The following is a 55794-nucleotide window of genomic DNA, read 5'->3' as shown; positions in this document are numbered from 1 at the left end:
GAGTCTTCCCGGAGCGGCCCGAGACGGTGTCCGACGAGGTGGTCCTGTCGGTGCGCGGGTTGATCGCCGGGCCACTGCAGGGGGTCGACTTCGACCTGCACCGCGGCGAGGTGCTCGGCGTCGCCGGCCTGCTCGGCTCGGGACGGACGACCCTGCTCCGTTCACTCTTCGGGGACAGGAGCCCCGAAGCGGGCCAGATCACGCTGGAGGGAGCGACCTTCTCGCCGCGAAAGCCCGCATCGGCCATCAAGGCCGGCATTGCGATGGTCCCCGAGGACCGCGGTGCCGAGGGTCTGTTCGGGTCGATGTCGGTGCGAGAGAACATGTCTGCCGCCGTCGTCTCCCGGTACTGGTCCCGAGGTCGTCTCCAGCACTCCCGCGAACGGGGCGAGGCCCGCGAGTTGGTGGATGCGTTCGGGGTACGCCCGGCCAGCGACGACCCCGTCGCCGGCACCTTGTCGGGCGGCAATCAGCAGAAGGTCGTCATGGCTCGATGGCTGCGTCGCGAGCCCGTGGTGCTTCTGCTCGACGAACCAACTCAGGGGGTCGACGTCAAGGCTCGCTCCGAGATCTACGAGCACATCCGCCGTGCTGTGGCCCAAGGAACTTCGGTGCTCCTCGTCACGTCGGACTTCGATGAGCTGGCCCACCTGTCCGACCGCGTCGTGGTTCTTCGCAAAGGCCGCGTGACCGCCGAGGCGCGAGGGTCCGACCTCGACCCGCAACGACTGACCGAATTGTCCTACCTATCCGAGGAGACCCCCGCATGAGCGTGGCGACCAACACCAAGCCCGATCACGAGACGACTTCGACCTCGTCGAACCGACGTCGCCCCGACCTGGCTGTCCTGGCCGAGAAGTACGCTCTCGTCGCGATGTTCGTCGTGCTGTGCATCGTGTTCTCGACCCTGGCCTCGACAGCAGAGACCTTTCCCACTTCGGCCAATATCAAGAACGTGCTTGGCAGCGAGTCCGTCATCGCGATCGCCGCGCTGGCCTTGATCCTGCCCCTCACCTGCGGGCAGTTTGACCTATCGGTGGGTGCCATCATCGGCCTGTCCTCGATCGTGAGCGCCAGTGCCGTCGCCACCCACGGCCTGCCCGTCATCGTCGCAGCTCTTCTGGGCATTCTCGCGGGATCGATCGTCGGAGCGTTCAACGGGTGGCTCGTCGCCTACCGCGGCGTCAACACCCTCATCGCGACACTGGGAACGTCGACGCTCCTGGCTGGGCTCATCAGCCTGTACACCGACAATCAGATCATCAGTACGGGTATCCCCGAGAGCCTGACGAACCTGGGATCAGGCGACCTCCTCGGTGTTCCTCGTCCGGTGTACGCAGTCATCGTCGTGTCGCTCGTCGTGTATTACCTGCTGCGGCACACCCCCTACGGGCGATACCTGTCCTCAGTCGGTGCCAGCCAGGCATCGGCGCGACTCGTTGGACTGGACGTGCGGCGCATGATCTCGTCCAGCTTCGTGCTGTCAGGTGCGCTGTCCGGTGTGGCGGGCGTCCTTCTGCTGGCCCGCGCCGGCACGGCCAACCCCCAGGTTGGCCCGGGCTTCACCCTGGCTGCGCTGTCGGCCGCCTTCCTGGGCGCCACCGCGATCCGTCCGGGAACCTTCAACGTGCCCGGCACGCTGCTCGGAGTCCTGTTCGTCGCGATCAGTGTCAACGGCCTGGTGCTGGCCGGAGCAGCCGACTGGGTTGAGTCGACCTTCAACGGGGCCGCTCTGCTCATCGCGGTGACGGTGGCAGCCGCGATATCGCGGCGACGGTCCGGCCAGACCTGAGTCAAGACCCTCTGGTCAGGGAACACGCCGGGATCTCAGCGCCATAGCGCGTTGAGATCCCGGCGCGTTCCCGTTCACGGCACCTGGTCACGGATCATCGATCCGAGCCTCTCCGCATTTTCAGTCCGATCTTCTGCTCCCAGACCCATGAGGAGGCACCGACCATATCGCTCGGCGCGGTGAGAACACTTCGGCGTCATCCCGTGAAGTCGATGCTCGGCGAGGAGCTCACACGCGTCGACGTCACGACCAGCGGGTTCCCGGGCGATCGCGAGTTCGCCCTCATCGACGAGGAGACCGGTCTGGTCGTCTCGGTCGAGCGACCGCACCTCTGGCGCGAAATGCTGCAGCTGGGAGCGACGACCGTCGACCAAACGGTCCAGATCACTCTCCCTGACCGAACGACCATCACGACCGCGGACCCCGCGGTCGACGACTTCTTGTCCCGGGCGATGGGCCGCCGAGTCCACCTGTCCGACGTCCGCCCTGAGGGTGCCGGGCTGGCGCGTCTCTCAACTGAGGGCGTCATCGACAACGGCGACGAGGCCGACCTTCCGTTTCACATACTCCAGATGGGCCAGGGCACGCCGGGAACCTCTTTCGTCGACTACGCGCCCGTGCATCTCGTCACGACGAGCACCCTTGATGACATGGGCGAGCAGATGGTGCGCTACCGGCCCAACATCGTGGTCGCGACTACGTCCGGCTCACCCTTTGAGGAGAACGACTGGGTCGGACGCGAGATCACGCTGGGCGGGGTTCGCCTGCGAGGCATCGCGCCCACGCCGCGCTGCGCCGTGCCCACGCTGGCGCACGGTGGTCTGCCGCATCGCACGGCCGCCGTCCGAACTCTGATCGATGACAACCCGGTGGACCTACCCGGCTTCGGCTCGGTGCCCTGTCTCGGTCGCTACGCAGAGGTGGTGGTCGAAGCCCTCGTCGACCTTGGGGACGAAGTGCACCTGCACTGAACCCGGCCGCTTCGGTGCGGCGCCGTCAGCTCCCCGCGACGACGCGGCGACGGATCAGGTGCCCGGACGCCACGACGTCGTTGGGGCTGAGCTCACGCTTGAGAATCTTGCCGGTGGCGCCCTTCGGCAGCCCCTCGCTGATCTGGTAGACCCGCGGGATCTTGTAGGCAGACAGACGATCCTCCAACCAGGTCCGCAGGTCGGCGAGCTCGACGGAATGTCCGGGCTTGAAGACCACGACGACCCCGACCTCCTCGCCCAGCCGTTCGTCCGGTATGCCGATCACCGCGCACTCGAGCACGGCCGGGTGCCCGTAGATCGCATCCTCGACCTCGGAGGGATACACGTTGTAACCGCCTCTGATGATCAGCTCCTTGAGGCGACCGACGATCCACAGGTCTCCGTCAGCGTCCATGCGCCCCAGGTCGCCGGTCAAGAACCAACGCCCGCGACGAACAGCAACATTGGCGTCGGGACGATTCCAGTACTCGCGCATGACTCCCCGGCCATCGATCCCCACCTCGCCGACCTCACCGGGTGCCACGGGGGTGCCGTCCGATCCGAGGATCGCCACGGTCGTCCCGGGCACGGCCCGACCGACGCTTCCCTCCTTCATCTCGTGCTCCATCGACCCGCAGGTCGCTGACCCGGTGGTCTCGGTCAGCCCGTAGCCATCGATGATGTGCGCGCCGAACCGCTCGTGATAGGCCAGCTTGACCGCCACCGGCAGTGGAGCTCCGCCCGACAGGCAGTACGTCAGCTCGGCCAGGTCGGCATTGGTCAAGGTGGTCTTGGCATGCAACATCTCGTTCCACATCGTCGGGACGCCGGCGACCCGGGTCAGACGATGCTCGGCTGCCATCTCCAGCAGCGCGACCGCGTCGAACGTGCGCAGCAACGACAGCGGTACCCCCACATGGAAGGCGACGCCCATCACCGGCACCTGCCCGTAGACGTGAAACAGGGGCAACGCCGTCCCGACCCGGTCGTCGGGGCCCGCCCCCTGGATCGTCGACAGCGCCTCGGCCGAGTCCAGCAGGTTGCCGTGAGTCAGGACAGCACCCTTGGGCTTGCCCGTGGTCCCTGATGTATAGAGCAGGGCTGCAGCCTCATCCGCCCCGAGCTCGACGTACGCCGTCGGTGTCTGACCATCCTGGCCAGCGTTACGGCTCAGCGCTCCGGTCTCAAGGACCCATGCCGGGCGTCCGGACTTCGCAGCGGCAGCCACGAGTGCTTCAGCGCAGTCATCGAAACCGATTGCCAGGACGCAGTCGGCGTCGGCGAGGTAGTACTCGATCTCAGGCACGGTGCTGAGCGTGTTGGCGGTCACGGCCGTCGCGCCCACGGCGAGGATGCCGTGGTAGGCGAAGACGAACTCGGCGCAGGTCGGCACCACCATCAGCACCTTGTCACCGTGGCCGACCCCACGTACGCGCAACTCCTCGGCAGCATGCTCGATGTTCGTGCGCAGCTGCCCGAAGGTCCAGGACTCTGTGCCCTCGCGAAGGGCTACCCGGTCCGGGTCAGTTCCGGCGTGCTTCCAGATGTTCTGCACTGCATTGGTCATGGATGTCCTCAGGTGGGTCGTGGTGGTTCAGGTGGGCGCGAGCAACGGGCGATGCATCGTCGGCCCCGGACCCGGGGTGCGGCAGCACGTCCCACCCGGGGGCAGATCAGCGGACGGTCCGAATCATTTTCTTGTTGACGAACTCCTCGATGCCCAGCGGTCCGAGCTCACGTCCGTAACCCGATCGTTTGATGCCACCGAAGGGCAGCTCGGCGCCGGTCGCGAACACGCCGTTGATGATGACCATGCCGGCGTCGATCTGCTCGGCCACGCGACGAGCCTGATCGGGGTCGGTGGTGAAGATGTACGACCCCAGTCCATACGGCGTGTCGTTGGCCACGTCGACCGCCTCCTCTTCGGTGGCGACCCTGAAGATCATGGCCACGGGACCGAACAGCTCCTCCTGCGAGGCATCCGACCCCGCGGCGATACCCGTCAGCACGCTGGTGGGGTACCACGCACCATCGCGCTTGCTCGAGGCGGCGAGATGCGCGCCCTGCGCGACCGCCGCGTTCACCTGCGCCTCGAGACGCTCGGCAGCAGCCTGCGACGAGAGGGGCGCGGCTGGAGCACCGACCATGCGTGCGGTGAACTTCTCCACGAACTCGTCGTGAATGTCTGCGTGGACGATGATGCGTTTGCCCGCGTTGCACGCCTGTCCCGCATTGCCCGCGACGCGCGCCTGGGCTGCGTCCTCGACGACGGCATCCATGTCATCGGTGCTGAGGATGATCACCGGATCCGATCCGCCAAGCTCGAGCACCACCTTCTTGAGGTGTCGTCCTGCGATCTCCGCCACCGCGGAACCCGCACGCTCCGATCCGGTCAGGGAGACGCCCTGCACCCGCCGGTCGGCGATGATCGTTTCCACCTGCTCGTTCGTCGCATAGACGTTGACGTAGGCGCCGTCGGGGAAGCCGGCGTCCTTGAACATGGTCTGCAGGAAGGCTGCGGATTCCGGGCACTGGGGAGCATGCTTGAGCAGGACCGTGTTGCCGGCGGCCAGGTGGGGAGCGGCAAAGCGAGCGACCTGATAGGCCGGGAAGTTCCACGGCATGATGCCCAGCAGGACGCCCAGGGGTTCGCGGCGCAGCAGCGCCGAACCGTCGCCTCCCAGCAGCGGCAGCTCCTGGTCGGCGAGGAGGGCCACGGCGTGGTCGGCGTAGTAGGCGAAGATCGAGGCGCAGATGTCAATCTCGAACAGGGCGCTTCCGAGTGGTTTGCCCATCTCCCTGGAGATGATCGCTGCGAGCTCGTCACGGCGCTCGGTGTGCAGCGCCGACATCGTGCGCAGCAGCGCGACCCGCTCCTCGACGGAGCCGTGACGGCCCCAGGAGCGAAAGGTCTCGTGCGCCGATCCGATGGCCCTCACGATCTCCTCGTCGGTGTGAGTCATGTACTCCGACATCAGCTCGCCGTTGCTGGGGTCGACTACCGCGTACTGGGTTGTTCTCATGATTTTCGGTGCTCCCAAGGTCTCGCCGCTTTCGGCGGGTGGTGGTGGATCCGAGAACCATGATCGACCTCGAGGTGAGACCGGCAACACAGCACCGACCCAAAGATCGCCACCGTTGTTCTCGGTTTACGCAAGTGACGAATGGTCAGCCATCGACCATCGCCTGAGTGGCCGCGGCTGCCGTCGCGCACAGTGCTTCGGCCCGCACGCACACCTCGTCAGACGTCACTCGCTCCCATCTGCCCCACATCGTCAGCATGTATGCGACTTGACCTGTGACGTCGAACACCGGCGCGCTCAGTGAACGCAGCTCGACGTCGTCGGGTTCCTCGAGCTGGTTGTAGCCGTCGAGCGCCTCGAAGAATGCCTCCTTCATGGACGAGGTCGGCACCTCAGGGTCTCCTGCGTTGATCCGTGTGGCGACCAGCTCGAGGTGAGCGCCGACCTTGTGCCCGAGCGCCACGGCGTAACCGCGGTCGCGCACGAGGTCAGGCACCTCGCGCAACACGCCCATCTGTTCGTCCGTCAGGACATCGGCAACCGAGCCGACCCACGTCTCGCGCAGGGTGGAGTCCCCCCACGCCGCGAAGCAGCTGCCGATCGGGGGCATGAAAGGCAGACGCTGGCCTACTCGCGTCGGTGCAACTGCGATGTCGGTCCGACCGGCCGAGGCCGCCAGCACCATCTCGTCCTTGACCAGAACGATCGCCGTGACCTCGGTGTCGAACCGGTTGGCCAGCTCCTCCATGTGCGGACGGGCCAGGTCGATCTCGCCCAGGTGTCCGAGCAGGTCGGTGTCTCCAGAGGCGAGTGACAGTGGAGTGAAGGATCCGTAGCCACCTCGGAAGAACAGCAGCGGCTGGTCGGGTGATCCGTGGTCAAGAGCAAGGACCCGGCCAACGACGATGTCGTGGTCGCCGCCGGAGTGGATCTGCTCGGTGAGGCAGTCGATCCAGACCACCGCACCAGCGATCACGGGGTTGCCAGCCGGCGACCTGCGCAGGTCGAAGCCGGCAAATTTGTCGGTCTTGCGCATCGCGACGGCGCGGCAGAGATCTTCCTGCTCAGCGGCCAGCACGTTGATGCAGAAGGTGTCGCCACTCTCGCGGAGTGCTCGCCACGACGATGAGGTCTTGGCTGGGAGGAAGGCCACCAACGGTGGGTTCAGGGACACGGCGGTGAAGGATCCGACGGTCATCCCGATCGGCTCCCCCGCCGAGTCGTTCGCCGTCACCACGACGACACCCGTCGGGTACTGTCCGAGCACCTCGCGAAAGTGCGCCGGGTCAATCTGCGGCTGCGGCACGTCTAAGGTCATGATGTCCTCCTCGTGGCACCCGATTGGTGTGAGTGCACTTTGTTTGAGAGTATGCTCTCACGAAGTTGTCCTTCCGTCACTCCCCCGGCCGACTGTTCTGCAAGCGAGTCGGAATGGAAGCTCCTTCGACGCCGCGGCGACGGTGGGACGAGGATGACCGCCCGCACACGGTCGCCGCCTCCGACTCCCCCAAGGCCGCTTCGCCACTCGCGCTACGCGCCGAGCGACGCGGGGATCCCCGCGTCGCTCGTCCACTCCTGATGCCAGATCCGGCGCTACCTGCGTCCCGCGTCGGGCGTATCCGCGCCGACCAGGTGCACGGTGTTGCCGAACACCTCTTCGCCGCGACCCATCTCGGCGTGCGATCGCGGAACCTCCGCGAACCCGAGAACACGACCCAACGCCGGATCGATCTTCTCGGCACGGACGAGTTCGTTGTACGCGTACGCCTGGGCGTCGTTGGTGCCGTGCGAGCCCTGCAGACGCTTCTGGCGCGTCCAGTGGTATCGCAGGTCGACCATGGCGTCGAAGCCGGTGGTGCCGGCGCAGATCACGACCATGCCGCCGGGCTGGCACAGGAAGATCGACGTCGGAATCGTCGCTGCACCCGGGTGCTCGAAAACGATCGCAGGCTCCTCGCGGCCACCGGCGATCTCCCAGAAGTCCTTGCCGAACCGGCGCGCACCGGCGGTCCAGGTCTTCTGGCCCTCCTTGTCATCAACCAGGGGCGGGATGCCCCAATGGTCGTACTTGCGGCGGTCGAGGTATCCGATCGCGCCATGCTTCATGGCGAACTCGCCGCGGTCGTCTCCCGAGACCACGGAGATCGCGCGGCCACCGGCCGCACGGACCAGCTGGCTGGCCTGGGTCCCGAGCCCGCCGGATCCTCCCCACACGAGGACCAGGGCACCGTCCTGGACCGTGTTTCCCTCCCAGCCCATCAGCATCCGGTACGCCGTCGTGCCGACCAGGGTGGGCGCTGCAGCCTCAGCCCAGGACAGGTGATCTGCTTTCGGCATCAGCTGGTGAGCCTGGACGCGCGCGAACTGGCCGAAGGAGCCGTAGTTGGTGTCGTATCCCCAGATCTTTGCACTGGGAGCGATCATCTGGTCCTTGCCGGAGGCGATCCACGGGTCGTCGTCGTCCCAGACACCCGGATGCACGACGACCTCGTCCCCCACTGTCCACTCGTCGACACCCTCACCGACGGCATAGACGATGCCCGACGCATCCGATCCCCCGATGTGGAAGTTCTCGGGCTCGCCCCGCTTCTGACGGGTGGCCACCTGGTCCACCGGGTATCCCCGGGCAGCCCAGACGTTGTTGTAGTTGACGCCCGCTGCCATGACAGCGATCAGCACCTCGCCCGGACCGATGCGCGGCGTCTGGACGATTTCGGGGACGAAGGCCGAGCCCGGGTCGCCGTAGCGGTCCTGTCGAACTACCTGAGCCGACATCCGCTCCGGGACCACCCCCACCGGGGGAAGCATCCCGATGTCCACCGCCGATGTTCCCGGCGTACTTGCTGATGTGCGTTGGACGTCCGCAACCATGTTGAACCTCTCTCGTCTGCGCCGCCCGAAGGCGGATCATGAACAGTGACCGCCTGAGTCTCCCGGCCGCCGCGAGGTCCGTGCGACGGGAAGGACGAGAAAATTCCTCGGCCCTGTATCGGAATCCCTCACCGCCAACGGCGGCGCCCACGCGGCCATTGCTCAGGCGCGGGAGGATCGTCCGCGATCGGCAGCCAGCATCGCCACGGCGCCCACGACCGGACCGATGGCCAGGATCATGAGAGCGAAGCGCCACGAGAAGTGCTCGACCAGCTGTGGGACGACAGCCAGCGTCACCATTGTCGTGATGTAGCCGAGGGCCAGTTGCAGAGAGATCGCTCCGCCGACGTAGTCGGGATCAGCACTCTCAGCGACCATGGCTGAGAACTGCGCGGAGTCGGCGATGACCCAAAATCCCCAGAAGGCGCAGATCCCGATGGTGATGCTCACCGGCGCGACCGTGTAGATCCCGGCCAGAAGCAGAGCCGCACCACCCGAACACACGAGGCTGATCAGCGCAGCGCGCGGCCTTCCCCATCGATCACCGATCACGCCGCCGAGCAGGCATCCGGCCGCGCCCGCACCGATGCAGATGAAGGCGAGCAACGCCCCCAAGCTCTCGGCATCGGATCGGGAGGCGATCGCTGGCAGCGCCACGATGAACGCGCCGACACCGGCCCACATGGCGTACAGCTCCCACATGTGCCCGATGTAGCCGACGTTGGCCAGGGCCACGTCGCGATTACGGATCGAGTTCAGCCCGCCGCCGAGGCTAAAAGGCCGGCGCGGGAAAGGGAAGGGGCCCGAGCCTCGGATGAGGAGGACGACGAGACCACCAGCGATGGCCAGCACGCTGGTGGCCGAGATCACCAGGCGCCAGTCCGCACCACCAGTGGCGCTCACCAGGTGCGGCAGAGCCGAGCCCAGCGTGAGGGCGCCGATCATGACACCCAGTGCCTTGCCACGTCCGTGCAGGAACCAGGTCGAGACCTCCTTGACAGCCGGCGGGTAGACGGCCGCGAGAAACACTCCGGTTACGACCCTCAGTGGCAGAGCCGAAGCGAGCCCATCACACAGCAGGAGACCCACGTTGCACAGGCCAGCCCCGACTCCACCGACGCACATCAATGTCCTGCTGGACACCGCGTCACCGATACCAGTGACCGTGGAGAGCAGTGCCCCGACTACGAACCCGAGCTGAACAGCAATCGTGAGCGTAGAGGTCCCACCCGCGCCCAGATCCCACTCGACCTTGAGCTGCGGTACGACGAACGTCGCAGAGAACCAGGCGCTCATCGACAGCAAGGTGCTCAGTGCGATCAGTGCCACTGCCGTGACGGGCCGACTGATCGCCTGCGACTGCACGTTAGCGCGCATCAGCATACGAACCCGCGTCCGTGGGCTCTCTTCGATCGTTGCCACATCAGTCAGCTGTTGACGCTCATCGCCGAAACAGACGAGCGAACCTCGTTGAGCCGATGCTGCAGAGACTCAGGAGCATCGGGGTAGACCGCCGGCCTCTTGTCCAGGAACGACGAGACGCCTTCCGCACCGTCGGGCAGGTCGCGCACGACGCCGGCCAACTTCGACTCGAGGGCGAAGCCGGCATGGAGCCCGTCGCTCATCGTCATCCTCAAGCCCGTCTTGATCGCACGAATCACCGATGGGGAGACCTCGCTGATCTGACGGGCGAGCCGAACAGCCTCATCGACGGTGTCCTCGGGCCGACACACCGCAGACACGAACTGGCACGCGAGTGCCTCCTGGGCATCAATGGGTTGGGCGGTGGACAGCATCTTGAACGCCACGGGGTAGGTCACGACACCGAGCAACCGGCTCAGCTGGCCCCCGACGGGAACCAGACCGATTTTGGCTCCGACCGCGCAGAAACGAGCGTTGCTGCCGGCCACTCGCAGGTCGCAGTTGAGGGCGAGGATGAATCCGGCCGCGTATGCGTTTCCGTTGACGGCCGCAATGACTGGGGTTCCGAGCTCAGGCGGGGTCGTGAAGGCAGCGTTGGCCAGGGGATCGCCCGCGGTCTCGGGATCGTCCAGGACCTCGGCAAGGTCGTGGCCGGAGGAGAACGAGGTGGTTCCGGCTCCCGTCACCACAATGCATCTCACCGTCGGGTCGGCGTCGGCCTTGTGCAGCAGGTCGAGGAGTCGTGCCGTCATCCCGTTGGTGAAGGCGTTGCGCTTCGCAGCATGGTCGATCGTCAGGATCCGGACCGGTCCGTCGTCTCGCGACAGAATGGCTGCAACGGATACGGGTGCGTTCACGGTCATGCTGGGCCAAGAACTCTCAGGTTGGTCATAGCCCTCGTGGGCCCTGGCGCGCGATGACCCGCCGAACGCACCCGGCGCCAAGGCGTCACGAGATGGTTTCGACGCGGTAACATCACATGGCGATACTGACGTCCGTCGGTGGGTGAAATCGCGTCGAAGTTCGAAGACTTTCTCCGCGAACTTCGCGGTTTTCCCGAAGCCGAATCGACCTACTGGATGGAACGGAGCGGCGATGACCGAAGCACCCCGGGTGGGCCTCCCGGCAGCAACCCAGGTGACCGCTGACGGTCGACGGCTCGTCGAACGGCTACTTCAACGCCGACACGATCTGGCCAAGGTCATCGTCACCGACGTCAAGCACGAGGTCGTCGACTACGCAAGCCTCGGCACGCTCACCATGTCCGGCGATGTGCTCGAGACCGCGCTCCTGACGGTGACCGACCTGCTGGAGAGCCTCCTGGCCGAGGACCCGGGGGCGTCTCGGCACTTCGAGAACATCCAGCGCAGCGGGTCTCGACGCGTCCACCAGAACGTCAGCCTGACGTCGCTGCTGCAGAGTTACCGAATCTGGGGAGCGCGGATCTGGCAGGCGGTGCTGGACGAGGCTGGCGACGACCCGATCATGCGAGACGCAGCACTGGGCCTGGTGAGCCGGATCTTCGCATACGTCGACATGGTCTCGATCACCCTCGCGCAGGTCTACGCCGAGGAGTCCGCCGGCGCCTACCGTGGGCGTGACGTGCTCCGGAGCGACCTTCTCGAGAGCCTGCTGCTGGGCCAGATCCTTTCCGATCGCGCGCGCATGGAGATCGCTCGTCTGAATCTCGCGTCCGACAGCAAGATTGCAGTCGTCGTGATCAAGTCCTCCGAGGTCCTCCCCGATCGGGTGCGAGCGGAGTCCCTCAGCATCCTGAGAGCCTGCCGGAAGAACGTGACGGCGCAGGCCCGCGTGCTGTTCGGTGTCCGTGACGGAGACGTCATCTGCCTCGTCCGCATCAGCAACGCAGCGGAGCTGCAGAGTCTCGCTGCCGCCGCCCAGCGCGTCGCGGAGCAGGGCCCCAGCTGGAGGGTCTCCGTCGGGCGCCCCCACGGCGGACTGACTGGGATCGAGCGATCGTTCCGCGAGGCACAGGAAGCGGCGGACGTCGCGTCGTCACTGCGGCCCCGCAGTGGAGCGATCCTCTTCTCCGAGGTCATCCTCGATCGGATCCTCGTGCGCAGCGACTACGCCGAGGATCTTCTGGACGAAGCACTCGGGCCACTGTTGACCTACGACCGGGAGCACAGAGCAGACCTGCTCTTGACGTTGCAGTCCTACGTGGCCAACGACATGAACATGACGAAGACCGCAAAGGACCTGACCGTCAATCCCAACACCGTGGCGTACCGGATCAAGCGCATCGGTCAGCTGACGGGCCAGGACCCCACGACCTCCAACGGCATCGTCAATCTGGCTGTTGCCTTGAGGTTGATGAACAACTGAGACCGTCCAACACACGATCAGCAGGACCCGGGCCTGAGCCACAGAGTCCTGCTGATCGAGTCAGACGTGGCCTGGTGCGATCAGGACAGACGCTCCAGCACCATGGCCATGCCCTGGCCGCCGCCGACGCACATGGTCTCCAGACCGTACTGCTTGTCGTGCCACTGCAGCGAGTTGAGCAACGTGGCCGTGATGCGCGCGCCCGTCATGCCGAAGGGGTGGCCGACGGCGATCGCGCCGCCGTTGATGTTGAGCTTGTCCTCGTCGATCTTGAGCTCACGGGCCGACGCGATGACCTGCGCCGCGAACGCCTCGTTGATCTCGACAAAGTCCATGTCGTCGATTGTCATCCCGGCCCGGGCGAGGGCCAGACGGGAGGCATCAACAGGCCCCAAGCCCATGATCTCCGGCGACAGGCCCGACACGCCTGTGCTGACGATGCGCGCAAGCGGCGTCAGGCCAAGATCCTTGGCCTTGGTGTCAGACATGACGACCACGGCGGCCGCGCCGTCGTTGAGCGAACAGCAATTGCCAGCGGTGACCGATCCATCAGGCCGGAACACTGGACGGAGCCCGGCGAGCGTCTCGGTCGTCACGCCGCGTCGCGGCCCATCATCGGCGCTGACGACCGTGCCATCGGCCAGGGTGACCGGAGTGATCTCCCGGGCCCAGAAGCCCGAGTCGATGGCGGCCACCGCCCGATTCTGACTCCTAGCGGCAAAAGCGTCCTGGTCCTCGCGCGAGACGTTCTTGAACTGCGCCACATTCTCCGCCGTCAGACCCATGGACATGTAGACGTCTGGCGTCAGGCCCAGGTCACGGGGCTCGCTCCAGGTGGGGCCCCCGGCCGCCTGCGCTGCCGTCCGACCCTGCGCCTCGGCGAACACCGGATTCTCTGAGCCTGCCGGCCCGTCGGCCCAGCCCTCCTGGTAACGACTGATCGTCTCGACTCCACCGGCGATGTAGACATCCCCCTCTCCGGCCTTGATGGCGTGCAGCGCCATGCGCATCGTCTGGACACTGGCCGCGCAGTACCGATTGACCGTTACTCCGGCCAGGTGGTCGAGTCCTCCGAGGACCGCCACGGTGCGGCCGATGTTGAAGCCTGCCTCCCCTGAGGGCTGCCCGACACCGAGCATGAGGTCCTCGATGTCTGTCGGATCCAGCTCGGGGACCTGGCCCAGGGCGGCCTGCACCATCTGCGTGGCCAGATCGTCAGGACGCACATCTTTCAGCGATCCCTTGTGGGCGCGGCCGATGGGCGAGCGAGCGAGCGAGACGATGACTGCTTCGGACATGACTTCTCCTGCGGATAGGTTAGCGAGCGCTTAGTTAGTTACTGTCCACCGTGTTGGTCCATTGGTCAACCCCCGCCGGTGACCGCTCAGCCGACACGATCCAGAAATATGTGAGAGTGAACTTTCAAACGGAGTACACTTGTATTAGTGAGGTCTCCGGACCAGCCGAAGCCATCTCCTGCCCCAACCACAGATTGGTGGTGTCCCGTGCGCACATCCATCGCACCTGCCTATGACAAGGCCACGGCCGTACTGCTCGCGACCCAACTGACGGTCGACAACACGCACGTGGACGGCAATTCCCACGTGAACGTCCGCCACATCTACGGCCACGGCGTCGCCGGGGCCGAGGTGCTCTCGGAGCACGCGGGGATCGACGACGACTACCGCGCCCGGCGTTCGATGGGGACCTTTGCCGCCGAGCACCACATCCGGTACATGGCCGAGATTCACCAAGGCGCCCTCATCGGCTCACGCCCTCTGTGGATCGGTCGGTCCGAGCGATCCGCTCACATGCTCGTGTTCATCACCAACGAGACGATGCGCAACGTGTCGGCAGTTCTCGAGCTGCTGATCGTCAACATGGACCTATCCACTCGCAAGCCGCTACCCTTCCCAGCTCCGGTCGCGACGAAGATCGATCGCGGCATCGCTGCGACGTCCTCCCTCTCCCTGGAGCTACCGCTCAGCGGGGCCATCGGGGTCCGCCGCACCTAGAACCGGGCCGGACGCGCGTGCACTCTCAGCCGCGGTCCGCCACCGACGCACCGCCCTCATCCCGGGCCCGAACCACCCGCAGAGCGACGTCAGCATATTCCCGTCCCAGCTGCTGCGGGGTCAGCCGATGGGCCTCGTGGTACCAGCGAGCCACGTCGATGCCGCTCGACAAAATGACGGAGGCTGCGATGCGCGGATCCGGGATCTCGAACACGCCGTGAGACATCCCCTCAGCGACGAGCTCGATCATCTCCAGATCGATCAGACGCCGCAAGGCCAGGATCTCCTTACGGTGATCCGGCGCGAGAGCGGCGAGCTCGAAATTCACGATGCGCGCGCGCGTGTGGTTCTCGGCGTGATCCACGACGAAGTCCTCGACCACGGTCGCCAGCTGCTGACGAAGGTCGCTCGACGAAGCCCGACCCCGCCTCATCGAGTCGAGAGTCATCTGGTGACCCGAACGGGAGATCTGGTGCAGTAGGTCTTCCTTCGACTTGTGGTGCACGTACAGCGCAGCCGAGCTCGTTCCCGCTGCGTTGGTGATGTCTCTCGTGGATGTTCCATAGAATCCGCGCTCGGCAAAGGCCAAGGTGGCCGACTCCAGCAGCTTGGTCTGAGTCAGCTCGGTCCGCGAAGGAAGGTCAGGCGTCGACACGTCTTGTCCTCTCTTCAATCCTCGTTGGGCGGCGATCACCCTCCACACCGGAGCAATATCTCAGTCTAGATCGACGACCGGCGATCCTCGCCCGCTTCGCACCTCGGCCGATCGAGCGTGCGACCACAAGTCCTGGCCTCGCGGCCCCTCCGGTTACGTTACAAACAGCGAGAGCGTGTCGACGATGCACACAGGCCTGCCGCCCACGTCACGCTCCACTACGATTCGCGTTGTCACCCGATGACCCTGGTCGGTCGCGCTGACCGACAGGATTTCGGCGCCACCGCGGATCGTGGACCCGACCGGAAGTGGCGCCGGGAACCGAAGGTTGTCGCTTCCGTAGTTGACACCGATCTGGATGCCCTTGACGTCGTAGATCTCCCAGACGAACTTTGGCACCAAGGACAGCGTGAGATACCCGTGGGCGATCGTGGTGCCGAAGGGGCCCTCGGGCGCCTTCTCCGGATCGACATGAATCCATTGCTGGTCCCCCGTGGCGCGGGCGAACAGATCGATCTGGGCCTGGGTGACCGTGTGCCACTGCGAGTACCCCAGATGGGCCCCCGCAGCCTGCGTCAGATCCTCGATGCTCTCGAAGGTCCTCATTCAGATCGCAATTCGATCGAGCGTGTCATGGCCATCTCCTCATCGCATAGGAACGCCGATCAGAAGCCCGGCTCGACCTCAACCATTTACTAAGCGCTCGCTAACTGTCAAGCCCTTCGATCCAGACCGTCTGCAGATTGGTGAATTCAAGGAGTCCGTGGTCGGAGAGCTCGCGTCCGTACCCGCTCTTCTTGACCCCCCCGATCGGCACCCTCGGGTCGGATACCGGGGCCTTGTTCACGAAGACGCTGCCCACTTCGAGCTGCGCCGCGAACGCTTCGCCCATGGCCGGATCGGCGGTCCAGACCGAAGCACTCAGGCCGAACTCAGAGTCGTTGGCCAGAGCCAAGGCATCGTCCGCGTCGCGGGCCGCGATCAGGACGGCGACAGGGCCGAAGATCTCCTCGTCGAAGGCGGGTGTCCGCGGCATGACGCCGCCCAGCACGGTCGGGGTGTAGAAGTATCCATCACCGGCCATCACCTCGCCTCCGAGCAACAGTTCTGCCCCGGCTGCAATGCTGCGCGCGACCTGGACATCAACCTGAGCGCGCAGGTCGGCGCGCGCGAGGGGGCCCACCTGGGTCCGATCGTCGAGCGGATCGCCCACCACGAGTGACCGCGCCTGCTCCACGAACAGATCGGTGAACTGCTGCCGAACCGCTTCCTCGACGATGATCCGCTTCGCCGCGATACAGACCTGACCAGAGTTGTGGAACCGACTGGCAATCGCGGCACCAACCGCCGCGTACAGGTTGGCGTCGGCCAGGACGATGAAGGCGTCCGACCCTCCGAGTTCGAGCACGGAAGGCTTGATCTCCCGGCCGGCCTTCTCGGCCAGAGCCGCTCCCGCGCCCACGCTGCCCGTGACCGTCACCCCCACGATGACGTCACTCTCGATCGCCGAGGCAACGGTGGGATGGTCGGCGTTGAGCAGGCCGAAGGCACCTCGGTCGAGGCCCGCCCGATCGAACAGATCACACAGCGCCATGGCACAACCGACCGTGGTGGGTGCCGGCTTCACCAGGTACCCATTCCCTGCCAGGAGCAGGCCGACACAACCTCGCATCACCTGCCACACCGGGAAGTTCCAGGGTTCCACGGCCAGCACCACGCCCAGCGGGCGATGGTGGACACGAACGCCTGCACCGACGGCGGTCGAGTCAGGAGCCAGAACCTCCGGGGCGATGCTCACGAACCAGTCGATGGCGCTGGCGGACTTCAGCACCTCGGCCCGGGCTTCACCGATCGGCTTGCCCATCTCGGTCGTGATGATGGTTGCGAGACGCTCGCACTCCTCGCGCATGAGGGCTGCGACCCTTTCCATGACGTCGATGCGATCGCTCAGGGTGCGAGCCGCCCACCTGCGTTGCCCTGTGGCTACGAGATCGAGCCGATCGAGCAAGTCCTCGGGCTCGAGGAAGGGATAGGTGTGGACGTGCGTCCCGGTGGCGGGGTTGGTGGAGACAGCAGCAGTCATGACGTCGGACTTCCGTTCGCGCAGGGTGGACTCATCAGGTCAGCCACGCTACGGTCAATCGAGCTGTTCGAAAAGTGGACAACTACAGACAAAACACTTCTGTTGAAGAGAACGGTGACATGGACCTAATCCAACTTCAGACATTCATCGCCGTCGCGGACGAGGGCAACATCACCAAGGCCGCCCGCGCGATGCTGAGGGCGCCATCCAACGTCTCAACTCGGATCCGGCAGCTCGAGCGCGAGATCGGTGTTGCCCTTCTCGTCCGCGACAAGCGCCAAGTCACGTTGTCGGCAGAAGGAGAACGATTCCTGCACCGCGCACGACAGATCGTCGACTTGGCGCAGGATGCCAAGAACTTCGCGCGCCCTGGCGAGCCGCACGGGCTCTTCCGCCTCGGCTCGCTCGAGAGCACCGCCGCCGTCCGCATTCCCGAAATCCTCGCTCAGTATCACCTCGCCCATCGAGCGGTCGATCTGGAGCTGCGGGCCGGACCTTCGGGCTGGCTCCACCAGGAACTACTTCAGGGAAGGCTCACTGCTGCTCTGACGGACGGCCGGCCTACCTCGCCGCACCTGACGGGCCGATTGGCCTTCATCGAGTCCATGGTGGTCGTCGCGCCACTGAGTGCCGACATCTCCAGCTCGGAGTTCCGAGGGATCGGCCCTGCCGCTTTCGTGTTCGGCGAGAACTGTTCGTATCGTCAGCGGTTCGAGGCGTGGATGACCGATCTCGACATGGAGCCTGCGCGCATGGTCGAGATCCCGTCGTACCACGCGATGATTGCGTGCGTGGCAGCTGGAGCCGGCATCGCCATGGTTCCTGAGTCGCTGCTCTCGACTCTGCCCGGCGCCGCCCGGGTGCAGGTGATTCCGGTCGACGGTGAACTGGGTTCGGCCCACACCTGGCTCACCTGGCGACGAGACGGTCATTCCTCCAATCTCGACGCGCTGGTCACCCTTATGAAGTTGGGCGACGCCGACGGAGCCTGAGCGCCTCATCCTCGGGGTCGGCAGCAGCTTCGTTCAGGACTCGGGAGACGCCGCAGGACTCGCAGGGACGAACCCGGCGCGTTGATGCGCCTCAAGCTGTCACGGTGTCGAGTAGAATCTGCAGATCCGCCCGACCCAGTATCCGTGCACGACCCTGGCGCGCATGGCGATGGGTTGGTGCCAAGAGATTGACGGAAGATTGTTCCCTCTGGGTTACCGGCTGCGTGCCTCGCCCAGCACAGTGAAGTTCCAGAGGACGGCGATTCTGCGCGTCGCTGCCCGCGCTGAAGGTTTCCTTCTCTCGCGGGGCCCCACGACGACCGTCGAGGCGCCACATCACTCGCGCGGAAACTCCACCATCGGTTCGTCGTCGCTCTTCGATCCATGCCATTGCCGTGCTCCTCTGACTCCTTTAGGTGTCATCGGTGCAACGTCCGAGGCCTACATGTCCCCCCATGGCGACAAATGCTACGTGGCCCCAACTGCGTCTTCACAGTTCAGGGCCACGATCGCTGGCAATGAAACAAGGCCCCCACACCGGCGAGAGTGTGAGGGTCTTGAGTGTCCGAGGGGGGACTTGAACCCCCACGCCCGTAACCGGGCACTAGCACCTCAAGCTAGCGCGTCTACCATTCCGCCACCCGGACAGTGGTGCGAAGCCCCATGTGCGGGGCAGTGATGAACTCTAGCAAATCACCTGGACCTCAGAAGAGGTGGGACACGGCATGGATGATCAGACCGACCAGTCCACCGACCACCGTGCCGTTGATGCGGATGAACTGCAGGTCCCGGCCCACGTGCAGCTCGATGCGTTCGGCGGTGTCCTTGCCGTCCCATCGGTTGACCGTCACCGAGATGACGGTGGCGATCTCGGTGCCGTAGTTCTCCACGACGTAGACCACGATGTCGCGGATCCGGGCATCGAGTCGCTCGTTGAGGTCGTCGTCCTCGATGAGTTGCTGGCCGAAGGTCTCCAGCTCCTCGAGCAACCGGCGACGCAGCAGGCCGTTCTCGTCGCTCAGGGCCCCGATCAAGGCTCGGCGCAGGGCGTCCCACAAGTGGATCGAGGTGTCGACGACACGTGGCTGCACCACCATCCGGTTCTTCAGCGCCTCGAAGCGGTCCATCGTGGCCGGATCGTGCTGCAGCTGGTGGGCCATGTCGGCCAGCCACTGGTCGAGTGCCTGGCGAGCCGGGTGGTCCTCCACGCGGCTGATCTCGGCGACCCAGTCGACGACCTGCTGGTGCACCCAGCCGGAGACCCGCTTGTCGACCCAGGTCGGTGTCCACGACGGCGCACGATTCTCCACCAGGGCAGCGATCTCACCCTCGTGATCGGCCAACCAGCGACCCAGCTCGCCCAGCACGAGATCGACGAGTCCGACGTGTGCCCGGTCGCGCAGCACCTCTTCGAGCAGCTGACCCACGGCCGGGCTCAACGGTTCCTCGATCAGCCGCGGGATCAGCGCCTGCTCGATGATCGCGGCGACATCGCGCTCCTTGATCGAGCTCAGGGCGTCGACCGCCACCTTGGAGCCCTCGTCGACGATGCGACGGGCGTGACCATCCTGGACCAGCCACTGTCCTGCCCGGCGACTGATCTGGGCCGAGTCGACCCGCTCGGCGATGATGTCGCCGCGCAGGAAGTTGTCGCTGACGAACTCCTCGAGGCTGGCCGCCAGCTGGGTCTTGCGGCGCGGGATGATCGCGGTGTGCGGGATCGGCAGGCCCAAGGGGTGTCGGAAGATCGCGGTCACCGCGAACCAGTCCGCGATGGCACCGACCATGGCGGCCTCGCTCGCCGCGTTGACGTAGCCCCAGGCCCCGTCGCTGTCGTACGTCGCGGCGTACACCACGGCCGCCAGCAGCAGCAGCGACAACGCCAGAGCCCGCATCCGTTTGAGGTTGCGCAGCCGACCAACATCCGCATCGCTGAGGCGCATGCCGAAGTCGGTACCGGCTGGGGGTGTCTGGGTGCTCGTCACGAGACGACAGTAGTGGCGACGACGGCGCTGTACCCGCCGACGAGCCTGCGTAGACTCATCGGGTGAGCTTCAACGAGGGCGCTTCGCTGGACACCAGCCAGGTCAGTGCCGGCGGCGGTGGCGGACGCGGCCGATCCGGCGCCGTGGGCGACGATCGCATCCAGGAGAACCTCGGCGGCGGGACCGTGAACGCCGAGACCTGGACGCACGGCTCGGCCGAGTCACGCCAGAAGTGGTTCCTGACCGGATACGAGTCCGGCTCCATCACCAGCTGCGACACGTTCGCCACGAACGACCTGTGACCCGGCCCGCCGCGACCGAGAACAAGCGCCTCGGGGTCGAGATCTGGATCGTCCTGGGGCTCTCCCTGGGCGCGTCCGGCGTCTACGCCGTCGTCAACCTGATCCGCAAGGCCACCGAGCCGGGCGGACTCGCCGAGGCCACCGCGACGCTGAACTCCTCGCGCGACACCCGCGAGATCTTCGACTTCGTCTTCCAGGTGCTCGGCATCGGCTTCGCCCTCGTGCCCGTGGCACTGGCGCTATACCTGCTGTCCCTCGACTCGGTCCAGGAGACCGTCAGTGAGCGGCTGGGGCTGGACCGGCACCGCCCCCGCTTCGACCTGCTCTGGGGGTTGGGGCTGGCCGCGGTCATCGGTCTGCCCGGGCTCGGCCTGTACGGCATCGGCCGCCTGCTGGGCATCACCGCCGAGATCATCCCAGCGCCCGACGTCGCCTACTGGTGGACCATCCCGGTGCTGATCCTCGCGGCACTGCAGAACTCCATCATCGAGGAGGTCATCGTCGTCGGGTACCTGATGACCCGCCTCCAGCAGCTCCGCTGGTCGGTGCCAGCCATCATCATCACCTCGGCAGCACTACGTGGCAGCTATCACCTCTACCAGGGGGTGGGCCCGGGGATCGGCAACTTCGTGATGGGTCTGGTGTTCGGCTACTGGTTCCACCGGACCCGTCGGGTGATGCCGCTCGTCGTGGCCCACGCGGTTCTCGACATCGTGGCGTTCGTCGGGTACCTGCTGCTCGCCGACACCTTGGGCCTGACATGAGGATCTCCTACGACCCGGCCCTGCCCATCGCGGCTCGCCACGCGGAGATCAGTGAGCTGATCCGCGACCACCAGGTCGTCGTCGTCGCGGGCGAGACCGGCTCGGGCAAGACCACGCAGCTGCCCAAGATGGCGTACGCCCTGGGTCACCGATCGATCGCGCACACCCAGCCACGACGCATCGCGGCTCGCTCGGTCGCCAAGCGCATCGCCGAGGAGTGCGACGTCGAGCTGGGAGCCGAGGTCGGCTACGCCGTGCGCTTCGACGACCAGACCACCGCCGACACCGCGATCCGCCTGATGACCGACGGTCTGTTGCTGGCCGAGCTGCAGCGCGATCGCGAATTGTCGCGATACGACATGATCATCATCGACGAGGCACACGAGCGGTCGCTGGCGATCGACTTCCTGATGGGCTACCTCAAGCAGCTGCTCCCCCGCCGCCCCGACCTCAAGGTCGTCGTCACGTCCGCGACGATCGACGTCGACCGGTTCGCCGAGATGTTCGACGCCCCGGTCATCGAGGTCAGTGGACGCACCTACCCGGTCGAGGTGCGGTACCGCGCGCCTCTCGACACGGGCGCCGACGACCAGCTCGACGCCATCGCCCACGCCGTCGACGAGCTTCCCACCCAGGGCGACATCCTCGTCTTCCTGTCCGGTGAGCGGGAGATCCGTGACGCCGCGGACTACCTGGCGGGCCGCAACTACCCGCGCACCGAGATCTTGCCGCTGTACGGCCGTCTGGCCGCGGCCGACCAGAACAAGATCTTCGCGAACCACCCCGGTCGGCGCATCGTCCTGTCGACCAACGTCGCCGAGACCTCGCTCACCGTGCCGGGCATCCGTCACGTGATCGACACCGGTCTCGCGCGCATCTCGCGGTACAGCCAGCGACTCAAGGTGCAACGACTGCCGATCGAACCGATCTCCCAGGCCAGCGCCGCCCAGCGCGCCGGTCGCTGTGGTCGCGTCGCCGACGGCATCTGCATCCGGTTGTACTCCGAAGAGGACTTCGAGGCTCGGCCCGAGTTCACCGACCCGGAGATCCAGCGCACCAACCTCGCCTCCGTGCTGCTGCAGATGGCCCAGCTCGACCTCGGCAGCGTCTCGAGCTTCCCGTTCCTCGATCCCCCGGACGCTCGCGCCGTCACCGACGGCACCAACCTGCTCTACGAGCTCGACGCCCTGCACGTGCAGCCCGGGGGCAGCGCACGATTGACGACCATCGGCCGACGCATGGCCGCTCTGCCCACCGACCCGCGACTCGCGCGGATGCTGCTCGCCGCCGACCGGCTCGGCTGCCTGGCCGACGTCCTGGTCATCGTCGCCGCCATGTCGATCCAGGATCCTCGCGAGCGACCGCTGGAGCACCAGCAGGCGGCCGACGAGAAGCACAGCCGATTCCGCGAGCCCGACTCTGACTTCCTGTCCTACCTCACCCTGTGGCGCTACATCCGCACACAGCGCAAGGAGCTGTCCAGCTCGGCGTTCCGCCGGTTGTGTCGCGACGAGTACCTGCACTGGCTGCGCATCCGCGAGTGGCAGGACGTCGAGGCCCAGCTGCGCCGCACCGCGAAGGAGCTCGGACTCAAGCCCGCAACACTCGGCGGCGCTCCCGACCTCGTGCACCAGGCGCTGCTGGCCGGACTGCTGTCGCACGTCGGACTCCGTGACGCCGACGGCCGCGAGTTCCTCGGCGCCCGGCAGGCCAGGTTCATGGTGTTCCCCGGTTCGGGCCTGGCCCGCAAGCCACCTCCGCTGGTCATGGTGGGCGAGCTGGTCGAGACCAGTCGTCTGTGGGGACGCACCGCAGCGAAGATCCAGCCCGAGTGGGTCGAGGCCGCGGCGGGCCATCTGGTCAACCGCTCGTACAGCGAACCGCACTGGTCGACCAAGCGCGGCTCGGCGATGGCCCACGAGAAGGTGCTGCTGTACGGAATCCCCATCATCGCCGACCGCATCGTGCAGCTGGGTCGCGTCGACCCGGTCGTCGCGCGTGACCTGTTCATCCGGCACGCCCTGGTGCAGGGCGAGTGGCGCACGCACCACCGGTTCTTTGATGCCAATCAGAAGCTGATCGCCGGCGTCGAGGAGATGGAGGACCGGCTGCGCCGCCGCGACCTGCGCGTCGACGACGACACTCTCCACGCCTTCTACGACCAGCGCATCCCCGAGGACGTGGTGTCGGTCCGGCACTTCGACACGTGGTGGAAGCGGACCCGTCGCGACCAGCCCGACCTGCTCACCTTCGATCCGGCCATGCTCAGTCATGCCACCGGCGATGCCGAGGACGAGTTCCCGCGCGAGTGGCACTCCGACGGCGAGTCCTTCCCCCTCACCTACGCGTTCGAGCCGGGTCTGGAGGACGACGGCGTCAGCATCGACCTGCCCATCGGCCGCCTGCTCACGGTCGACGACCGGGCCTTCGACTGGCACGTCCCTGGCCACCGGGTCGAGCTGGTCACCGAGCTGATCCGCACGTTGCCCAAGTCGCTGCGTCGCGAGTTCGTGCCGGCGACCCAGGTTGCTCCCCAGCTCGTGGCGGCCATGGACCCGAATGCCGCCGATCTCAGCCACGAGCTCGTGCGCCAGATGCGCCACCGGGGCGGCACGCTGGTCGAGCCCGACGACTTCGACTTCGCGGCACTGCCCTCCCACCTGCGAGTGACCTTCCGCGTCACCGACGGTGCCGAGGTGCTCGGTCGCGGCAAGGATCTGGCAGCCCTGCGCACCGAGCTCGCCGAGCACCTGCGCGCCGACCTCACGGCGGTGGCACAGCGCGAGGAGCGCACCGGGCTGCGGCGCTGGGACGTCGGAACCCTCGACCCGACCGTCACGGCCGGCCACGTCACGGGCCATCCGGCGCTGGTCGACGAGGGCACCTCGGTCGCTCTGCGCATCCTCGACACCGAGGTCGAGCAGCGCGTCGCGATGATCAAGGGTCAGGCACGGCTGCTGTCCTTCACCCTGCCGAATCCGGTGTCCCACCTGGGGCGCTCCCTGGACCTGCACGCCAAGCTGCTGCTGTCGACCGGCCCGCACGCCGATGCCGCCGAGGTCATCGAGCAGTGCTGGTTGGCGGCACTGGAGTCACTCGTCGTCACGCATCAAGGGCCCGCGTGGGACGAGGCGTCATTTGCCCTGCTCGCCGATCTCGTGCGTCCCGACGCCGTCGAGCTCACCGAGCGGGCCGTGCAGTCGGTGCTGCAGACGCTGCGCGCCCTCGGTGACGTGACACCGCTGCCGTCGACCGAGGCCGGCGAGGACGTCCGGGTCCAGCTGTCGTGGCTGATCTATCCCGGATTCATCCGCGACACCGGGCTCGACCAGCTACGACGGCTTCCGCTCTACCTGCAGGCCGCGAGACGCCGCCTCGACGCTTTCGTCACCGACGACCTCGTCGCGGCCCAGGACCTCGAGGCCCGTTTCCACACCCGCACGGCGGGGCTGTCGACCTGGGCCCGGCTGGCGCCGGAGGTGCAGCACGTGCGGTGGGCGCTCGAGGAACTGCGCATCGGGCTGCTGGCCCAGAATCTGCGCACGGCGTTCCCGGTGTCGGTCAAGCGCGTCACTGCGCTCGTCGACGCCCTCTGATTCCCCGACCTTGGGCGCTCAGCCGACGCCCATCAGGTCGATGACGAAGATGAGGGTCTTGCCGGAGAGGCGGTGTCCGCCGCCGGCCGGACCGTAGGCGAGCTCGGGCGGGCACACGAGCTGACGGCGTCCGCCGACCTTCATGCCGGGGATGCCCTCCTGCCAACCAGCGATGAGCTGGGTCAGCGGGAAGTTGGCCGACTGCCCACGGTCCCACGAGGCGTCGAACTGCTCGCCGGTGTCGAACTCGACGCCCACGTAGTGCACGTCGACCTTGCCGCCGGCAACGGCCTCGGGGCCGTCGCCCTCGATGATGTCGGTGACCTGCAGCTCGGTGGGAGCAGGTCCTTCGATGAAGTCGATCTCAGGCTTTGAAGTCATGAAATCGATCCTTTCACACCCGTGTCGACCACGGCGTCGAGGTTGAGCGGACCGTAGATGTGCGGGAAGTCCTCCTGCCCCACAGGATCGAGCTGCCACGGACTGCTCAACCGGTCGGTGTCGATCGTGAGCAGCACCAGGTCCCCCGCGTCCGCGTAGAAGCGTGCCTGGACGTCGTCGACCTGGACCTCGGTGGCCGCATGGATGAACCCCACCTCGTCGAGGGACGCGCCGCGGGTCGAGATCCGGTACTCCCCCGCCTGCACCGCCGCCGCCCACTGGTCAGCCAGTGCGAGGTGGAAGATGATCAACTGAGTTCCTCAGCTGCACCCATCAGCTGAGTTCCTCAGCGGTGTCATTCAGTCGTGCCATGGCACGGCTGAACGCCTCGACCTCCTCAGGCGACCAGTCCGCGAGTACCTCACTCAGGCGCGCCCGCGACGTGCTGCGGTACTCCTCGAGGCTTGCGATGGCCGAACGTTCAGCCACCAGTAGCTGTGCGCGCCCGTCGTCGGGGTCGGGGATCCGCGACACCAGCTCCATGCGCTCGAGCCCGGCGATGGCTCGGCTCGCGGTCGACTTGTGCACTCCCAGCGCCTCGGCCAGCTCGGAACCTCGAATGCCGCCGGTCGCATCGCAGATCATGATGAGGAACAGGAACGAGCCGTAGTCCAGACGCGGATGGATCGCCTCGAGTCGCCGCAACGACTGCACCCGGACCCGCCGGATGAACCGCGCCAGCTCGACATCGACATCGACGAGGTCGGACAGATCGCGGTTCATGCGGTGCAGTCTAGGTGCAGACGGGTCAGCGCAGCTCCGACGAGGACAAACCGAGCAATCGGCGCGCCACGATGAGCTGCTGGATCTGCTGGGTGCCCTCGAAGATGTCGAGAATCTTGGAGTCACGACTCCACTTCTCGACCATCTCGGTCTCGCTGTACCCCAGGGTTCCGACCAGCTCGACGCACTTCAAGGTGATCTCGTTGCCCACTCGGCCTGCCTTGGCCTTCGCCATCGAGGCCTCCATGGAGTTGGGCTTGCGGTTGTCGGCCAGCCACGCCGCCTCCAGGGTCAGCAGCAGCGCTGCCTCCCAGTCCGCCTCCATCGCGATGAACGTGGCCGCAGCGTGCGACTGTGACGCCAGCGGACGGTCGTAGTCGATCACGATGCCAGCCTCCTCGAGCAGGCGACGTGTGTCCTCCAGGGCCGCCCGGGCGCAGCCGACCGCCATGCCGGCCACCAGCGGGCGCGTGTTGTCGAAGGTCGCCATCGCGCCAGCGAATCCACCCTTGATGTCGATCTCCGGGTTGCCCAGCAGGTTCTCGGCGGGAACGCGGCAGTTCTCCAGCACGATCACGGCGGTGTCGGACGCACGGATGCCCAGCTTGTGCTCGAGGCGCTCGACCCGGATGCCGGGCGTGTCCTTGGTGACGAGGAACGACTTGATCGCGGCGCGCCCCAGCTTCCTGTCCAGCGTCGCCCACACGACCACGGAGTCCGAGCGCTCCCCGGCCGTGACGTAGATCTTCTCGCCGTTGAGGACGTAGGCGTCACCGTCCTTGACCGCCGTGGTCGTGATCGCAGCCGAGTCCGAGCCGAAGCTGGGCTCGGTGATGGCCATGGAGGCCCACGTGCCCTTGAACCGCTCGAGCTGCTCGGCGTTGGCGACCGAGGCGATCGCCGAGTTGCCCAGACCCTGCCGCGGCATCGACAGCAGGAGGCCGACGTCGCCCCAGCACATCTCGATGATCGAGAGCACCGAGCTCATGTTGGTGCCGTTCTTGACCAAGCTGTCCTTGGTGTCCGCATCGTCACGGCTGCCGACCGCGCTGGCCCCGGCGCCCTGACCTGCACCGGAGTCACCCATGCCGTCGACCAGCGACGCCAGCAGGTCCAGCTCCTTGGGATAGCTGTGCTCGGCGAGGTCGTACTTGCGCGAGTTGGCGCGCAGGAAGTTGTCGGCGACGTCGTGCGCCTGCTTGATGAAGGCGCGGAACTTGTGGGGGGTGTCGAGACTGATCATGATGGTGGTCGCCCTCAGACGAGGACTGCTCCTTCCATGAGGCCGATGGCCCGCAGATCGCGGTACCACCGTTCGACCGGGTGCTCCTTGACGAAGCCGTGCCCGCCCAGCAGCTGCACACCGTCGGTGCCGATCTTCATGCCGTGCTCGGCAGCAAGGCGGCGCGCCAGGGCGATCTCACGTGAGCAGTCCTTGCCCTGCTCGGCGCGCGACGCGGCCTTGAGCGTGACGAGTCGCATGCCTTCGAGCTCGATGGCGATGTTGGCCACCATGAAGGCCACCGACTGACGGTGCGCGATCGGCTCGCCGAAGGCGTGCCGCTCCTTGACGTAGGGCTTGACGTACTCGAGCACGGCCTTGGCCGTACCCAGCGCCAGACCGGCCCACGCCAGGCGGGAGAGGCGGATGCACTCGCGGTAGTCATCCAGGGAGCCGTCGCCGAGCACGTGGTCAGCGGTGATCTCGACATCGGTGAGCACCAACCTGGTCAGTCCGGCCGCGCGCAGACCCATGCTCGGGTCGTCGACCAGCGCGAGTCCGGGCGTGCTCGACTCCAGCAGGACCAGGGTGGGCGAGCCGTCGAGCTCGACGGCCACCACGAACAGCTCTGCCTCGGTACCGCGCACGACGGCGGACTTGACTCCGTTGATCCGGTGTCCCGTCGCGGTCTTCTCGGCCGAGGTCTTCAGCACGAACGGGTCGAACAGCGGGTGAGGTTCGGCCACCGCGAGTGCGGCAGCCGGGACGTCATCGCCGGTGAACGCCGGCAGGTAGGTCTGCTGCTGGGCGTCCGACCCCCACAAGGAGATCGCCGTGGCGACCGCGGCGGGGGCTAGACAGGCGACGGCCTGGCCCATGTCGCCCTCAGCCAGTGCCTCGGCGACCAGAACACCGGTGACAGCGGAGCGTTCCTCGCTCAGACCACCGAGCGCCTCGGGGATGTTCAGCAGGGTGAGGCCGAACTCGCTGGTCTGTGCCAACACCTCCTTGGAGGTGGTGTTCGACTCCTCGGCCTCGGCGGCGGCGGGACGCAGCACCTCGGCGGCGAAGTCGCTGACGACCCCGACGATCATCGTCTGGTCCTCGGTCGGCGTCAGGTCGAAGACACCAGTCCCCGAGGAGCGGGTGAGCCGGTTGGGCGATCCCTTGCCCTGCACCTTCTTGAAGGTCCGACCCGCCGTGGCTGCGATCTGGAAACCGTTCCTGGCGCCGTGATACACGGTCCGCTCGGTGAAGCTGCGCAGCCCCAGCTTGTCGACGGCCGGCGAGCTGGCGATGCGGTTCAGCACGGCCAGGCCCAGCGCCATCGGATCCTTGGTGTTCGCCACGAGATGCTCCTCACGAGTGGATTCACGGCAACTGTAACTCGAAGTTACGTCCTCGAATACTCAGGGTATCCGACATCACCAGCCGACGGGCACACCCCGATGGACACGGCTTCAGCCTCGCGCGCAGGTGTCGATAGAGTGGGCCGGTGCCTGACAGCCCCCAGCAGCCCCCACCGTTGAGTCCCCAGAGCTGCCCCCTGCCCAGCGGTGGCTCCATCCGCGCCATCACTCGCTGGGGTACTCCGGTGATGCACCGCGAGCTGGCCGACGTCACGGACTTCGACGCGGACCTGGCGACCCTCGTCGCCGACATGACCGCGACGATGCACGCCGCCCATGGAGTCGGCCTGGCCGCCAACCAGATCGGCGTCGACCTGAAGGTCTTCGTGTTCGACTGCCCCGACGACGACGACAACCGGGTCACCGGCGTGGTGTGCAATCCACGGCTGACCCTGCCCGAGGGCAAGGACCGACAGCTCGAGGAGGCAGACGAGGGCTGCCTGTCACTTCCCGGCGCGTTCACAGCCTGCGCGCGACCCGACCAGGCCCATGTCGCCGGATTCGACCACACCGGCGCGCCCGTGGAGTTCGTCGGTACCGGGCTGCTCGCACGCTGCCTGCAGCACGAGACCGACCACCTGCACGGCACGGTGTTCGGCGACCGCGTGCCCGAACGAGCCCGAAAGAAGCTGCACAAGGAGCACAGGGAGCTGGCCGAGGACTACCCCGACGACTGGCCCATTACGATCTTGGTGGACGAGGGGTAGGTTCGAACCACGACCACCGCACGCGACTTTCTTGGGGGGAGTACACCGTGGCGCTGATGCCATTTCTGGATGATCCACACGCCGTAGCAAGACTTCTTCGTCTGGTGCGACTCACGTCCCATCCGCGCGTCGTCAGCGACCAGCACCTGCGGGACGCCGGCTTCGGCCTCGACGAGACCGCTGGGTTGGTCGATCTGCTGTGCGCGCTCGGCATGATCGACGCGAGGCGGCAACCCACCACGATCTGGACCGAGTACCGGCACTCGGCCACACCTCGCCGGGTGCTCGCGAAGTCGATGCGCCACGCATATCCCGCGTTCTTCGCGACCCTTCCCCGGCCTGATCGTCACGACGACATCGCCCTACGACTGATCGCCGAGGACCGCACCCAGCTCGACCCGACCGAGGTGGCCCTCGTGGTCGCCACCTTCCGCGAGCTGTGCCGGGCTGCAGGGCTCGGTCGCGCCTCCCACGCGCGCGCGGTTCACATCCCCATCACCGCGGCCGTGCCGGTGCGTTCTGCCATCCTGCGTGAAGTCGCCGATCTACTCACGGTCGGCCATGCCGATCTCGACGACGCGCACGCCTGCCTGGCGGACGGGCTGCATCGTGCCGCTCACGTAGCCGCGTGGAACGGATTGTCCGCCGTGGCGTTGATCCGCATCACGTCCGACGAGTTCAGCGCGCTGAGAGCGGTTCGTCCCGACTGGAACGTGTCGACGGTCGCCGAGGTCGCACGTCGTACACGCGGTCGCGTCCTGATCGACCTGCTGGTCGAGATGGGCCTGGTCGATCCCTATGACGAGTTCTCGATCGCGGCCTTGCTCGAGCGTCGCGACCGGTGCGCCCGCCCGACCCCCTATCGACCGACCGCCGAGGAGACCCGCGACTACCTCGATCAGGTCGTGGCTCGCACGGGAGAGTTGTCGTCCACCGAGGATCGGGTTACTCCACCGCTGGACGACGATGCGGAGTGGCCGTCGGCCGTAAGGCCCAGCAGGCGACGGCAACCGACGCCGCAGCGTTGAGCGAATCGATGCCGGCCGTCATGGGAATCGTCACCCGCAGATCGGCGCCATCCTCCCAGCGTCGACTCAGTCCATGCCCTTCGGAGCCCACCACCAGGGCGAGCCGCTCGACATCGCTCGGTACGTCATCGATCGGCACGGCTCCGGCGCCGACCGTGAGTGCACAGGTCGTGAAGCCTGCCGCTCGCAACAGGTCCGGTGCGTCGTACCAGTCGTCGATCCGGGCGTAGGGCAGGCCGAAGACAGCTCCCATGGAGACCTTGATCGCGCGGCGGTACAACGGGTCCGCACAGCGCGGGGACAACAGGACCGCGTCGAACCCGAGCGCGGCCGCGCTGCGGAAGATGGCCCCGACGTTGGCGTGGTCGGCCAGGTCCTCCATCACGATGACCCGCTGAGCCAGCCGCAGCACGTCGGCAGCCGCAGTGGGCGCGGGACGCTCCAGGGCTGCCAGCGCCCCGCGATGCACGTGGAATCCGGTGATCGACTCGATGGCGTCGTCGGACAGCACGAAGCACGGTGCCTCGGTGCTGTCGAGCACGTCGGACAGACCGAGCAACCAGCGTTCGGACATCAGGAACGAGGCCGGAGTGTGCCCCGACTCCACGGCACGACGCACGACCTTCTCGCCCTCGGCGAGGAACACTCCGTGGTCGGCCTCCAGCTTCTGGCGCAGCTGCACGTCGCGCAGGTGCACGTAGTCCGCGAGGCGAGGATCGGTCGGATCCTCCAGTCGTACGATCATGGCCACGGCGCTAGCGTAGTCATCATGAGCCTTGACCGATCTGTCACTCCCGATCCCTATCCTCTGCTTCCCACCGTTGCCTCCTTCACCGTGACCAGCACCGATGTCACCGACGGACAGCCGTTGTCCGATGCGCAGGTCAACGCGCACGGCGACACCTCACCGCAGCTCTCCTGGAGTGGCGCGCCGGAGGGAACGAAGTCCTTCGTCGTCACCTGCTTCGACCCCGACGCCCCGACCGTCTCAGGCTTCTGGCACTGGAACGCGATCGACCTGCCCGCCGACACCACCGAGCTGGCTGCCGGCGCCGGTGCGTCCGACGACTCGTTGCCCGGCGCTGCCTTCCACGTGCGCAACGACGGCGGCAGCAACGCCTTCATGGGCGCCGCTCCCCCAGAGGGCGATCAGGTCCATCGCTACTACTTCGTCGTCCACGCGGTGGGCGAAGAGACCCTCGGCGTCGATGCGGACACGTCCCCCGCCGTGGTCGGGTTCAATCTCGCGTTCAAGACCCTCGGCCGCGCGATCATCCACGGCACCTACCAGCACTGACGGGCTGGGACGGAACCCAGTGCTTGGGTTGGGCTCACGGGCTGGTCGTCCGCATGATGGACCTCACGAGTCACCCGTAGCCCATCCCGCCCAGCAACCTCACGGGTCACGCCACCCCCGAGTCTCGTCCACAGCTCCGGCGAAGCCGGAAGACAGACGCTTCGACCCCTCGGCGATCGCAACTTGGCGTCCCGGTCAGCTTCGCGTCAGCCGGCGTACGACGTCGCGATGTCGCGGACCTTCTCGACGTACGCCATCGAGTTGTTGTAGGAGAACACCGCCGGGACCCATCCCTCGGCCGTGAGGTCGCGCTCAGCGCCCTCGGCCGACAGGCACAGGTGGTTGGCCGCGCCCCGGGCCGCATCGTCGATGTCGTCGGGATTCTTCTCCCCGTCCCCATCACCGTCGGCGCCGTAGCGCTCCCACGACGACGTGAGGAACTGGAACGGCCCGACGGCACGGTCCCACTCGTCGTCGCCGTGCAGCTCGGCGGACTCCGGCGTGGACTCGATCGCACGGGTTCCGTTGGTCCCGTCGAGCGCCGGACCGATGATGGGCTGGTCCGGCACACCACCGGCGTCCAGGCCGGCGCCGCCGAGCGTGCCGTGCGCGGACTCCACCGAGCCGACTCCTGCGATGGTGTTCCACCGCAAGCCACACGTGGGCAGCTCGTCGGCGGCGGCCACCTCGGTCGCGGCGTAGGCCTCCATCGCGCGCACCGGGATGCCGTGGGTCTGTGCGGTCGCCGCCACCCAGTCCGGATCAGGCTCGCCCGATGACACCGTCTCGACCCGCTCAGCGGCGGTCGGGGCCGGACCGTCGGGTCCGGCGGCGCGGTCGTCGTCGCCAGGACGAACGACCAACCACCCGACCACCACGAGAGCAGTCACGGCCACTGACACGGTCACGACGAGTCGTTCTCTACGGCTGGTCACCCTGCCAGCATGTCAGTCGGGACCAAGACTCAGGACGGGCCCTGATCACCCTCCGGCGGCGGTGTCTGAGCACTGCCTCCCGACGACGGCAGCACCGGCCCGCCGGACGACGCACCGGGCCGTTCGGCCTGCCGAGCAGCGTCGATGGCCTCCTGGACGGCCTTGGACGTCTCCGGGCCATCAGTGACGTCGTCGACGACGGACTCGTCGAGATCGACCCGATTCTTGTTGCCCCCGCCGTCGACCGGGATGGAGCCGACCGTGCCTCCCAGCGTGCCCAGCGCCTGGGTGAGCTCGGCCGGGATGATCCACGTGGTGGCGTTGTCACCCTCGGCGATCTTCGGCAACATCTGCAGGTACTGGTACGACAGAAGCTTCTGATCCGGATTTCCGTCGTGAATCGCCTGGAACACGGCGCCGATGGCCTGGGCCTCGCCCTGAGCGCGAAGGATCTGGGCCTGCCGGTCACCCTGGGCGCCCAGGATCTGGGCCTGTCGGTTGCCCTCGGCGTTGAGGATCGCGGCTTGCTTCTGGCCCTCGGCGGTCAGGATGGCCGACTGGCGATCGCCCTCGGCGGTCAAGATGATGGCGCGCTTGTCACGATCGGCGCGCATCTGCTTCTCCATCGCGTCGTTGATCGAGGGCGGCGGATCGATGCCCTTGAGCTCGACGCGGTTCACGCGGATGCCCCACTTGCCGGTCGCCGAGTCCAGCTCGCCGCGCAGACCGGAGTTGATCTGGGTGCGGCTCGTGAGGGCGTGCTCGAGGGTCATGCCACCGATGATGTTGCGCAGGGTGGTCATGGTCAGCTGCTCGATGGCCTGGATGTAGTTGGCGATCTCGTACGTGGCCGCGACCGGGTCGGTGACCTGGAAGTAGATGACGGTGTCGATCGAGACCGTCAGGTTCTCCTCGGTGATCACCGGCTGCGGCGGAAAGGACACGACCTGTTCACGCATGTCGATGCGGTAGGCCACGCGATCGATGAACGGGGTGACGATGTTGAGGCCGGCGGTCAAGGTGGTGCGGTACTTGCCGAAGCGTTCCACGACGCCGGCAAAAGCCTGCGGAATGATCTTGACCGTCATGGAGACGGCCACGATCGCCATCAGGGCGAGCAGGGCGAGGACGATCGTCAGTGCGATGCCCCCTGGGGACTCGAAGAACATCAGGACTCCTGGGTGGGGGCGGTGGGACTGGTGACAGCAACGATGACGGCTGTGGCGCCCTCGATGCGAATGACACTGACTTCGGTGTCAGTGTCGAAGGTGGCCTCGTCGAGATCGGCACGAGCCGACCACAGCTCTCCGGCCAGGCGTACCCGACCATTGAAGCGATCAACCGGCTCGACGACCACAGCGATCCGGCCGACCTGGGCGTCGTGCCCCTGGGTGAGGGTCGGCCCATCGTGAAGACGCTCGACCAGCGAAGGCCGCAGCAGGGCCAGCAGGGCGGTCGAGACGACGGCGAAGACGAGGACGGAGAGCCACACCGGCGCACCCAGGGCCGACGCGGCTGCCGCGGCCAAGGCGCCGGCAGCGAACATCAGCAGCACGAGCTCGAGGCTGAACATCTCGATGATGACGAGCATCACCGCGATGACCACCCAGATCACCCACGGATTGTCGTTGAACAGGTCCATCGCACTCTCCGATCAGTGAGCTGTGTGCATGTGGTGCTAGTGAGCTCTGTACATCTGGTCGCTAGTGAGCTCTGTGCCCGAATGCTGCCCGACGAGCGGTGTAACGTCCACCGCTGCTCTCCAGCTCCAGCTTGGTTCCGAACGTGCGGCTCAGGTTTGCGGCCGTCAGAGTCGACTCCATCGGCCCGGCCGAGACGACGTGCCCATCGCGCAGCAGCATGGCGTGGGTGAAGCCGACGGGAATCTCCTCGACGTGGTGGCTGACCATGATCAACACGGGCGCTGACGGGTCCGACGACAGAAGCTCGAGGCTGGCCATCAGGTCCTCGCGTGCACCGAGGTCGAGACCGGCGCTGGGCTCATCGAGCAGCAGCATCTCCGGATCGGTCATCAGGGCCCGGCCGATCAGCACCCGCTTGCGCTCCCCCTCCGACAGCGTGCCGAAGGTGCGTCCGGCCAGGTGAGCGATGCCGAGCTCAGCCATGATCTGACTGCACTGCTCGACATCGAAGTCCTCGTACTCCTCGCGCCAACGACCCGAGACGCCGTAGGCAGCCGACATGACGACGTCCGAGGCCGACTCGGTGGGCGGGATCTGGTCGGCGACCCGCGTGCTGGTGTGGCCGATGCGCGTCCGCAGCTCGAACACGTCGACCTTGCCCAGCCGCTGGCCGAGGATCTTGACCTTGCCCGACGTGGGATGCAGCGTCGCTCCGGCCAGCTGGAGCAGCGTCGTCTTGCCCGCACCGTTGGGACCCAGCACGATCCACTTCTCCCCCTCGCGCACGGTCCAGCTGACCTGTGCCAGGAGCGTCTTGTCCCCGCGCACGATGCTGACCTTCGACAGGTCGAGCGCGGTCGACATGCAATCTCCTGAGGGTGGATGACGGGTGTGACCAAACCTACCGTGCTCGCGCGAACCGCTGACGATAGCCTCGTCGACGATGACCCTGCCCGTGCCGACCACGCATTTCACCGACCCCACCGTGCTCGTGACGCTGGTGGGGCCGGACCAGAGCGGTGTCACGACGCGCCTGTTCGAGGCAGTCTCGGCCCACGATGTCGAGGTGATCGACGTGGAACAGCTCGTGGTGCGGGGCAAGCTCATCCTCAGCACGCTGCTGAGCGCACCGGACGACGTGACAGCCCTCGAGCACACCGTGACCGAGGTGGCCGAGGGATTCGGCCTGCAATCCACGGTCGAGCACGGCACGGGTGACAACAGGCCGCGCCGGGTTGGACGCGCCCGAGTCATCGTCCTCGGCTCACCGCTCAGGCCTGCTGCGCTGGCCGCTCTCGCCGCCGAGATCCGCCGCCTGGGCGGCAACATCGACCGCATCATCCGCATGGCCCGCTACCCCATCACGGCAATCCGTCTCGAGGTCTCCGGTGCCGACCCGGACCTCCTCCAGGCCGATCTGGCCGCTGTTGCCTACGAGCACGGCATCGACCTGGCGGTCCGCGAGGCGGGGATCGGCGAACACGCCCAGCGGTTGGTCGTCATGGACGTCGACTCCACACTGATCCAGGGCGAGGTGATCGAGATGATCGCGGCCCACGCGGGTTACGAGGTCGAGGTCGCCGCCGTCACCGACCGCGCCATGCGCGGCGAGATCGACTTCGCGGACTCGCTGCACCAGCGGGTCGCGCTGCTTGCAGGCGTGCCGCTGACCGCGCTCGACGACGTGTACCGGTCGTTGGAGTACACGCCCGGCGCCCGCACCCTGATCCGCACCCTGAAGCGACTCGGCTACAAGTTCGCGCTGGTCAGCGGCGGCTTCACGCACCTGATCGATCGGATGGCGGACGAGCTGGGCATCGACTACCACGCCGCCAACGAGCTCGAGGTCGTCGACGGTCACCTGACGGGCCGACTCGTCGGGACCGTGGTCGATCGGGCCGGCAAGGCCGAGGCATTGCGCACCTTCGCCGATCACGCTGGGATTCCGGTCAAGAACACCGTTGCCATCGGGGACGGCGCCAACGATCTCGACATGTTGGCGGCGTCGGGACTAGGCATCGCGTTCAACGCCAAACCCGTCGTGCGCGACCAGGCCCGCACCTCGGTCAACGTGCCCTACCTGGATGCGATCGTCTACCTGCTGGGCATCACGCGCGAGGAGATCGAGGCGGCCGACGCCGCCGACTGAGCGCCGTCAACCCGTTTCCGGGAACAACCAAAGGCCTCAGGTGGTTCAACAATTCATGGCCACCCCCACTCTCGTGCGCCCGACGACGCGCCTGTCGCACCGCGCAGGATTCTGGGTCGGCCTTGCCGCCACCTTCGCCATGCTGGTCGGCGCCGCAGCACCTTCACCGTTCTACCCCGTGCTGCAGGCCGAGCTCGGCTACTCCCAGGCCACCAGCACCATCGTGTTCGCAATCTATGCGGTGGCACTCCTGGTCACTCTCCTGATCACCGGATCGCTGTCGGACCACGTGGGACGTCGCCCAGTCCTGTCGATCGGGTTCTTCGTTCTCGCGCTCAGCATGCTGCTGTTCTGGCACGCCGACACGGTGACCGTCCTGCTCGCCGCGCGGACGGTGCAGGGCCTGGCCACCGGACTGCTCCTGTCCACCCTCGCTGCTGTCGTGGTCGACTTCGAGTCACCCGACCGACCCCATTCGGCGGCGACTCTCAACAGCTCCTTCCCACTCGCCGGACTGGCCGCCGGCGCACTGGCCGGCGGCGTGGCGATCGAGCTGCTCAGCAGCCCGCTGGCCGTGATCTTCGGTGCCCTCGTCGTTCTGTACGTGGTGTTCGGCGCCGTCGTGTGGACCCTGCCGGAGACGTCCGCGCGACACGAGGGAGTCATGGCCTCGCTGGTACCGCGCATCGGGCTGCCCCGCACGGCGCGGTCGGCGTTCAACCGCAGCGCGCCCGCCGTGTTCGCCGGCTGGGCGACAGGCGGCTTCTACCTCTCGCTGGGCGCCCCCTTGGTGCAGCAGACGTTCGACGAGCCCAGTCCCGTCCTGCAGGGCCTCGTCGTCACGGCGCTGACCGGATCCGGCGCGCTGAGCGTCTACCTGGCCCGCAGCTTCACCCCTCGCCACATCACGCTCTACGGGACGGTGGCGTTGGCCGTCGGGACCGGCCTCGGCATGATCGCGATCAGCCAGGAATCACTGATCGGCTTCTTGGCGACCGCCGTCGTGGCCGGCAGCGGGTTCGGCACCACGTTCATGGGCATCATGCGATCCATCACGCCGACCGTCGGGCCTGAAGAACGCGGCGAGCTGTTCTCGACCGTCTTCGTCATCAGCTACCTGGCGTTCGGAATCCCCGCCGTTGCGGCAGGATTCGCCTCCCCCATCCTGGGGATCGGCACCACGGCGACCGTCTACGGCGCCGTGGTGGTGGCCCTGTCGGTCACCGCCGCGCTGCTGCGCCGATTCACGACGCGCGACTGACGTCCTGCTCGGACTGGTCCTACTCGTCGTCCTCGAGTCGGAAGCCCATCTTCATCGTCACCTGGTAGTGCGATGCCGTGGTGTCGGTGATCTGGCCTCGAATGCCGGTGACCTCGAACCAGTCGAGGTGTCGCAGGGTCTGCCCGGCACGGGCGATTCCGTTCTCCACCGCCTCGGTGATGCCATCCGGTGAGGTGCCTACGATCTCTGTCACGCGATAGGTGCGATTGCTCATGAGCCCATCATGCCCGTCAGCCGGCTCGACCTGAGGAGTCGGGCACTGCGACGTAGACTGAACACATGACTGACGGTCAAGAACGCAAGCCGCGTGGCCAAGAGGTCTTCTCCATCACCTCGGCGCCCGAGTCGCACACATCCGAGCTGGGAACCCGCGAAAAACGCTATGCCATCTCGATGGGGATCCGCACGTTGTGCTTCATCGGAGCAGTCATCGTCAGCGGCCCGTTGCGCTGGGTCCTGATCGCGGGAGCCGTGATCCTGCCCTACACCGCCGTGATCCTCGCCAACGCGGGCGTGCGTCGCAAGAGCGATGGCCCGTCGCCATTCGGCCCCGAGGCCAAGGGACAGATCGAGCAGTGAGCGATCAGCTCATCTGTTCGTCGAAGGGGTGCACGGCCGCGGCCGCGCAGCAGGTCGTGTGGAACAACCCCAAGGTGCACACGCCGGACCGCCGCAAGACCTGGTTGGCGTGCCCCGAGCACGAGCAGACCCTGCGCCGGTTCCTCGATGCTCGCGGCTTCTACCTGGCCACCGAGCCGCTCTAGCCGCCGATCGCGGACATGGGCCGCGAGGACTGCAGGAAGCTCGGATCGTTGATGCCGTGACCGGGCAGCTTGGTCATCATCGCCGCGGCCCAACGCTCGGCGATCTCGAGGTCGCTGGCGCCATCGCGCAGGGGAGCACGCAGATCTGACTCGTCACGGGCGAACAGACAGTTCAGGATCTGGCCGTCGGCGGTCAGACGCACGCGGTTGCAGTCCCCGCAGAAGGGCCGCGTGACTGATCCGATGATGCCGACCGTGTGCGGTCCGTCGTCGACGAGGAACTTCTCCGCGGGGGCCGACCCACGACCCTCCAGGGGCGTGAGGGTGAACTCCTCGGAGATCAGACCGAGCGTCTCGTCGGCGGTGATCATCTGGGCCCGGCTCCAGCCGTGCTGGGCATCCAGCGGCATCTGCTCGATGAAGCGCAGCTCGTAGTCACGTTCCATGCACCAGCGAAGGAGCGCGGGGCCCTCGGTCTCGTTGTGCTCGCGCAGCAGCACTGCATTGACCTTGACCGGCCCGAGACCAGCGTCCTGAGCCGCCGCGAGACCGTCGACGACGTCCTGCCAGCGGTCGCGTCGGGTGATGCGGGCGAACACCTCCGCGTCAGTGGTGTCGAGGCTGATGTTGACGCGATCGAGTCCCGCCTCCGCCAACGCCTTGGCCGTGCGCTTGAGGCCAAGACCGTTGGAGGTCATGGCCGTGCGCGGGCTCCCCGAGCCGTCGCGCAGCGTCATCGCCTTGGTCGCGGAGATCAAGCCGGGCAGCCCCTTGCGCAGCAACGGCTCGCCACCGGTGAAGCGGACGTCGGTGATGCCGAGGTGCTCGACGCCGATGCTGATCAGCCGCACCAGCTCGTCGTCTGTGAGGGTCTGGTCGGTGGGCATCCACTCCAGTCCCTCGGCGGGCATGCAGTACTGACAGCGCAGGTTGCACCGGTCAGTCAGCGACACGCGGAGGTCAGTCGCGATGCGGTCGTGCTGATCAATGAGCTCCATGGTGTCCATCGTAGGGTCGGGGTGTGTATCGCTTCTTGTTGAATCGACGATGGTTGGCGCTCCTGGCCTTCGTGATCGTGTTCGGCGCAGTCTGCTTTCGACTCGGACTCTGGCAAATTCACCAGCTCGATCGTCGCCTGGATCGCAATGAGGTCATCACCGATCACTTCAGCACGGCACCGGTCGATCTCGATTCCGCCGCACCTGTCGGCACCACCATCGACGCCGATTCGGCGTGGACGCGAGTCACGATGCGCGGCACCTACGACGCGGCCAGCGCCGCGTCGGTCAAGTTCACCTCACGAGATGGCGCTCCCGGCGTCGACGTGGTGGTGCCACTTCGCCTCGACGACGGCACTGCGGTCCTCGTGAACCGGGGGTGGATGGAGACGGCCAACTCAAACGCCCGGCCCGACCTGCCCGCCCCGCCGAACGGCGAGGTGACCGTGCGGGGTTGGTTGCGTCAGGACAACAACGCCGGCGGAGACGCTGTTCGAATCTTCGATGGACAGATCCGCGCGATCGACAGCGACGGATTCAGCGAGTTCGTCCCCTATGAGCTGCGCGATGGTTTCGTCAACGCCCAGGAGGAGTCACCAGAATCGACACCGGCAGCTGCCCTGGAGGCCGAGCCCGAGCCCGAGCTGGGCCAGGGCCCGCACTTCTTCTACGCGTTGCAGTGGTGGTTCTTCGGCATGATCGGCATCACGGGCTACATCTGGTTCGCGATCTCGGAGGCTCGCGACCGTCGCCGCGCTCGCACCGGCCCTCGACAGGACTCCGAGCGTGAGGTCGCATCCCCCGTCTCGGCTTAGTACGACTAGCGCGCGCGACGAATCCGGATGGGCCCCTTGGCCGTGGACGGGTCGACGACCGCGCCGCGCTGGGTGATCTGGACCTCTCCGGCCGCGACCAGTCGTCGGGCCGCGCGACGGGCCGGCTCCATGAGATCACGCCAGGCGTCGGCATCTGTGCCGGACGAGACGGCCTTCGCCGCCTCGGAAGGGCAGATCGACGACTCCGCAGACCGTGACCCGAGCAGCTCACGGATCGAGTCCTCCAGCGCCTGATCGGTGGTGGTCACGCCACGCTTGCGACACGCGGCCGAGCAGTAGCGCACCTGCTCCCAGTCGCGCTCCCACTTCTTGCGCCACTGGATCGTTCGCCCGCACGCATCGCAGGTCTTGTCCTCAGGCAAGGGCGACGAGCTCGGCGTAGGTGTCGGACCAGAGGTCCTCATCGCCGTCCGGCAGCAGCAGGACCCGGTCGGGCTCCAGTGCGGTGACGGCGCCCTCGTCGTGCGAGACGAGCACGATGGCGCCCTCATAGGTGCGGATGGCGCGCAGCACCTCCTCGCGCGAGGCAGGGTCGAGGTTGTTGGTCGGCTCGTCGAGCAGCAGGACGTTGGCGCTGGAGACGATCAGGCTCGCCAGCGCGAGTCGGGTCTTCTCGCCACCAGACAGGACGGCAGCTGGCTTGGCCGTGTCGTCGCCGCTGAACAGGAACGAGCCGAGCACGCTGCGCGCCTCGGTGTCGGTCAGCTGCGGGGCGGTGTCCTGCATGTTCTCCAGCACCGTGCGCGAGGTGTCGAGGGTCTCGTGCTCCTGCGCGAAGTAACCGATCTTGAGGCCGTGTCCTGGCAGAATCTCTCCGGAGTCGGCCTTCAGCGCACCTGCGAGCATGCGCAGCAGGGTGGTCTTGCCAGCGCCGTTGAGCCCGAGGATGACCACGCGGCTCCCCTTGTCGATCGCGAGGTCGACACCGGTGAAGATCTCCAGCGACCCGTAGGACTTGGACAGCCCTTCAGCCATCAGCGGAGTCTTGCCGCACGGGGCGGGCTTGGGGAACTTGATGTTCGCGACCTTGTCGTTGGCCCGCTCGCCCTCGAGGCTGGACACGAGCTGGTCGGCGCGTCGCAGCATCTGTTGCGCGGTGGATGCCTTGGACGCCTTGGCCCGGAACTTGTTGGCCTGGGTGGTGAGGGCATCTGCCTTCTTGACCGCCAGGGCTCGCTCACGCTTGCGACGCTGCTCGTCGGCCTCGCGCTGCTTGAGGTAGGAGTTCCAGCCCATGTTGTAGATGTCGATCGTGGAGCGGTTGGCGTCGAGGTACAGGACCTTGTTGACCGTCTCCTCGATCAGGTCGACGTCGTGGCTGATGATCACCAGACCGCCGGAGAAGTTCTTCAAGAACCCACGCAACCAGGTGACCGAGTCGGCATCGAGGTGGTTGGTCGGTTCGTCCAGCAGCAGGGTGTCCGCGTCGGAGAACAAGATGCGTGCCAGCTCGATGCGACGTCGCTGACCGCCCGACAGCGTCGACAGGGGTTGCTCCATGACGCGCTCGGGAAGACCCAGGCTGGTGGCGATGGTCGACGCCTCGGACTCAGCTGCGTACCCGCCGCCCGAGGAGAAGGTCGCCTCGGATCGGGTGTAGGCCTTCATCGCCTTGTCGGCGATGTCGGGGTCGGGTGATCCCATGTCGATCTCGGCCTTGCGCATGGCGGTGAGCGCCTCGTCGAGCCCACGGGCGCCGAGGATGCGGTCGCGGGCGGTGGTGGCGAGGTCGCCGCTCTTGGGGTCCTGGGGCAGGTAGCCGACGGTGCCCGTGGACGTGATGGCTCCCTCGGCGGGATCCCCGTCGCCGGACAGCATGCGGGTGAGAGTCGTCTTGCCGGCGCCATTGCGGCCGACCAGACCGACCTTGTCGCCGGAGTCGACCCGGAACGAGACATCGGACATGAGGACACGGGCGCCGAAACGCAGCGTCACATTGCTGACGGTGAGCATGAAGTAACTTTCAGATCAGGGTGTGCAAACGGAGTCGAGGCGATGCCTCGACGTCATTCCCGCTGGTAGAAAGCCACGACACCACTGTACGGGTGATGGGCTCGATCCCCCGAATCCGCCGCCGTGAGGTGCCTCACCCACCCGCCGGCGAATCACGTAGACCCAGGTCTGCGTGACTCGTCAGCGGGCCTGCGTGACTCCTCAGCCGATGTTGAAGCCGAGGGCGCGCAGCATCTCGCGGCCGTCGTCGGTGATCTTGTCCGGGCCCCACGGCGGCATCCAGACCCACTCGATGCGGAAGTCGTTGACGATGCCGTCGAGGGCGGCGCGGGTCTGGTCCTCGATGACGTCGGTCAGCGGGCACGCCGCAGACGTCAGTGTCATCGAGAGCACCGTGTTGCTGTGCTCGTCGACGTCGGCGCCGTAGACGAGGCCGAGGTCGACGACGTTGATGCCGAGCTCGGGGTCGACGACGTCCTTCATGGCCTCGATGACGTCCTCCTCGGTGGTTCCGCCGGTCGCGCCGGACGGCGTCGAGGTGTCGACGTCAGGAAGGTCGGAGTGGTCGATGTCGGTCATGCGGTCTCCTGAGTTGATTCTGGGGAGGTTGATTCTGGGGAGGTGGAAGCGGTGCTGGATCCAGCCTGCAGCGCGGCATCCTTGAACGCCATCCAGGACAGCAGTGCGCACTTGACGCGGGCCGGAAACTTGGACACGCCGGCGAACGCGATGGCGTCCTCGAGAACGTCCTCGTCGGGCTCGATCTTGCCCTTGCCCTGCATCAGCTCGGTGAACGAGTCGAGCACGGCCATGGCGTCGTCGACCTGCTTGCCGACGATCAGCTCGTTCATGACTGACGCAGCGGCCTGGCTGATCGAGCAGCCCTCGGCGGCGTAGGACACGTCGGCCACGGTGCTGCCCTCGAGATGGACCCGCAGGGTGATCTCGTCGCCACAGGTGGGATTGACGTGGTGGACCTCGGCCTCGAACGGGTCACGCAGACCCGATCCGGTCTTGGCCTTGTAGTGATCGAGGATGATCTCCTGGTAGAGCGCATCGACGTGGGTGGCGTCGGTCATGGTGTCCCTCCTCGCCGGACTCGGGCGATCTCAAGCATCAAAGTAGTTCTGGGTGTGGCGCAGCGCCTCAACGAGCGCATCGATCTCCTGCGTCGTCGTGTACAGGTAGAACGACGCACGGGTGGTCGACTGCACCCCGAACCGCAGATGGGCCGGCTTGGCGCAGTGGTGCCCGGCGCGCACGGCGACGCCGCGCGAGTCCAGCAGCTGGGCGACATCGTGCGGGTGCACGTTCTCGAGGGTGAAGCTGATCGCTCCCCCACGATCGACTGCCTCGGTGGGGCCCACGACCGTGAGCCCGTCGACCTGCTGCATCGCCTCGAGTGCATAGGCGGTGATGTGCTGCTCGTGGGCGGCGACCTGGTCCATGCCGATGCCCGTGAGGTAGTCCGCTGCTGCTGCCAGGCCGACGGCCTGGGCGATGGGCGGAGTACCTGCCTCGAACCGCGCCGGGGGGCGCGCGAACGTGGAGCGCTCCATCGTGACGGTCTCGATCATCTCGCCGCCCCCGAGGAACGGCGGCAGCTCGGCGAGCACGTCGTAGCGGCCCCACAACACACCGATGCCCGTGGGGCCGACCATCTTGTGGCCGGTGAACGCGACGAAGTCTGCACCCAGTGTCGACAGGTCGACCGGGATCTGCGGCACGGCTTGCGAGCCGTCGATGACGACGAGTGCCCCGACCTCCTTGGCCCGGGCGATGATCGTGTCGAGCGGGTTGATGGTGCCGAGCATGTTCGAGACCCAGGTCAGCGAGACGACCTTGGTGCGCTCGGTGATGAGGGTGTCGAGGTTCGACAGGTCGAGCCGGCCGTCGTCGGTGACGCCGAACCAGCGCAGCGTCGCATCGTTGCGCTGGCACAAGAGCTGCCAGGGCACGATGTTGGAGTGGTGCTCCATCTCGGTGATGACGATCTCGTCGCCTGCCCCGACCCGGTACGGGCTGCCCGGCGCTGCATCACCCAGCGTGCGCGCGACCAGGTTGAGCGCCTCGGATGCGTTCTTGGTGAACACGACCTCCTCGCGCAGCGGAGCGCCGATGAACTCCGCGATGCGGGTTCGCGCGTCCTCGAAGGCTTCGCTGGCCTCCGCACCGAGCTGGTGCATGGCGCGGGCGACGTTGGCGTTGTGCAGGCGGTAGTGACGCTCGATCGCGTCGATCACCTGGGTGGGCTTGTGAGAGGTGTTGGCGCTGTCGAGATAGACCAGCGGAAGGTTCCCGGCCATGCGCCGGTGCAGGATGGGAAAGTCCTCGCGCACCTTCTGCACGTCGTAGGACGTCGCTCCCTCGAGCACGGTCATCAGACTGACGCAGCCTTCACATACTTGTCGTAGCCCTCCGCCTCGAGCTGGTCCGCGAGCTCGGGACCTCCCTGCTCGGCGACCTTGCCGCCCACGAACACGTGCACGTAGTCGGGCTTGATGTACTGCAGGATCCGCGTGTAGTGCGTGATCAGCAGGACGCCGCGGTCACCGGCCTCGGTGTAGCGGTTCACGCCGTCGGAGACCACACGCAGTGCGTCGATGTCGAGGCCCGAGTCGGTCTCGTCGAGCACGGCGAACGTGGGGTTGAGCAGCTCGAGCTGGGCGATCTCGTGGCGCTTCTTCTCGCCACCGGAGAAGCCCTCGTTGACCGAGCGCTGAGCGAATTCCTTGTCCAGCGTGACCCGCTCGAGCGCGGCGTTGACGTCCTTGATCCAGGTGCGCAGCTTGGGAGCCTCGCCGTCGATCGCGGTCTTGGCGGTCCGCAGGAAGTTCGCGACCGAGACACCGGGGACCTCGACCGGGTACTGCATCGCGAGGAACAGGCCCGCACGGGCGCGCTCGTCGACGGTCATCTCGAGGATGTTCTGGCCGTCGAGCGTGACGGTGCCGCCGGTGACGGTGTACTTGGGGTGGCCGGCGATGGAGTAGGCGAGGGTGGACTTGCCTGAGCCGTTGGGGCCCATGATCGCGTGCACCTCACCGGACTTCACGGTGAGGTTGACGCCCTTGAGGATCTCCTTGTCGCCGTCTTCGGTGGCGACGGAGACGTGAAGGTCCTGGATGTCGAGGGTTGCCATGTGATGCTCCTGTGCTGGAAGACTGTGTCGGATTCTCGGGGAAATCAGAGATCGACGAGGACGGTGTCGTCGTCGATTCGGGTGGGATAGGTGGGAACGGGTTCGATGGCCGGCAGGTTGAGCGCCTTGCCGGTACGGACGTCGAAGTTCGAGCCGTGCAGCCAGCACTCGATCTCGCAGCCGCCGGGGCCGACGGTGACGTCGCCCTCGGACAGCGGCACTGCCGCGTGCGAGCACTCGTCGCGGAGGGCGTACACGCCATCGGCGTCACGCACCAGGGCTATGTCGACTCCCCCGATCTCGACGGCGAGGACGCCGTCGACCGGGACGTCGGCGAGCGCTGCGGCCTTCTGGAAGGTCACGCCGACTCCGCATCGGCCAGCGGTTCGGTGAGTCGTCCGATGTGCTCGGCCAGCTCGTCCTCGATGGCGGCGATGAGCCGTTCCTGCAGCTCGGGCACTCCGATGCGACGGATGATCGCGGCGAAGAAGCCGTGCACGACGAGTCGACGCGCCTCTTCCTCGGGGATGCCGCGGCTCTGCAGGTAGAACAGGTGCTGGTCGTCGAAACGGCCCGTGGTCGAGGAGTGCCCCGCATCCTCGATGTCGCCGGTCTCGATCTCCAGGTTGGGCACGGAGTCGGCCTTGGCACCGTCGGTGAGGACCAGGTTGTCGTTGGCCTCGAACGTCGTGATGCCCTGGGCCTCCTTGCGGATCAGCACGTTGCCGATCCACACGGTGTGGGCACCCTGACCCTGCAACGCACCCTTGTACTCGACGTTGCTCTTGGTGCGCGGTGCCGTGTGGTCGATGAACTGACGGTGCTCGATGTGCTGGCCCTCGTCGGCGAAGTAGACGCCGAGCAGCTCGGCGCTGCCGCCGGGCCCGGCGTAGTCGACGTTGACGTTCGTGCGCACGAGATCGCCGCCGAGGCTGAACTCGAACATGCGCACCGTGGCATCGCGGCCGACGCGGACGTTGTACTGGGCCGCGTGGACGCTGTCGTCGTTCCAGTCGTTGACCGTGACGATGTCGACCTGGGCGCCGTCGCCGACGATGACCGGGACGAAGGCGTCGTAGGTCGCGCTGCCGACGTGGTCGATGACGACCGTGACCTTGGAGTGGGTGCCGACGCGGATCGCGACGTGTCCCCACACGGTCTCGTCGGCCGAGGACCCGGTCAGCACGAGACGCACCGGCTCGGTCAACTCGGTGTTGGCCGGCACGTCGAGCAGGGTCGCTCCACCGGCACGGGCGACCGCGAGGGCGCCGAGCCGGTCGAAGGGTGCTGCGACGTCGAGCGCCATGGCCTCCTCGGTACTGAGGGTGCTCAACGTGGCGCCCGCGGGCAGCTCGTCACTGACGTCGAGGTGAGCGTCCGACGGCGTGCCGTCGAGCAGTCCGCCGAGCCGCTTGAGCGGCGTGAAGCGCCAGATCTCCTCGAAGCCGGTGGGCGTCGGGTGAGCCTCGACGTCGTACGTCGGCTCGGGGTGCAGGTGCGACTCAACATGCTCAAGCGCACCAGCCACGTGGTCTTGGATTGCCTCGTGGGTAGGGCTTGTGGTGGAGGTTGTCATCCGACAGCACCCTCCATTTGCAGCTCGATGAGGCGGTTCAGCTCGAGCGCATACTCCATCGGCAACTCGCGCGCGATGGGCTCGACGAAGCCGCGCACGATCATCGCCATCGCCTCGTCCTCCTCCATGCCGCGTGACATGAAGTAGAAGAGCTGGTCGTCGCTGAGCTTGGAGACCGTGGCCTCGTGGCCCAGCGTGACGTCGTCCTCGCGGACGTCGACGTACGGGTAGGTGTCCGAGCGGCTGATCTGATCGACCAGCAGCGCATCGCACTTGACCGTGCTGGCCGAGCCCTCGGCGCCCTCGAGCACCTGCAGCAGACCGCGGTAGGAGGTACGACCACCGCCGCGGGCGACCGACTTGCTCAGGATCGAGCTGGACGTGTTGGGGGCGGCGTGCACCATCTTGGCGCCGGCGTCTTGGTGCTGTCCCTCACCGGCGAAGGCGATCGACAGCGTCTCACCGCGGGCGTGCTCGCCCATCAGGTAGACGGCCGGGTACTTCATGGTGACCTTGGAGCCGATGTTGCCGTCGACCCACTCCATCGTGGCGCCCTCTTCGCAGGTGGCGCGCTTGGTGACGAGGTTGTACACGTTGTTCGACCAGTTCTGGATGGTCGTGTAGCGGACGCGTGCGCCCTTCTTGACGATGATCTCGACGACGGCTGAGTGCAGCGAGTCGCTGGAGTAGATCGGCGCCGTGCAGCCCTCGACGTAGTGCACGTAGGAGTCCTCGTCGGCGATGATCAGGGTGCGCTCGAACTGGCCCATGTTCTCGGTGTTGATGCGGAAGTAGGCCTGCAGCGGGATGTCGACGTGGACGCCCTTGGGCACGTAGATGAACGACCCACCGGACCACACGGCGGAGTTCAGTGCGGAGAACTTGTTGTCGCCCACCGGGATGACGGTGTTGAAGTACTCGGCGAACAGCTCGGGGTGCTCCTTGAGCGCCGTGTCGGTGTCGAGGAACAGAACCCCCTGCTCCTCGAGGTCCTCACGGATCGAGTGGTAGACGACCTCGGACTCGTACTGAGCCGCGACGCCCGACACGAGGCGCTGCTTCTCGGCTTCGGGGATGCCGAGGCGGTCGTAGGTGTTCTTGATGTCGTCGGGCAGGTCGTCCCACGTGGTGGCCTGCTTCTCGGTGGACCGCACGAAGTACTTGATGTTGTCGAAGTCGATGCCGCCGAGGTCGGAGCCCCAGGTGGGCATGGGCTTGCGGCCGAACAGCTTGAGGCCCTTGAGTCGCAGGTCCAGCATCCACTGCGGCTCGCTCTTCAGGCTCGAGATGTTGCGCACGACGTCCTCGCTGAGGCCGCGCTGCACGTTGGCGCCCTTGTCGTCGGCGTCGGACCAACCGAACTCGTACCGGCCGACATCCTTGAGTCCCGGATTCGCGTCGAGGACTGCGTTGTTGTCGTTTTCGTGGCTCGTCGTGGTCATGACGGGGCCCTCTCTGTGGTGGTCGGACTTGCAGGTAGGTGCGTGGTGCAGACGCCATCGCCGTGAGCGATGGTCGCCAGACGTTGGACGTGGGTGCCGAGGAGCCGCGAGAACATCGCAGCCTCGGCCTCGCACATCTGGGGGAATTCGGCCGCGACATGCGCGACCGGGCAGTGGTGCTGGCACATCTGGGCGCCGGCGGGGGTCGAGCTGATCGATGCGGCGAAGCCCTCATCACTCATGGCACGGGCCAGCAGGGCCGGCCGATCGGCCTCGGGCGCCTGCTCGAGCCGCGGACGGATCCGCTCCTCGAGATCTGCCATCCGCTGGTCCGCAAAGGCTGCGACCGCGTCGTCGCCACCGGTCTCGGCCAGGAAGCGCAAAGCACTGGCGGCGAGGTCGTCGTAGTCGTGCTGGAAACGGTCGCGGCCGATGGCCGTAATGGCGAAGACCTTGGCCGGACGGCCCCGCCCCCGCTGTCCGTAGGACCGCTGGTCGCGGGCCTCGACGAGTCCGTCGGTGATGAGATGGTCGAGATGGCGGCGCACGGCAGCCGGTGTCAGCTCGAGGCGATCGGCGAGGACAGCCGCCGTGGACGGCCCACTCTCGAGGATCACGCGCGTCAGGCGAGAGCGCGTGGGAGCGTCGATCGTCGACACGCCTTTCACTGCTCCCATGTATTCCACAACATCAGTGTGCCGTTAATGATTCCGCCCATTCAACGAAGGTGAGGCTAAGTGTTCCCAGGTCGCTGGCCGTTTCGGTGTTGTGCCACTGTGTCTGCGCCTGGATAACATGTCGCGCATGTCGAAAGCCATCGGATCGTCGGTCGTCCTGACACTGGTGCTCCTCGCGGGATGCAGCGGCGACGAGCCGGAGTCTCCGCCGCCGACGTCTGCTCCCTCGAGCGATCCCTCGGAGGCCGACGCCGTGGCCGTCGTGGAGGACTACTGGGCCGAACGGATCCGGGTCGAGACCTCGGGTGCCTACGAGACCGCGGACTTCTTGGACCTGGTCGACACGTCGCTCGCCGAGTCGATGACAGCGCGGTACGCCAGCCTCGCTCAGGGAAACTTCCGCCGGGTCGGAGCACCTGAGTTGCGGGACTTTTCCGCCGCAGTGACCGGCGACACTGCCGTGGTCACGGTGTGCCTGAACGAGGATGGCTGGGGCGCCAAGGCCGATGTCGACGTCGAGGACGCACCGGACCGTGGCTTCTTCGCTTCCGCTTATCAGCTCGAGCGGAGCTCCGGTGACGACCCGTGGCTGATCGTCGAGTCCGCCAACGCCCCGGACCGGGTCACGTGCTGAGCATCGCGCGGCAGGGTCCATCGGTCGGCCCTCGCCTCCTTCTTTCTCCGGTCGTCGAGGTGCAGCCCCGCGTGACCGAGCTCGGCTGAACCTGTGCCTCAGTCGGCCACCTCGCCAGCGGGAAGAACTGCCTCGTCGGCGGCCCGGGTACCGGCATCCCAGCCGCGGGCGTCGAAACGAGTGCGCCGCGAGCCGGTGGTGACGTGCGGGAAAAGTCTCTCGAACTCTTCGCTCACTGCTTCGGTCTGCCGCTCCAACACAGGGACCAACGCTGATCCATAGCTGGCGGTGGTCTGCTCGCTCGTCTCGGAGAGCCGCTCGCCGATGCGTACCGCGTAGGCGCTGAGGAAGGCCTTGCGGAACGACGAGGACCGGTCCTGGCCCACGGAGTGCTCCCCGGCCTGGGTCATGGCGCGAGTCGCCTGCACCAGGGTGGAGGTGAACAACATCTCGACCTGCTCGAGGTCGGTGGGCACGCCCACGATGGTCACGCAGGACGCGAACTCGTTCCAGATGGCCTTGACCCGGTTGGCGGCGGAGATGACGTGCAGCAGCGATGCCTTCTCGAGTCCATAGGGGTGGTGGATGAGGATCTTGCTGCCTGCGACGTCGAAGGAGTCGCCTGCCTCGTCGGCGAGCAGGGCCTCGTCGATCGAGTGGCGTGTCATCAGGTCTTGGGCCTTGGCGGTGAAGGCGTCGGCCTCGGCGGCGAAGTCGGTGGACTCGGCCTTGGCGAGCAGTGCGCGGATCTTGGTGAGTGTCTTGGTCTGCGGCTCGCGGGGACGAGGTGCTGACGAAGGCCGGATGCGCGCCACCTGGTCCCACCGCGACGGAGGCGGCATGAGCACCTGCGACCTGGGCAACCGGTGCAGCAGCTCGAGCGCGACGAGCGCCGCCGTCCACGTGGCGAGGTCGGCATGACCGCGCGCCGGAAGAAGCCGAGCCGCATCGGTCACAGTGTCACGCCGATGGCTGAGCGCCTGGAGCTGGTCGATCCACGCCTGCGGCGCCCGATCGGCGGCCGAGGTGTCGTCGGCCTCGACCAGGACCGCGCTGGCCATCCACGTCGCCGACGCAGCCGAGGTACGCCGTCGTGTGGCGTGCACGAGCTCGGCGGGTTGCCAGCCGTGCTCCCAGGCCGAGCGCAACATCGACATCGCCTCGTCGACCACCAGTGAGGCCGGATCGAGGTGCGGGGAGGATGCCGCGGTGCCGATCTCGTTCAGCTCGGCGACCTTCGGCGCAACGACTCGCCGCGAGATCGTGGCGTACTGCGAGGCGATGCCGATGAGGTCGATGATCTGGGGCTGGGTCAGCTGGTCGGCCGGGCCCGGTCCCGCCGCGCGGGTCTGCCGCGCGATCCGCCGCGGCTGCGCTCGTCGCTTTGCCTCACGTCGCTGTCTGCTGTTCTTTCCCATGCACCGATCCTTGCAACCCCCTCTGACATCGCTGTCTCGAGCATCCACAACCTCTACGCTGAGCCCATGGCGTCCGACGCGATCATGGTGCAGGCAGGCGACCGGGAGGTCCGCGTCTCCAGCCCGGACCGGGTGATCTTCGAGGCGACCGACTTCTCGGCGCAGGTCACCAAGGCGATGGTCGCGCAGTACTACGCCGACGTCGCCGACGGCATCGTGCGGGCACTCCGTGACCGTCCTGTCACCCTCGAGCGGTGGCCCAAGGGCGTGCGCGAGGGCATGGAGCTGTCGACGCGCCACGATGGCCCCGGCGCGGGAGCGTCAGGTCGGACACAGGGAGACGCCTTCTACCAAAAACGCATGATGCGGGGTGCTCCGGATTTCGTGGAGTCGGCACGGGTGAGCTTTCCGTCCGGTCGCCGCGCTGACGAGCTGTGCGTGACCGAGGTGGCGACGGTCGTCTGGGCGGCTCACATGGGTGCCGTCACCTTCCACCCGTGGCCGATGCGCCGCGATGACAACGATCATCCCGACGAGCTGCGGATCGACCTCGACCCGCACGGCGCCACGTCGTTCGCGGACTCGGTGCGCGTGGCGGAGGTGGCACGCGGCCTGTTCGACGATCTCGGCATTCGTGCGTTCTGCAAGACGAGCGGCAACCGCGGGGTGCACGTGTACGTCCGCATCGAGGCACTGTGGACCGTCACCGACGTGCGCCACGCCGCCATCGCCGTGGGCCGCGAGCTGGAACGGCGGACCCACGGGGTCACCACGGCGTGGTGGAAGGAGCAGCGAGGCGACAACATCTTCATCGACTACAACCAGAACGCCCGCGACCGCACCATCGCCTCGGCGTACTCGATCCGCCCGAAGCCGGGCGCTCCCGTCTCGATGCCGTTGACCTGGGACGAGCTGATCGAGACCGACGACCCGCGCCAGTTCACGGTGCACACCGTGCCTGCTCTGCTGACCGAGCGGGGGGACGCGCACGCCGAGATCGACGACGTCGCGCACTCGCTCCAGCCGCTGCTCGACCTCTGGGATGCTGACGTCGAGCGCGGACTCGGCGAGATGCCCTATCCCCCGGACTATCCCAAGATGCCCGGCGAGCCGAAGCGGGTGCAGCCCAGCAAGGCACGTGACTGAGCCGGACTGCACTCCACTTCCGGCTCAGCGCACCGGCGCACCCGGTCCGAGCGGGATGCCCAGGCCCCACCAGGCGAAGAACAGCAGGGTCCAGAAGAACGTCATCGCGATGGCCAGCGGAAGCGTGTACGAGATCAGCGTGCCGATGCCCGCGTTCTTGCGATACCGCTGAAGGAAGCCGAGCGCCATGATGAAGTAGGGACTCATGGGAGTGATGGACGTGGATCCGGAATCGGCGATCCGGAACAGTGCCTGCGTCGTCTCGGCCGGGACCGAGAGCAGCATCAGCATGGGAACCAGCACAGGAGCCGCGATGGACCACATGGCCGAGCCGCTGGTGACCAGCACGTTCACGATGGTCAGGAGCCCCAGCACCATCAGGAAGATCAACGGGATCGGCACCTGGTTCTGATCCAGCAGCGAGGCGGACTCGACCGCGAGCACGTCTCCGATGCGTGTCCAGTCGAAGTAGGCCAGGAACTGGGCGATCGCGAAGAACAGCACCAGCACTGGCGCCATCTGCTTGATGCCCTCGGCCATCAGCTTGGGGACGTCGGCAGCGTTCTTGATGGCTCCGCTGCGCAGGCCGTAGATGGTCCCGGTCACACCGAAGAACACCGCGACGATCATGGCCACACCCTCGATCAAGGGCGACTCCGCGATGCTGCCGCCCTCACCGCGCAGCGGCGAGCCCTGGGGAAGGACGATCGCGGTCAGACCGACGATCATCGCCACGAGCGCGAGGGTGGCCGCCCGTAGCGCGCCCCGCTCGCGCACGGACAGCTGCAGCGAGCCGAAGTCCTCCAGGTCGACATCGGGGTCTGGATCCAGGTCGGGACGTTTGGCCAGCACGAACTTGGTGACGACCGTGATGACGGTGGCCAGCAGCAGCGACGACACGATGTTGAAGTACCAGTTGCTCACCGGCGAGACGAAGGCATCCTCCTCGACGATGCGGGCCGCGGCCGTCGTGATGCCCGCGAAGATCGCGTCGTTGGGCGTCGGGATCGGGCTGGCGTCATAGCCGGACGCGATCGACGTGTAGGCGACCACGATGCCGAGAATCGGCGATCTCCCCACCGCCTGGAACGCCAGTCCACCCAGCGGGACCAAGATGATGTACGCCGCCGCCGAGGCGACGTGCGACGCGGTGCCGATGAACGCGACCGCGAAGACCACCCATGCGGCTGGGACCCGGGAGACGCCGACCTTCATGGCCGCGGACAGGAACCCGGTGCGTTCGGCGACCGCGACACCCATGATCACCACGACGATGGTCGCCATGGGTGGGAAGGTCGCGAAGTTGGTGATGGCCGTGGAGAACGCCATGGCGAATCCCGGGCCGCTGAACAAGTTGCGCACCGCGACGGTCTCACCATCGCTGGGCGAGACGACCGTGACGTCGGCCGAGGCGAGGATCGCACTGGCCACACCGAGGATCAGGGCCAGCACCCAGAACAGCCAGAACGGGTGCGGCAGCCGGTTGCCGACGCGCTCGATGACGGCCATGGCGCGGATGATCCGCGGCAGCTGCTCCTCATCACTTCCGTCTGGGGCCCGGCCGGGGGTCCTCGCCTCGGCCTTGCGTTCACTGGTGCTCATCGGTTGGTCCCTTCCTCGGACTGCTGTGCGTCGAGCTGTGTGGATCGGGCGCGGTCGTCCAGCTGGTGACGCTGGAAGAACCGCCAGATGACCTTGCTGGTCTTGATGTCCCGGGTGTTGTAGCCGCCACCGGAGTAGACGGTCGCTCCCGGCCAGACGTGACCGCCGCCGGCGACGGCCACGTGCTCGACGTCGGCACCATCGGTGCAGCCACGATGGCGGTAGGTCGTCACATCACGACCGGTACGCACGGTGCGCACGGGCTTGGTGCACTCGTTGCGAGCGACCCAGGTGGCCACCTGCTGGGGAACCGAGGGCAGATCACGGTCAGCGTCGCCCGCATACGGAATCGTGGTGTCACCCGTGCCGTGCACCGCGATGACCGGAACCGGCGGTGCGCCGTCGCATCCTTCTCGGGTTCCCGGGTAGTACGCCGCCGCCACCGGGGCGACCGCCGCGAACCGATCGGGGAGTCGGCAGGCCAACAGTGCGGCGAGACCACCGCCATTGGACTTGCCGGTGGCGTAGGTGCGGCTCGGATCGACGCAGTAGCTCGACTGCAGCTCGTCGAGCAGGTCGTTGGTGAAGGCCACGTCGTCGACGCCCGGCGCTTCATACGGTGCTCCCTGCCAGGCCTGACGATGTCTGCTGCCGGTGCCGATCGCACCGTTGGGGTAGGCGACGACGGCCGGTAGACCGTCCAGCTCTGAATAGCCCTCGACTTCGGTGCCGGTGCTCCCCCGGCCGTGGTACGCGACGATCAGGGGCCAGTCGTCGCGCGACTCGTATCGCGCGGGAAGCCGCACGATCACGCGACGGTCGATGCCGCCGCTGGTGACCTCCAGCAGGGCGGAGGTGTCACCGCGCTGCTCGGTCGGCACGGCGCAGCGCGTCGGTCGCTCGGCCGGTACGGCGCTGACCGGTGCGACGGGGTTCAGCGGGACCAGGAAGCCGAGCACGGCCAAGGTCGTGAGAGTGCGTGGTCTCATGGGGATCCTCCGGTGGTTTCGGGGCGTGACGGGTCGGCCGACGGCGCGAGCGCGCGGTCGGTGTGGGGCGGGGACGACTCAGGTGTCGGCCCACTCCTTGAGGTGGTCGGCGAGCGCGCGAGCCGCCTCGTCGAAGATCGCGCGGCCGTCCTCCGCGGTGGCGTGCCGGGGATCGCCGAGCACACCAGAAGCGGAGAGACGGTCATAGGGCACCGCGAGGGTGGGCGGTGCCGTACGTCGCGCCAGGCGCGACAGGGGGTCGAGCTGATCGAGGGTGGTGGTGCCCGGTGCCAGCTGGTCCGTGCGCACCAGGTCAGGTGCGACGTGCATCATCTGGGCGGTCTCTGCCTCGCCGCTGTGGCCGGTCACCTCGGACCGGTCCATGTCGGCGACCGCCTGGGGCGCCAGGGCGGTGACCGGGGCCCAGGCGAGCTCGAGATCGGGTCGCTCGTGCATGAGCTCCTGGGCCAGGACACCGAGCGCTGCATTGTTGCCACCGTGTCCCGTGACGACGAGGAACCTGCGCCACCCGTGGGCGGCCAGAGCATCGAGATACTCACGCAGCACGAGGATGAAGGTGGCTGGACGCAAGGTCATGGTTCCGGCGAAGGCTGTGTGATGCGGCGAGACACCGACGGGCACGGACGGACCCACCACCACCAGGTCGGGCAGCTCGCTGGCGACGCGCTCGACCAGCGCCTCGGCGCGGATCAGGTCGGTGCCGAGCGGGAGGCCGGCCCCGTGCTGCTCCAGCGCCCCCACGGGAAGCACGACGATGGTCCCCCGGTCTGCGGCCGCTCTGGCCTCGACGGTGGTCATGTGCGCCAGACGATTGATGCCGCTCATGAGGTCTCCTGGGTGAAGACGAGGCGATCCACCGAGTCGTGGATGGCCTCGAGATGGAGTCGGGTGAGGGTCTGAGCCGATGCGGCGTCGCGGTCCCGCACGGCTTCGAGGATCTCGA

At 66.9% G+C, this 55794-nt stretch carries 57 protein-coding genes and 1 tRNA gene (2 of these 58 cut by a window edge); 19 read left to right on the top strand and 39 right to left on the bottom strand.

Annotated features, from left to right (window positions below):
• The 3 genes from ACHAA3_RS13800 to ACHAA3_RS13790 form a co-directional block, all read left to right on the top strand.
• Positions 1-770: the end of a sugar ABC transporter ATP-binding protein gene (locus tag ACHAA3_RS13800; protein ID WP_435709608.1), read on the top strand. The gene continues 778 nt to the left of window position 1, outside the view; 770 of the gene's 1548 nt are visible here — the last part of the coding sequence; its start codon lies beyond the left edge, outside the window; it ends in the stop codon at positions 768-770.
• Complete coding sequence (locus ACHAA3_RS13795; protein WP_435709607.1) at positions 767-1792, top strand: ABC transporter permease; 1026 nt, start codon at positions 767-769, stop codon at positions 1790-1792. Before ACHAA3_RS13800 ends, ACHAA3_RS13795 begins: the two co-directional genes overlap by 4 nt.
• A 179-nt stretch (positions 1793-1971) precedes the next feature.
• The gene (locus ACHAA3_RS13790; RefSeq protein WP_435709606.1) at positions 1972-2763 is read left to right on the top strand and encodes an MOSC domain-containing protein; all 792 of its coding nucleotides are present in this window, start codon (positions 1972-1974) and stop codon (positions 2761-2763) included.
• A 25-nt stretch (positions 2764-2788) separates the two neighbouring features.
• On the opposite strand, the gene ACHAA3_RS13785 is transcribed toward ACHAA3_RS13790, so the two are convergent.
• From ACHAA3_RS13785 to ACHAA3_RS13760, 6 genes are all read right to left on the bottom strand, one after another.
• Positions 2789-4330, bottom strand: coding sequence for a class I adenylate-forming enzyme family protein (locus ACHAA3_RS13785; RefSeq protein ID WP_435709605.1), 1542 nt, complete (start codon positions 4328-4330; stop codon positions 2789-2791).
• Positions 4331-4436: 106 nt separating this feature from the next.
• Positions 4437-5786: an NAD-dependent succinate-semialdehyde dehydrogenase gene (locus tag ACHAA3_RS13780; RefSeq protein WP_435709604.1), complete on the bottom strand. Its 1350-nt coding sequence runs from the start codon at positions 5784-5786 to the stop codon at positions 4437-4439.
• 145 nt (positions 5787-5931) lie between these two features.
• Positions 5932-7104: a flavin reductase gene (locus tag ACHAA3_RS13775; protein ID WP_435709603.1), complete on the bottom strand. Its 1173-nt coding sequence runs from the start codon at positions 7102-7104 to the stop codon at positions 5932-5934.
• 275 nt (positions 7105-7379) lie between these two features.
• Positions 7380-8657 (bottom strand): crotonyl-CoA carboxylase/reductase, encoded by a 1278-nt coding sequence (gene ccrA, locus ACHAA3_RS13770; protein WP_435709602.1) that lies wholly within the window; start codon positions 8655-8657, stop codon positions 7380-7382.
• Positions 8658-8819: 162 nt separating this feature from the next.
• Entirely contained in the window at positions 8820-10040 is a 1221-nt protein-coding gene (locus ACHAA3_RS13765; protein WP_435709601.1) for an MFS transporter, read from the bottom strand.
• 44 nt (positions 10041-10084) lie between these two features.
• Entirely contained in the window at positions 10085-10936 is an 852-nt protein-coding gene (locus ACHAA3_RS13760; RefSeq protein WP_435709600.1) for an enoyl-CoA hydratase/isomerase family protein, read from the bottom strand.
• A 238-nt stretch (positions 10937-11174) separates the two neighbouring features.
• Here ACHAA3_RS13760 and ACHAA3_RS13755 point away from each other — a divergent pair, with 238 nt between their 5' ends.
• Positions 11175-12425: a PucR family transcriptional regulator gene (locus tag ACHAA3_RS13755; RefSeq protein ID WP_435709599.1), complete on the top strand. Its 1251-nt coding sequence runs from the start codon at positions 11175-11177 to the stop codon at positions 12423-12425.
• Between the two features lie 80 nt (positions 12426-12505).
• Here ACHAA3_RS13755 and ACHAA3_RS13750 read toward each other — a convergent pair whose 3' ends face one another.
• The gene (locus ACHAA3_RS13750) at positions 12506-13723 is read right to left on the bottom strand and encodes an acetyl-CoA C-acetyltransferase (protein ID WP_435709598.1); all 1218 of its coding nucleotides are present in this window, start codon (positions 13721-13723) and stop codon (positions 12506-12508) included.
• 207 nt (positions 13724-13930) lie between these two features.
• Here ACHAA3_RS13750 and ACHAA3_RS13745 point away from each other — a divergent pair, with 207 nt between their 5' ends.
• Entirely contained in the window at positions 13931-14440 is a 510-nt protein-coding gene (locus tag ACHAA3_RS13745; protein WP_435709597.1) for a thioesterase family protein, read from the top strand.
• A gap of 25 nt (positions 14441-14465) precedes the next feature.
• Here ACHAA3_RS13745 and ACHAA3_RS13740 read toward each other — a convergent pair whose 3' ends face one another.
• The 3 genes from ACHAA3_RS13740 to ACHAA3_RS13730 form a co-directional block, all read right to left on the bottom strand.
• Positions 14466-15095, bottom strand: coding sequence for a TetR/AcrR family transcriptional regulator (locus tag ACHAA3_RS13740; RefSeq protein ID WP_435709596.1), 630 nt, complete (start codon positions 15093-15095; stop codon positions 14466-14468).
• A 153-nt stretch (positions 15096-15248) separates the two neighbouring features.
• Entirely contained in the window at positions 15249-15701 is a 453-nt protein-coding gene (locus ACHAA3_RS13735; RefSeq protein ID WP_435709595.1) for a MaoC family dehydratase, read from the bottom strand.
• 100 nt (positions 15702-15801) lie between these two features.
• Complete coding sequence (locus ACHAA3_RS13730; protein WP_435709594.1) at positions 15802-17178, bottom strand: aldehyde dehydrogenase family protein; 1377 nt, start codon at positions 17176-17178, stop codon at positions 15802-15804.
• A gap of 119 nt (positions 17179-17297) precedes the next feature.
• Between ACHAA3_RS13730 and ACHAA3_RS13725 the strand changes: the two genes are divergently transcribed.
• The gene (locus ACHAA3_RS13725; RefSeq protein ID WP_435709593.1) at positions 17298-18170 is read left to right on the top strand and encodes a LysR family transcriptional regulator; all 873 of its coding nucleotides are present in this window, start codon (positions 17298-17300) and stop codon (positions 18168-18170) included.
• A gap of 562 nt (positions 18171-18732) precedes the next feature.
• Here ACHAA3_RS13725 and ACHAA3_RS13720 read toward each other — a convergent pair.
• A tRNA-Leu gene (locus tag ACHAA3_RS13720) sits at positions 18733-18817 on the bottom strand.
• Between the two features lie 57 nt (positions 18818-18874).
• Positions 18875-20155 (bottom strand): DUF445 domain-containing protein, encoded by a 1281-nt coding sequence (locus tag ACHAA3_RS13715; RefSeq protein WP_435709592.1) that lies wholly within the window; start codon positions 20153-20155, stop codon positions 18875-18877.
• A gap of 62 nt (positions 20156-20217) precedes the next feature.
• Between ACHAA3_RS13715 and ACHAA3_RS13710 the strand changes: the two genes are divergently transcribed.
• From ACHAA3_RS13710 to hrpA, 3 genes are read left to right on the top strand one after another with little or no spacing between them, the layout of a single operon-like run.
• A complete protein-coding gene (locus ACHAA3_RS13710; RefSeq protein WP_435709591.1) occupies positions 20218-20457 on the top strand; it encodes a neutral zinc metallopeptidase in 240 nt (79 codons plus the stop codon).
• Positions 20454-21221, top strand: coding sequence for a CPBP family intramembrane glutamic endopeptidase (locus tag ACHAA3_RS13705; RefSeq protein WP_435709590.1), 768 nt, complete (start codon positions 20454-20456; stop codon positions 21219-21221). Before ACHAA3_RS13710 ends, ACHAA3_RS13705 begins: the two co-directional genes overlap by 4 nt.
• A complete protein-coding gene (hrpA, locus tag ACHAA3_RS13700) occupies positions 21218-24817 on the top strand; it encodes an ATP-dependent RNA helicase HrpA (protein ID WP_435709589.1) in 3600 nt (1199 codons plus the stop codon). The genes ACHAA3_RS13705 and hrpA overlap by 4 nt, the downstream gene beginning before the upstream one ends.
• An 18-nt stretch (positions 24818-24835) precedes the next feature.
• Here hrpA and ACHAA3_RS13695 read toward each other — a convergent pair whose 3' ends face one another.
• From ACHAA3_RS13695 to ACHAA3_RS13675, 5 genes are read right to left on the bottom strand one after another with little or no spacing between them, the layout of a single operon-like run.
• Positions 24836-25198 (bottom strand): FKBP-type peptidyl-prolyl cis-trans isomerase, encoded by a 363-nt coding sequence (locus ACHAA3_RS13695; RefSeq protein WP_435709588.1) that lies wholly within the window; start codon positions 25196-25198, stop codon positions 24836-24838.
• Entirely contained in the window at positions 25195-25509 is a 315-nt protein-coding gene (locus tag ACHAA3_RS13690) for a DUF952 domain-containing protein (RefSeq protein ID WP_435709587.1), read from the bottom strand. Before ACHAA3_RS13690 ends, ACHAA3_RS13695 begins: the two co-directional genes overlap by 4 nt.
• Positions 25510-25531: 22 nt before the next feature.
• Positions 25532-25981: a MarR family winged helix-turn-helix transcriptional regulator gene (locus ACHAA3_RS13685; RefSeq protein WP_435709586.1), complete on the bottom strand. Its 450-nt coding sequence runs from the start codon at positions 25979-25981 to the stop codon at positions 25532-25534.
• A 25-nt stretch (positions 25982-26006) separates the two neighbouring features.
• Positions 26007-27224: an acyl-CoA dehydrogenase family protein gene (locus ACHAA3_RS13680; protein ID WP_435709585.1), complete on the bottom strand. Its 1218-nt coding sequence runs from the start codon at positions 27222-27224 to the stop codon at positions 26007-26009.
• 14 nt (positions 27225-27238) lie between these two features.
• A complete protein-coding gene (locus tag ACHAA3_RS13675) occupies positions 27239-28552 on the bottom strand; it encodes an acyl-CoA dehydrogenase family protein (RefSeq protein ID WP_435709584.1) in 1314 nt (437 codons plus the stop codon).
• Positions 28553-28698: 146 nt separating this feature from the next.
• Here ACHAA3_RS13675 and def point away from each other — a divergent pair, with 146 nt between their 5' ends.
• Both def and ACHAA3_RS13665 read left to right on the top strand, forming a co-directional pair.
• Positions 28699-29319 carry a peptide deformylase gene (def, locus tag ACHAA3_RS13670; protein ID WP_435709583.1) on the top strand — a complete coding sequence of 207 codons (621 nt, stop codon included), beginning with the start codon at positions 28699-28701 and terminating at the stop codon, positions 29317-29319.
• Between the two features lie 56 nt (positions 29320-29375).
• Positions 29376-30347, top strand: coding sequence for a DUF5343 domain-containing protein (locus ACHAA3_RS13665; protein WP_435709582.1), 972 nt, complete (start codon positions 29376-29378; stop codon positions 30345-30347).
• On the opposite strand, the gene ACHAA3_RS13660 is transcribed toward ACHAA3_RS13665, so the two are convergent.
• On the bottom strand, positions 30265-31098 hold the full coding sequence (locus tag ACHAA3_RS13660) for a TrmH family RNA methyltransferase (RefSeq protein WP_435709581.1): 834 nt from the start codon (positions 31096-31098) through the stop codon (positions 30265-30267). The two genes, ACHAA3_RS13665 and ACHAA3_RS13660, sit on opposite strands and share 83 nt — an antisense overlap.
• An 18-nt stretch (positions 31099-31116) precedes the next feature.
• Here ACHAA3_RS13660 and ACHAA3_RS13655 point away from each other — a divergent pair, with 18 nt between their 5' ends.
• Entirely contained in the window at positions 31117-31644 is a 528-nt protein-coding gene (locus tag ACHAA3_RS13655; protein ID WP_435709580.1) for a YbhB/YbcL family Raf kinase inhibitor-like protein, read from the top strand.
• Positions 31645-31850: 206 nt separating this feature from the next.
• Here ACHAA3_RS13655 and ACHAA3_RS13650 read toward each other — a convergent pair whose 3' ends face one another.
• The 4 genes from ACHAA3_RS13650 to ACHAA3_RS13635 all read right to left on the bottom strand — a co-directional run bounded on the left by ACHAA3_RS13650 (position 31851) and on the right by ACHAA3_RS13635 (position 35086).
• Positions 31851-32579, bottom strand: a complete 729-nt coding sequence (locus ACHAA3_RS13650) for a lytic transglycosylase domain-containing protein (RefSeq protein ID WP_435709579.1) — start codon at positions 32577-32579, stop codon at positions 31851-31853.
• 29 nt (positions 32580-32608) lie between these two features.
• A complete protein-coding gene (locus ACHAA3_RS13645) occupies positions 32609-33688 on the bottom strand; it encodes an SPFH domain-containing protein (protein ID WP_435709630.1) in 1080 nt (359 codons plus the stop codon).
• 59 nt (positions 33689-33747) lie between these two features.
• Positions 33748-34221 carry an NfeD family protein gene (locus ACHAA3_RS13640; RefSeq protein ID WP_435709578.1) on the bottom strand — a complete coding sequence of 158 codons (474 nt, stop codon included), beginning with the start codon at positions 34219-34221 and terminating at the stop codon, positions 33748-33750.
• Positions 34222-34282: 61 nt separating this feature from the next.
• Positions 34283-35086 carry an ABC transporter ATP-binding protein gene (locus ACHAA3_RS13635; protein WP_435709577.1) on the bottom strand — a complete coding sequence of 268 codons (804 nt, stop codon included), beginning with the start codon at positions 35084-35086 and terminating at the stop codon, positions 34283-34285.
• 79 nt (positions 35087-35165) lie between these two features.
• Here ACHAA3_RS13635 and serB point away from each other — a divergent pair, with 79 nt between their 5' ends.
• Both serB and ACHAA3_RS13625 read left to right on the top strand, forming a co-directional pair.
• Positions 35166-36371 carry a phosphoserine phosphatase SerB gene (gene serB / locus ACHAA3_RS13630; RefSeq protein WP_435709576.1) on the top strand — a complete coding sequence of 402 codons (1206 nt, stop codon included), beginning with the start codon at positions 35166-35168 and terminating at the stop codon, positions 36369-36371.
• Positions 36372-36426: 55 nt separating this feature from the next.
• A complete protein-coding gene (locus ACHAA3_RS13625; protein ID WP_435709575.1) occupies positions 36427-37632 on the top strand; it encodes an MFS transporter in 1206 nt (401 codons plus the stop codon).
• Between the two features lie 19 nt (positions 37633-37651).
• Here the strand turns inward: ACHAA3_RS13625 and ACHAA3_RS13620 are convergent, their stop codons facing one another.
• Positions 37652-37867, bottom strand: coding sequence for a dodecin (locus tag ACHAA3_RS13620; protein ID WP_435709574.1), 216 nt, complete (start codon positions 37865-37867; stop codon positions 37652-37654).
• A 65-nt stretch (positions 37868-37932) separates the two neighbouring features.
• Here ACHAA3_RS13620 and ACHAA3_RS13615 point away from each other — a divergent pair, with 65 nt between their 5' ends.
• Together ACHAA3_RS13615 and ACHAA3_RS13610 are read left to right on the top strand one after the other, a co-directional pair.
• Entirely contained in the window at positions 37933-38232 is a 300-nt protein-coding gene (locus ACHAA3_RS13615; protein ID WP_435709573.1) for a DUF3099 domain-containing protein, read from the top strand.
• Complete coding sequence (locus ACHAA3_RS13610; protein ID WP_435709572.1) at positions 38229-38417, top strand: acetone carboxylase; 189 nt, start codon at positions 38229-38231, stop codon at positions 38415-38417. Before ACHAA3_RS13615 ends, ACHAA3_RS13610 begins: the two co-directional genes overlap by 4 nt.
• Here ACHAA3_RS13610 and moaA read toward each other — a convergent pair.
• Positions 38414-39415, bottom strand: a complete 1002-nt coding sequence (gene moaA, locus ACHAA3_RS13605) for a GTP 3',8-cyclase MoaA (RefSeq protein WP_435709571.1) — start codon at positions 39413-39415, stop codon at positions 38414-38416. The genes ACHAA3_RS13610 and moaA overlap by 4 nt on opposite strands.
• Before the next feature lie 23 nt (positions 39416-39438).
• Between moaA and ACHAA3_RS13600 the strand changes: the two genes are divergently transcribed.
• Positions 39439-40230 (top strand): SURF1 family cytochrome oxidase biogenesis protein, encoded by a 792-nt coding sequence (locus ACHAA3_RS13600; RefSeq protein ID WP_435709570.1) that lies wholly within the window; start codon positions 39439-39441, stop codon positions 40228-40230.
• 5 nt (positions 40231-40235) lie between these two features.
• On the opposite strand, the gene ACHAA3_RS13595 is transcribed toward ACHAA3_RS13600, so the two are convergent.
• The 10 genes from ACHAA3_RS13595 to ACHAA3_RS13550 all read right to left on the bottom strand — a co-directional run bounded on the left by ACHAA3_RS13595 (position 40236) and on the right by ACHAA3_RS13550 (position 49041).
• Positions 40236-40613: a DUF3253 domain-containing protein gene (locus ACHAA3_RS13595; RefSeq protein ID WP_435709569.1), complete on the bottom strand. Its 378-nt coding sequence runs from the start codon at positions 40611-40613 to the stop codon at positions 40236-40238.
• Positions 40606-42204, bottom strand: coding sequence for a ribosomal protection-like ABC-F family protein (gene abc-f, locus ACHAA3_RS13590; RefSeq protein WP_435709568.1), 1599 nt, complete (start codon positions 42202-42204; stop codon positions 40606-40608). The genes ACHAA3_RS13595 and abc-f overlap by 8 nt, the downstream gene beginning before the upstream one ends.
• 201 nt (positions 42205-42405) lie before the next feature.
• The gene (locus ACHAA3_RS13585; protein ID WP_435709567.1) at positions 42406-42783 is read right to left on the bottom strand and encodes a metal-sulfur cluster assembly factor; all 378 of its coding nucleotides are present in this window, start codon (positions 42781-42783) and stop codon (positions 42406-42408) included.
• Positions 42780-43283 (bottom strand): Fe-S cluster assembly sulfur transfer protein SufU, encoded by a 504-nt coding sequence (gene sufU, locus ACHAA3_RS13580; protein WP_435709566.1) that lies wholly within the window; start codon positions 43281-43283, stop codon positions 42780-42782. Before sufU ends, ACHAA3_RS13585 begins: the two co-directional genes overlap by 4 nt.
• Positions 43284-43313: 30 nt before the next feature.
• Positions 43314-44585 (bottom strand): cysteine desulfurase, encoded by a 1272-nt coding sequence (locus tag ACHAA3_RS13575; protein ID WP_435709565.1) that lies wholly within the window; start codon positions 44583-44585, stop codon positions 43314-43316.
• Complete coding sequence (sufC, locus tag ACHAA3_RS13570; protein WP_435709564.1) at positions 44585-45346, bottom strand: Fe-S cluster assembly ATPase SufC; 762 nt, start codon at positions 45344-45346, stop codon at positions 44585-44587. Before sufC ends, ACHAA3_RS13575 begins: the two co-directional genes overlap by 1 nt.
• A gap of 44 nt (positions 45347-45390) precedes the next feature.
• Entirely contained in the window at positions 45391-45708 is a 318-nt protein-coding gene (locus ACHAA3_RS13565; RefSeq protein WP_435709563.1) for a non-heme iron oxygenase ferredoxin subunit, read from the bottom strand.
• Positions 45705-46874, bottom strand: coding sequence for a Fe-S cluster assembly protein SufD (gene sufD / locus ACHAA3_RS13560; RefSeq protein ID WP_435709562.1), 1170 nt, complete (start codon positions 46872-46874; stop codon positions 45705-45707). Before sufD ends, ACHAA3_RS13565 begins: the two co-directional genes overlap by 4 nt.
• Before the next feature lie 44 nt (positions 46875-46918).
• Entirely contained in the window at positions 46919-48364 is a 1446-nt protein-coding gene (gene sufB / locus ACHAA3_RS13555) for a Fe-S cluster assembly protein SufB (protein ID WP_435709561.1), read from the bottom strand.
• Entirely contained in the window at positions 48361-49041 is a 681-nt protein-coding gene (locus tag ACHAA3_RS13550; RefSeq protein WP_435709560.1) for a helix-turn-helix transcriptional regulator, read from the bottom strand. The genes sufB and ACHAA3_RS13550 overlap by 4 nt, the downstream gene beginning before the upstream one ends.
• A 127-nt stretch (positions 49042-49168) precedes the next feature.
• Here ACHAA3_RS13550 and ACHAA3_RS13545 point away from each other — a divergent pair, with 127 nt between their 5' ends.
• Positions 49169-49675, top strand: coding sequence for a hypothetical protein (locus ACHAA3_RS13545; protein ID WP_435709559.1), 507 nt, complete (start codon positions 49169-49171; stop codon positions 49673-49675).
• 98 nt (positions 49676-49773) lie between these two features.
• Here ACHAA3_RS13545 and ACHAA3_RS13540 read toward each other — a convergent pair whose 3' ends face one another.
• On the bottom strand, positions 49774-51093 hold the full coding sequence (locus ACHAA3_RS13540; RefSeq protein WP_435709558.1) for a DUF2786 domain-containing protein: 1320 nt from the start codon (positions 51091-51093) through the stop codon (positions 49774-49776).
• Between the two features lie 66 nt (positions 51094-51159).
• Between ACHAA3_RS13540 and ACHAA3_RS13535 the strand changes: the two genes are divergently transcribed.
• Entirely contained in the window at positions 51160-52239 is a 1080-nt protein-coding gene (locus ACHAA3_RS13535) for a DNA polymerase domain-containing protein (protein ID WP_435709557.1), read from the top strand.
• Between the two features lie 24 nt (positions 52240-52263).
• Here ACHAA3_RS13535 and ACHAA3_RS13530 read toward each other — a convergent pair whose 3' ends face one another.
• The 4 genes from ACHAA3_RS13530 to ACHAA3_RS13515 all read right to left on the bottom strand — a co-directional run.
• Complete coding sequence (locus ACHAA3_RS13530; RefSeq protein WP_435709556.1) at positions 52264-53841, bottom strand: AbgT family transporter; 1578 nt, start codon at positions 53839-53841, stop codon at positions 52264-52266.
• Positions 53838-54830: an alpha/beta hydrolase family esterase gene (locus ACHAA3_RS13525; protein WP_435709555.1), complete on the bottom strand. Its 993-nt coding sequence runs from the start codon at positions 54828-54830 to the stop codon at positions 53838-53840. The genes ACHAA3_RS13530 and ACHAA3_RS13525 overlap by 4 nt, the downstream gene beginning before the upstream one ends.
• Before the next feature lie 78 nt (positions 54831-54908).
• The gene (locus tag ACHAA3_RS13520; protein ID WP_435709554.1) at positions 54909-55676 is read right to left on the bottom strand and encodes a creatininase family protein; all 768 of its coding nucleotides are present in this window, start codon (positions 55674-55676) and stop codon (positions 54909-54911) included.
• Positions 55673-55794, bottom strand: the 3' end of a protein-coding gene (locus tag ACHAA3_RS13515) for a FadR/GntR family transcriptional regulator (protein WP_435709553.1). 568 nt of this gene lie beyond the right edge of the window; the window shows 122 of its 690 coding nt (coding positions 569-690); the start codon falls outside the window, past its right edge; its stop codon occupies positions 55673-55675. The genes ACHAA3_RS13520 and ACHAA3_RS13515 overlap by 4 nt, the downstream gene beginning before the upstream one ends.

The organism is Aeromicrobium sp. CF3.5, assembly GCF_051262695.1.
Classification (GTDB): Bacteria; Actinomycetota; Actinomycetes; order Propionibacteriales; family Nocardioidaceae; genus Aeromicrobium.
Note: the sequence above shows the minus strand (reverse complement) of the source record. Positions and strands in the feature narration are given on the sequence as shown.

What these genes read in the sequence shown, in the direction of transcription:
- ccrA (WP_435709602.1), bottom strand. Translation starts at nt 8,657, where the DNA reads ATGGTTGCGGACGTCCAACGCACATCAGCAAGTACGCCGGGAACATCG.
- ACHAA3_RS13540 (WP_435709558.1), bottom strand. Translation starts at nt 51,093, where the DNA reads ATGGGAAAGAACAGCAGACAGCGACGTGAGGCAAAGCGACGAGCGCAG.
- ACHAA3_RS13755 (WP_435709599.1), top strand. Translation starts at nt 11,175, where the DNA reads ATGACCGAAGCACCCCGGGTGGGCCTCCCGGCAGCAACCCAGGTGACC.
- ACHAA3_RS13635 (WP_435709577.1), bottom strand. Translation starts at nt 35,086, where the DNA reads ATGTCGACCGCGCTCGACCTGTCGAAGGTCAGCATCGTGCGCGGGGAC.
- ACHAA3_RS13520 (WP_435709554.1), bottom strand. Translation starts at nt 55,676, where the DNA reads ATGAGCGGCATCAATCGTCTGGCGCACATGACCACCGTCGAGGCCAGA.
- moaA (WP_435709571.1), bottom strand. Translation starts at nt 39,415, where the DNA reads ATGGAGCTCATTGATCAGCACGACCGCATCGCGACTGACCTCCGCGTG.
- ACHAA3_RS13585 (WP_435709567.1), bottom strand. Translation starts at nt 42,783, where the DNA reads ATGACCGACATCGACCACTCCGACCTTCCTGACGTCGACACCTCGACG.
- ACHAA3_RS13685 (WP_435709586.1), bottom strand. Translation starts at nt 25,981, where the DNA reads ATGAACCGCGATCTGTCCGACCTCGTCGATGTCGATGTCGAGCTGGCG.
- ACHAA3_RS13655 (WP_435709580.1), top strand. Translation starts at nt 31,117, where the DNA reads ATGAGCCTTGACCGATCTGTCACTCCCGATCCCTATCCTCTGCTTCCC.
- sufC (WP_435709564.1), bottom strand. Translation starts at nt 45,346, where the DNA reads ATGGCAACCCTCGACATCCAGGACCTTCACGTCTCCGTCGCCACCGAA.
- ACHAA3_RS13735 (WP_435709595.1), bottom strand. Translation starts at nt 15,701, where the DNA reads ATGAGGACCTTCGAGAGCATCGAGGATCTGACGCAGGCTGCGGGGGCC.
- ACHAA3_RS13645 (WP_435709630.1), bottom strand. Translation starts at nt 33,688, where the DNA reads ATGGCGATCGTGGCCGTCTCCATGACGGTCAAGATCATTCCGCAGGCT.
- ACHAA3_RS13665 (WP_435709582.1), top strand. Translation starts at nt 29,376, where the DNA reads ATGCCATTTCTGGATGATCCACACGCCGTAGCAAGACTTCTTCGTCTG.
- ACHAA3_RS13620 (WP_435709574.1), bottom strand. Translation starts at nt 37,867, where the DNA reads ATGAGCAATCGCACCTATCGCGTGACAGAGATCGTAGGCACCTCACCG.
- ACHAA3_RS13795 (WP_435709607.1), top strand. Translation starts at nt 767, where the DNA reads ATGAGCGTGGCGACCAACACCAAGCCCGATCACGAGACGACTTCGACC.
- ACHAA3_RS13785 (WP_435709605.1), bottom strand. Translation starts at nt 4,330, where the DNA reads ATGACCAATGCAGTGCAGAACATCTGGAAGCACGCCGGAACTGACCCG.
- ACHAA3_RS13615 (WP_435709573.1), top strand. Translation starts at nt 37,933, where the DNA reads ATGACTGACGGTCAAGAACGCAAGCCGCGTGGCCAAGAGGTCTTCTCC.
- serB (WP_435709576.1), top strand. Translation starts at nt 35,166, where the DNA reads ATGACCCTGCCCGTGCCGACCACGCATTTCACCGACCCCACCGTGCTC.
- ACHAA3_RS13575 (WP_435709565.1), bottom strand. Translation starts at nt 44,585, where the DNA reads ATGACCGTGCTCGAGGGAGCGACGTCCTACGACGTGCAGAAGGTGCGC.
- ACHAA3_RS13695 (WP_435709588.1), bottom strand. Translation starts at nt 25,198, where the DNA reads ATGACTTCAAAGCCTGAGATCGACTTCATCGAAGGACCTGCTCCCACC.
- sufU (WP_435709566.1), bottom strand. Translation starts at nt 43,283, where the DNA reads ATGACCGACGCCACCCACGTCGATGCGCTCTACCAGGAGATCATCCTC.
- ACHAA3_RS13750 (WP_435709598.1), bottom strand. Translation starts at nt 13,723, where the DNA reads ATGTCCGAAGCAGTCATCGTCTCGCTCGCTCGCTCGCCCATCGGCCGC.
- abc-f (WP_435709568.1), bottom strand. Translation starts at nt 42,204, where the DNA reads ATGCTCACCGTCAGCAATGTGACGCTGCGTTTCGGCGCCCGTGTCCTC.
- ACHAA3_RS13725 (WP_435709593.1), top strand. Translation starts at nt 17,298, where the DNA reads ATGGACCTAATCCAACTTCAGACATTCATCGCCGTCGCGGACGAGGGC.
- ACHAA3_RS13550 (WP_435709560.1), bottom strand. Translation starts at nt 49,041, where the DNA reads ATGGGAGCAGTGAAAGGCGTGTCGACGATCGACGCTCCCACGCGCTCT.
- ACHAA3_RS13530 (WP_435709556.1), bottom strand. Translation starts at nt 53,841, where the DNA reads ATGAGCACCAGTGAACGCAAGGCCGAGGCGAGGACCCCCGGCCGGGCC.
- ACHAA3_RS13535 (WP_435709557.1), top strand. Translation starts at nt 51,160, where the DNA reads ATGGCGTCCGACGCGATCATGGTGCAGGCAGGCGACCGGGAGGTCCGC.
- hrpA (WP_435709589.1), top strand. Translation starts at nt 21,218, where the DNA reads ATGAGGATCTCCTACGACCCGGCCCTGCCCATCGCGGCTCGCCACGCG.
- ACHAA3_RS13625 (WP_435709575.1), top strand. Translation starts at nt 36,427, where the DNA reads ATGGCCACCCCCACTCTCGTGCGCCCGACGACGCGCCTGTCGCACCGC.
- sufB (WP_435709561.1), bottom strand. Translation starts at nt 48,364, where the DNA reads ATGACCACGACGAGCCACGAAAACGACAACAACGCAGTCCTCGACGCG.
- ACHAA3_RS13775 (WP_435709603.1), bottom strand. Translation starts at nt 7,104, where the DNA reads ATGACCTTAGACGTGCCGCAGCCGCAGATTGACCCGGCGCACTTTCGC.
- ACHAA3_RS13765 (WP_435709601.1), bottom strand. Translation starts at nt 10,040, where the DNA reads ATGCTGATGCGCGCTAACGTGCAGTCGCAGGCGATCAGTCGGCCCGTC.
- ACHAA3_RS13525 (WP_435709555.1), bottom strand. Translation starts at nt 54,830, where the DNA reads ATGAGACCACGCACTCTCACGACCTTGGCCGTGCTCGGCTTCCTGGTC.
- ACHAA3_RS13640 (WP_435709578.1), bottom strand. Translation starts at nt 34,221, where the DNA reads ATGGACCTGTTCAACGACAATCCGTGGGTGATCTGGGTGGTCATCGCG.
- ACHAA3_RS13730 (WP_435709594.1), bottom strand. Translation starts at nt 17,178, where the DNA reads ATGACTGCTGCTGTCTCCACCAACCCCGCCACCGGGACGCACGTCCAC.
- ACHAA3_RS13780 (WP_435709604.1), bottom strand. Translation starts at nt 5,786, where the DNA reads ATGAGAACAACCCAGTACGCGGTAGTCGACCCCAGCAACGGCGAGCTG.
- ACHAA3_RS13545 (WP_435709559.1), top strand. Translation starts at nt 49,169, where the DNA reads ATGTCGAAAGCCATCGGATCGTCGGTCGTCCTGACACTGGTGCTCCTC.
- ACHAA3_RS13680 (WP_435709585.1), bottom strand. Translation starts at nt 27,224, where the DNA reads ATGATCAGTCTCGACACCCCCCACAAGTTCCGCGCCTTCATCAAGCAG.